The organism is Peribacillus sp. TH16 (assembly GCF_016651095.1).
GTDB classification, from domain to species: domain Bacteria; phylum Bacillota; class Bacilli; order Bacillales; family DSM-1321; genus Peribacillus; species Peribacillus butanolivorans.
Genome location: NZ_JAEKEM010000002.1, coordinates 1,038,089 through 1,095,759 on the forward strand (window position 1 = coordinate 1,038,089; position 57,671 = coordinate 1,095,759).

Genomic DNA, 57,671 nt, shown 5'->3' on the forward strand with positions numbered 1-57,671 from the left:
GGTTTTTGACACTATATTAAATCATGACAAATTTAAGAAAAACTTATTACTATACTTTTCAGGTAACACATTATACCACAATATTTGGATATGAAAAATAAATCTTCTTTTATTTCCGTCCGATTATTTCCACTTCGGTTTCCAATTCAATTTCAAACTTGTCATACACAGTGTCCTTCACGTGCTGTATCAATGCTTGAACATCTGCTGCACTTCCATTTCCTGTGTTAACGATAAAGTTCCCATGCATAGGGGAAATCTGTGCTCCACCAATGGAGTGTCCCTTTAGGCCAGCATTCTCCACTAATTTCCCTGCATGATGTGGCAGCGGATTTCTAAATATGCTCCCGGCACATGGTAGATTATACGGCTGGGTATCCTTACGATAGTTTTTGTTATTCTGCATTCTTTCTACTATTTCAGTTTTATTTCCCTCAGTTAATTGAAAAATGGCTTCAAGTACGATTCCTGGTTTTTTCTTTTGAAGTATTGAAGTTCGATAAGAAAACTCCATTTCCTCCTTAGAAAGCCAGGCCAACGTTCCATCTTCAAACAGAACATGCGCCTCCTTTAGAATTTCACTCATATCGGAACCGTGTGCACCAGCGTTCATATAGACCGCTCCACCAATTGAGCCAGGAATTCCACTGGCAAATTCCAGACCTGCATATCCTTTTTTGCTAATTTGTACAGACAAGCTAACAAGAGACACACCAGCCCCTGCTTTAATCTCCGGGCCATTTATCTCAAGATGGTCAAGTCCTTTGCCCAATTTCAGCACTACACCTTCAATTCCGCCATCGCTGACTAAGAGGTTCGAGCCCCTACCAATCGCTCTCCAAGGTGTGGCATGTTCCTTGATGACCTGCATCGTTTTTTCTATATTTTCAATGGATGATGGCACGATGAATAAATCAGCCGGTCCCCCAATTTTCATAGTTGTATGATTCGCAAGTGGTTCCTGTTCAAGAACTTTGCCGATTTGCAGTTCTGTTAATTGTTTTATCATTTTATTCATGATAAACCTCCTTGTTGTTCCAAAAATTCCAAATTATAATTTTCATATCCTCACCCTACGAGGTCTCTTATTATACAAAAATAATAACACCTTTTATTTAAAAGCAGAAATATGAGCAGAAGTAAGCGCCAATGCGGCCTAACCCTCTTATACTATAGTCTAAACAAAGCCGTATTGCCAATATTTATTATAGAATCCCTAACATTCATACATGGTAATTTTTATGTAGCATTTCAGATATTTCTAAATTGCATCAATGTACCCGCTACTATCTTCCCCACAACGGTTTTCAGCTAAAGAATAAAAAAGGAAGCCTACTGTTTGAACAGGGCTTCCTTTTGATATAACACATGTTTTATTATGGTTAGAACCTTGAATAGCGGCTAATATTCAGTAGTACACCGATGGCCATCAGCATGAGCGTTAGGGATGAACCCCCATAACTTAAAAGCGGCAAGGTAATTCCAGTAACAGGCATCAAACCAGTGACAACACCTATATTGATCATCACTTGAATGGCGACCATCGCAATGATCCCCACCGCTACAAGGCTCCCATACAAATCTGGTGCACCAAGAGCGATTCGAATGCCCCGCCAGAGCATAAGCGAAAATAACAAGATAATCATCGAGCCTCCGATGAAGCCAAGTTCCTCAGAAAGTATTGCGAAAATAAAATCGGTCTGTGGTTCTGGTAAATAGAAAAACTTCTGCCGGCTTTGGCCCAAACCGAGACCAAACAATCCCCCGGGTCCGATTGCATAAAACGATTGAATCATTTGAAAGCCGCTCCCCAAAGGGTCTTCCCATGGATCCAGAAACGAAGTGATCCTTTTTATCCGGTACGGAGCCGACAAAATCAGACCAACAAAACCTAGTACCCCGATTAACCCTAAGCCAACAAAATGGCTGATTTTTGCTCCTGAAATAAAAATCATCACGATACATGTTCCAACCATGACCGTTCCCGTCCCAAGATCGGGCTGTAACATAATTAGTCCAAATGCTAAAAATACAAGGCCCAAAGATGGGAGCATCCCTTTTTTAAAGGAGGTGATCAACTTTTGCCGTTCAGATAAAAACTTAGCTAAAAAAGCAATCATCGCTAGCTTCATGAACTCTGATGGTTGAACCGAAAAGGCCCCTACACCAATCCAGCTCCTAGAACCATTTCTCGCCATTCCGATACCAGGAACCAGGACAGCCAGTAGCATAATGAAACAAATGATGATTAGGATTTTGGCCCAAGTTCGCCACGTCCAGTAATCCACATTCATGATGAAAAACATTGCTATAACCCCAACACAGGCAAACAGCAGCTGTCTTTTTGCAAAATAAAAGGAATCATCAAATTTATAAGTCGCCCAAATGGCACTCGCGCTGTAAACCATGATTAAACCTACGGTCAAGAGACTTAAGGTGACGATAATGAGAATGAGATCAGGATTGGATTTTTTTAATGGCACGGACATCCACCTCTAGGAAGTTTTTCGAGCCTGTACGAATATAAAACATGTATGCTGATTGCTTGTCAGCACTTTAGTCAAAAAAAAGCGATAACGGCTCATTATCGCTTTTTTCCAAGATGTCAACGTAGAAGCAGGTTCACTTCCTTCTGCGAAAGCTCTTATTTCAGTTTATGCACGGCCTCCATAAACATGTCTCCTCTTTGCTCAAAAGTTTTATATTGATCCCAGCTTGCACAAGCCGGGGAGAGGAGAATACAGTCGCCTTCATTTGATAAATCAAAAGCAGCCGGTACGGCCTTTTCTACATTATCGACACGTTTTATATTCGTTATTCCTATTTCTTTGGCTATCCGTTCAATTTTTTCTGCCGTTTCACCAAACGTAATCACGGCTTTGACATTTTTCATAGCAGGTTTTAACTCGTCAAATTCATTTCCACGATCCAACCCGCCTGCCAATAAGATTACAGGTTCTGTAAATGATGTTAGAGCTTTGGAGGCAGCAAGAATGTTTGTGGCTTTCGAATCATTATAAAATTTACGATTTTCAACCGTCGCCACAAACTGCAGACGATGCTCTACACCATAAAACGTTTTTAATACTTTTTGAATAGCTTCGTTAGCAACACCCTTAAGTTTGGCCGCTGAAATTGCCGCGAGCACATTTTCCAAATTGTGTTTTCCAGGAAGGGCGATATCTGAAACATCAATCACTTTTTCCCCTCGGAAAAAGACAGCAAAATCTTCGACATATGCTCCATTCTCATGTTTTACTTCAGTTGAAAATGGTACAAGCTCGGCCTTGGACTTATTTGCCATAGCCAAAACAGCATCTTGATCTGCATTAAAGATCATGAAATCTGAAGCTATTTGATTTTTCGTAATCGCAGCCTTTGCTTCAGCATATTCCTGCTTGGAGCTATGATAATCCAGATGCGCATCATATAAATTCGTCAAGATTGAGATTTCAGGACGGAATTCCTCAATCCCCATCAGCTGGAAAGATGATAATTCAATGACAATCGCGTCATCAGATTTTGCTTTCTCAGCAACACCAGAGGCAACCGTCCCAATATTCCCAGCAATAAGTGGTGATTTTTCACCGGTCTTCAACATTTCAAAAATCAACGTTGTCGTTGTCGTTTTCCCATTTGTACCCGTGATGCCTATGAAAGGAGCCTCACTGATCTGATAGGCAAGTTCAACTTCCGTGATAACCGGAATCCCTTTTTCCAAAGCACCTTTAACAAGTGGATTTCGATAGGGAATTCCTGGATTTTTTACAATCAGTTCAAATCCTTCATCAAGCAGTTCTATCGGATGGCTACCGCAAATGACTTTGATTCCCTGTTCAAGAAGCCCCTGCGCCTCCGGATTTTCTGATAATGGCTTCATGTCATTAACCGTCACGAAAGCACCTAATTTATGTAGAAGCGAAGCTGCCATCACTCCGCTTTTCGCCAATCCTAATACCAATACTTTTTTCTCTGAATACTTTACAGTCTCTTTCAATTATATCCACACCTCTAAATAGATTCCAAGTACCGCACACAGTAGCCCTACTGTCCAGAAAGTCACGACGACGCGCCATTCCGACCAGCCAGAAAGCTCATAATGATGGTGAAGCGGACTCATTTTAAAAATACGCTTTCCAGTGGTTTTAAACGATCCTACTTGTAAAATGACCGATAGCGTTTCAATGACGAAGACGCCACCGATGATTACCAGCAGTATTTCAAGTTTAGTTAACAGGGCAATGGTAGCAATCGCTCCCCCAAGAGCTAAGGACCCTGTATCCCCCATAAATACCTTTGCAGGATGTGCATTGAAGACAAGGAAACCTAAAACAGCACCGACAACTGCTACAGAAAATATAGCAACATCATATTGTGACTGACTCCAAGCTAGTACTGCAAAAGCACCAAAAGCAATAGCAGACGTACCTGAGACAAGTCCATCAAGCCCATCCGTCAAATTGACGGCATTAGAAAAACCGACTAGCCAGAAAATCACGATAAAGAGATAAAACCAGCCAAAATCAATCGCAAAATCAGTACCAGGAATCGTCAATTCCGGATTAAAACGGTCTGTCTGCTTAAAGACGAAGTAAAAAATGACTGATATCACGATTTGGCCCAATAGTTTTTGCTTCGAAGTCAAGCCTAGATTCCGCTTCATGACCACTTTAATAAAATCGTCCAAGAAACCTAATAAACCAAATCCTAAAGTAACGAATAATAATAAATACGTTTCGGTAGATGGTACCGAAAATTTAAAAGTCATTATTAATGTAGCGATGGTCACCGATAATAATATAACCAGTCCGCCCATGGTAGGTGTTCCTGTTTTCTTTTGATGCGATTGTGGGCCTTCTTCCCGAATACTTTGCCCGAATTTCAATCTTCTTAAAAACGGGATAAAAATCGGCGATAGAAGAACGGTTACTAAAAACGCCACCAAAATTGTATAAAAAATTACTTGTTCCAACATTCCTTACTCCCTCATTCCTAACACAATTCAAATATAAATTCTACTTGTTGTCGTTTCATGTTTGTCCGGTGGGTCAAATATCTATGATTCAGACTGAACCCAACCTTCTTTGAATCGCTTTTTCTGCTTCTTCACGGTCATCAAAGTGAAGTACTTCGTCACCGACTTGTTGATACGTTTCATGTCCTTTTCCCGCTATTAAGATAACGTCGCCTGTTTTGGCTTTGGAAACAGCATAATCGATTGCCTGTCTGCGATCTTCGATAACCGTATATTCTTTACCAGCTACACCAGCTTCCATATCCCTCAGGATTTGGGCGGCATTTTCACTACGGGGATTATCTGAAGTGAATATAGGGTCAGACGCCAATCTGTAAGCTATTTCAGCCATGATTGGACGCTTTGTTTTATCACGATCTCCACCGCAGCCCACTATTACAAAAATTTTCTTTTCAGCAAATTCCCCGACTGTCTTTAAAACATTTTCTAAACTGTCCGGAGTATGAGCATAGTCAACAATGACCGGGAAATCCTGATTCGCCGAAATAAGCTCAAAACGGCCGGCAACACCTTCTATTTCCTCAATAGATTTTATGGTCTCATCCAAATCGTTCCCGGCGCATAGAGCAGCAGAAATGGCTGCCAGAACATTATAGACGCTGAATTTACCAATTAGCTGCAGCTGAACTTCACGCTCTTCTTTACCTGCAGTCAAGGTGAATGCTGTGCCTTTTGCATCAATCTTTATATCCTTGGCATTAATATCAGCTTCTTTGTCAATTCCATATGTAACAACTGTAGCAGCGGTCACCTTGATGAAATCATCTGTTGCAGCATCATCAGCATTAAGCACAGCATATTTGGGACGATTTTCTATGTAGGCATTGCCAAGCTGGGAGAAAAATAATGATTTTGCCTGCCTATATCTGTCCATGGTTTTATGGAAATCCAAATGATCCTGCGTTAAATTTGTAAAAACGGCAATATCATAATCACATCCGTGGACACGCCCAAGCTCAAGCGCATGTGAAGAAACTTCCATGATAGCCGTTGAGACATCTGCTTCGGTCATTTCATGAAAAGCTTTCTGTAACGTAACACTATCTGGCGTCGTATTCTTAGTTTCATACACCTTGTCAGCAACTTTCGTATACATGGTGCCAATCAATCCTGTTTTTTCCTTTTGATCCTCGAAAATCTTTTCAAGTAAATGACTGGTCGTCGTTTTGCCGTTCGTACCTGTAATTCCAATCAAGCGCAACTTTTGGGTCGGATGGCCGAAAAATGCATCTGCAAGGACTGCCATGGCTCTGCTTGAATCACGGACTACAATTACTGGAACATTCAAGTCAAGCGGCCGTTCGGCGATCACTGCCGAAGCTCCATGTTCGACAGCTGATTGGGCAAAATCATGACCATCGACTGTATAACCTTTTATACAAACAAATAAACTTCCGTCTTTGACTTTACGGTTATCATTTTCAATGGAGGTGATCTCAGGATTTTCTCCTTCATACTTAAATAAGGAGTGTAAATAAGATAGTAATTTGTGAAGCTTCATTTTTCCATCCCTCTCAACTTAATTTGAGGATTCATTATATGTGATTAACTTTGGCTTGTCGAGAAACCAATTTTTATTATACGGGGTTTACACGACTCCGTAAACAAAGCGGCTGATGATTCTTCAGCCGCCTTAACTAATCATATATTATTTTATACTTATTCTGTATTTTCGCCAAGATAAATTCTTATTGTAGAGCCTTCTTTTACTTTAACCCCTGCATCCGGAGCTTGATTTATGACTTTATCCCCATTACCGGCTATATCAAGTTTAAGATCAATGAGCTGGGTTTGCAGCTCTTTCCTGCTCATACCTACAACATTTGGTACCTCGATCATAACAGGATCCGTCCAGAGCGTTTCTTTTTCAATCTGGTTTTTCCTTGGCTTTACACCCATGGCTCTTAATGAATCTTCCATGATATTTCCGACGATTGGTGCGGCAACAACGCCACCGAATTGAACCGTTCCTTTAGGATTATCAACCGCTATATAGACGACGATTTGCGGATCATCCGCCGGAGCGACACCAATAAATGAGAGTATAAAATTATTTTCTAAATATCGGCCATTTTCCGCTTTTTGGGCAGTACCCGTTTTCCCACCGACCCGATACGACTCCACGAATGCTCCTTTACCGCTTCCTTTTGCAACAACGGATTCAAGTGCTTCACGGACTTTCTTGGAAGTTTCTTCTGAAATCACCCTTTTTTTCGCCTGGGGGGTCTTTCTCATTAGTACATCGCCATTTTTTGGATCAACCAGTTCCTTTGCAATGTAAGGTGTATATAATGTTCCTCCATTAACTGCTGCCGAAACCGCTGTGACCTGCTGAATAGGTGTTACAGCAACACCTTGTCCAAACGCAGTTGTTGCCTGCTCAACTGGGCCTACCCGATCCATATTAAACATGATTCCTTTTCCTTCTCCTGTTAAATCAATTCCAGTTTTTTGTCCAAAACCGAAATCATTAATATATTTAAACAGCTTATCTTTACCAAGACGGTTACCAAGCTCTACAAAACCAGGGTTACATGAGTTCTCAACAACTTCTAGAAAAGTTTGGTCTCCATGTCCTCCCCTTTTCCAACAATGCAACGTGGACCCTGAGACTTCCACATGCCCGGAATCGTAAAAGTGTTCATTTTGTAAGTCGACCTTCCCTTCCTCAAGCGCTGCAGCAAGGGTGATGATCTTAAAAGTCGAACCCGGTTCATAAATACTCCAAACTGGTAAATTGCGATTATACACTTCAGAGGGTACATTTTGAAAATTAGCTGGGTCAAAAGTCGGCCTGCTCGACATCGCCAATATTTCCCCGGTATTAGGATCCATCGCAATGGCAATAAGACCATCAGGATTATAAGTCGCCTCTGCATTATCGAGCTCCCGTTCGACTATTGTCTGAATTCTGCTATCAATCGTCAGTTTCAAGTTATCTCCATCAACAGGCGGCTTATAGTCATCTGCCATATTCTCAAGCCTTTTCCCTTTGGCATCTGAATAAAATTTCACAAATCCTTTTTCCCCACTTAGCTCCTTATCATAGGATAATTCAATTCCCATCAATCCCTGGTTATCCGAACCCGTAAAGCCAAGCACATGCGAGAGGTATTCCCCAAATGGGTAATGACGCTTTGAATCTTCGGCGATATACACGCCTTTTATCCCTAATGCTTTAATTTCTTTCGCCTTTTCATGAGATATCTTTCTACCTTCCGGAATTCTGACACTCATCGCCTGTTTCGTTAACCATTGATAAGCTTTTTCCTTCGTCATATCTAATATTGAAGCCAGCTGTTCCGCCGTCTCACCTGGGTTCTCAATCTGTCTCGGGATGACATATACTGTTGGTGCTGATATATTCGTTGCCAGTTCGACACCATTCCGATCTAAAATCTCACCACGTTTGGCCTCGAAAGGAATATTCCTGCTCCAGGAATCCTTAGCCAAACCGGTCAACTTGTCCCCAAGATAAAATTGAACAATCCCTAAGCGGATATCAATGATAAAAAACACAATGAGACCTACTGCCAATGCGATTGCCAGCCTTTTTCGGACCGTAACATTTGAAACACGCAAAAACAGGCACCTCCATTTCATACATGCTTCAATATATATGCTTGTCTACTCAATGCTAGACTAAGAAAACAATCAAAAAAATAAAGAGGGTGATCTATTTGGATCACCCTCTTTTTTTTAATATCTATATTTTTAATCAGACCCTTTATTCTCATTACTTGATAAATTATCGGCAGCGCCTTCGGGTTGGGACAATTCAACATTGAAAGAGTCCCCTTCCTTAACCTTTTTACCTACCTTGATATTCTGTTTACTCACATAACCTGTTCCTGAAGTTTGGAGATCCAGCTTCGCAACCTTAGCTAATTTCATTACATCACGTAAGGACCATCCTTTCATATCAGGAACTTTCATATCACCTTCTGTTCGAAGGATTATTTTTTCACCCTGTAAGAGGGTGCTCCCTGCTTTAGGTGATTGATCGAGAACTTTCCGACCGCTTCCGATCGTACTAACTTCATATCCTAACTGTTCCAGCTCCTTAACAGAAGAACTCTCAGATTGATTAGTATAGTCTTCAATTTTATTGGCTGTTTGTTTTTTCACATCAGAAGGCTTTATATTTAAATATTGCAGGCTATTTTGCATGACAGGATTAAATATCTCAGACAATGGATCCGCTCCTACATAAGTGGCACCTAAGTTTGGCTTTTTGACCGCCACATAGATGACCAGTTGTGGGTCATCTTTTGGAGCCATACCTAAAAAGGAGAATACATAGTTATTCTTCCCTTCTAAATATCGGCCTGTTGGACCGGCAATCTGAGCTGTACCTGTTTTCCCTGCTACTTCGTATCCTTCAATTGCATATTTTTTCCCTGTTCCTTTTTTCGCAGAGATTACCGTTTCCAAATAGTCACGTACTTGTTTAGCAGTCTCTGCTGAAATCGGTTCACCTGATACTTTTGGTTTTGTCGTTTTCAATACTTTTCCGGTATCCTGATCGGAAATACTTTTAATCACATACGGTTGCATCATTTTTCCATCATTGGCAATTGCCGAGGCTGCTTGGATCTGTTGAATAGGTGTAACGGTTGAGCCTTGCCCAAAAGATGTTGTAACCTTTTCAAGCTTATACTTATATTGAATTTTACCAGTTATCTCATTCGGCAGATCAATCCCCGTCTTATTATCGAAACCAAACTTCGTCAAATATTCTCGGAAGGTATCTGCACCGATTTTATCCATTGCCAATGTCGCAAAAGCGACATTGGAAGAACGTTGTACACCTTCAAGAAAGGTCATACTTTTTCCTCTTTCGATTCCGCTGTGATCACCGATGGAGCCCGCTCCCGTCTTGTAAGTGCCGGCAGTAAAACTTTCATTGGGATTAAAGACCCCTTCTTCCACAGCAGCTGCAAGGGTGAACGTTTTCATGGTTGAGCCTGGTTCGAATGATTCTTCGATAGCAAGGTTACGCCACGTATCCGTAAGCCCCTCTTTCGTTGTCGGATGGAAGGTAGGTCTTTGCCCCATCGCTACAATTTCCCCCGTTTTGGGATTGGATACAATCGCTATGATTTGCTCGGGATCATACTTTTCTTGCACTTTACTCAACGAATCTTCCAAGAAAGTTTGTATTTTCTTGTCGATGGTCAGCATTACATCATTACCATTATCCGGAGCTACCACCTTTTCCTTCGTATCCGGTAAAAGAATTCCCCATTTGTCACTGTCATATGTCAGTTTTCCATCCGTTTCCTGCAATTCTTTATTGAGGTACTTTTCTATTCCGAACTTACCAGCCATTTCTCCGGTTTTCTCATCTTTTTCTACATAGCCAATTAGATGCGAAGCGAAGATTCCATTCGGATAAAAGCGTTTATTCGTTCTTCCAAATGTAATTCCCGGCAGTTCCAATTTTTCTATTTTCTGTTTGACAACCTGAGTCAAATCCTTGCCGGCCTTCCCAAACTCCACCTGGTATGCCCCTTTTTTCGTAAGGCGCTCATAGATGTCCTGCTCATCCATATCTATATATTTAGCAAGTTTAGCAGCCGTCATTTCTGGGTCTTTGACATGTTCAGTTTCCTTTTCACTAAGTACAGCCCTTAAAATATAGGAAGAAGTATCCTCGGCAATGACTTCACCCTTTGTATCGAGGATACTTCCCCTTTTAGCTTCTATGACCTGTTCTCTTTCATATTTCTTGTCGATTTTCGAAGCTAATACCTCACCACCGGCTGTGCCTGTCACCTGAATATACAAAAAGCGGCAGATTAATACAAAAAAGAGCAGGCCGAATAAGAAGAATAATCCGGCTGCTCCATGCTTCATATTTTTTTGTTTCTGCATTATCACTGCACACCCTTCACATTATTCTTATTTAACTTGAACCCTAGCTCTTCAGCTTTTTTCCAAATTCTTTCGTATGTACTGAGTTCATCAACCTGCACTTTCAAATCTTCGTTCACTTTACTCTGTTTATCAATTGATACTTCGACTTGCTGGATCTCTTTATTCGTTTCATAAATGGCCGCTTGGTTAGAAACTATTTTCACTCCCAAAAAGGTAACCATAATAGCAAGGGCACATAGTAAGATTACTTCACCAATGGATATCTTCGCTTTACGGATGACCACTGTTTGATGTGTCTGTTGTTGCTGTTGGTCTTCATATTGCTGTTCTTGTATTTTTTTGGCTATGGAACTCATTCATGCTCCCCCTTACTGATTTTTCTATATTTATTGTTTCTCGGCAATTCTTAACTTAGCTGAACGGGAACGATTATTCCCTTCCAATTCTTCTTCTGAAGGTAAGATTGGTTTTCTCGTGATTAATTTCATAGGCGGTTTAAATTCATCAGGAATAACTGGAAGTCCATGCGGAAGGTCAGGCAAGGCACTGGCTTTTTTAAATACTGTTTTACAAATTCTATCTTCTAGTGAATGGAATGTAATGACAGATATTCTTCCTTCTATATCCAATAGGGAAATAGCTTGCTCTAAAGAATCTTCAAAGACACCAAGTTCATCATTTACAGCAATTCGTATTGCTTGAAATACTCGTTTCGCGGGGTGTCCGCCTTTTCTTCTTGCCGGTGCAGGAATTCCATCTTTAATTAGCTCTACAAGCTCAAACGTTGTTTCAATCGGTTTTATTTCACGAGCTGCTTCAATTTTCCTGGCAATTTGCTTAGAAAATTTTTCTTCTCCATATTGAAAGAAGATTCTCATCAATTCATGGAATGACCAAGTATTCACAACATCATATGCAGAAATAGCAGCACTCTGATCCATCCTCATATCCAGTGGCGCATCATGGTTATAACTGAATCCTCGCTCTGGTGTATCCAACTGTGGAGATGACACACCTAAATCATAAAGAATCCCATCCACTTTCTCGATTCCCCGGGCATTCAACTCTTCTTTTAAGTATTTAAAATTATTAGGAACGAGTACAATACGGTCTCCATAGCTTTCTAATTTAGCCTTGGCATTCTGAATCGCCGTCTCATCCTGATCAAAAGCATAAAGTCTGCCCTTGTCAGATAGCTGTGAGAGCAAGTATTGACTGTGACCTGCCCCTCCTAAAGTACAATCTACATAAATTCCATCAGGTTTGATGTTTAATCCATCAACCGTCTCTTTTAATAACACTGTTGTATGTTGAAACATGCTAGACATCCTTCCAATCGGTTATTGAGTAACTCTATTTCTGAGGGCAGCCTTAAATATCAAAGCCAATCATATTTTCTGCTATCTCAGCGAAAGAATCCTCTGAAGCTGAAAAATAGTTTTCCCAAAGGGATTTGCTCCAAATCTCAATACGATTGGTAACACCAAGAATTACACATTCTTTTTCCAATTGGCCATATGAAGTAAGCGGCGTGGGAATATTTATTCGCCCTTGTTTATCTATTTCGCATTCTGTTGCTGCCGAAAAGAAAAAACGGGTAAAGGCTCGGGCATCTTTTTTAGTTAAAGGCAGGGCTTTCAGCTTCTCTTCAAGCAGCTTCCACTCTTCCATAGGGTAACCAAATAAACATTGATCAAGTCCACGGGTCAGTACAAATTGTTCCCCAAGGTTGTCCCTGAATTTAACTGGGACAATCAGACGACCTTTTATATCGATGTTATGATGGTACTCTCCCATGAACATACCCACAACCCCCACATTCTAATCTCAATGTACCACATTCCCCCACCTTTCTCCACTTGTTTTTACTTTCTCCTTATAAGTAAAAATTCCCTTCTTTTCTACTTAAGTTTATTTAGCCAATTTATTTAAAGACAACACCATTTCACTCGAATTAACGCACACTAAGACACAGTCACACTAATACTGTCGAAGGCTTACATGCAAATGGCCACCAACAAAAAAAAGACAGGCTGGCCGCCTGTCTTTCTGCTGATTTTTATACTCCCATTCTTCCTAAAGGTAGGTGAGTCTCTTTATTCAAAATCATTAGCCCACCACTCTCATCCAATCAGGTGAGTTTTTCTACAAAAAAATCAATTTGTGCTGGTTATTAAACTGATAATCCAGTTTCATAATTTCCCGAACAAAATCTGGTCCATATTGATTCAAGTAATAAAAAACATTCCAGATCCTCTCCTGTGGTGATTCCAGAGGATACAGCGAATTTGCTATCCGTTCAAACTTTTTCAATACAACCGAGTGGCGTTCCTTAGTACGGTCACCAATTTTCCCATACATGAAATCCAATTGCTTTTGGATGAATTCGATATTTTTATTCAACATCGGCTCAAGACCTCTATCTAACGAAACAGCGTGCACTGATAGCTTTTCATGATTATCTTCAAGTTGCGATTTCAACTGCCCGAATAATTGATCAATCGTCTCATCCTTCACAGTATCAAGGTAACATCGAACAGCATTCGTGGTTCCTTCAGTCAACACGGTCTCCAACTCGAGTTCTGTTTCCTCAAGATCAGTTTGAACGCCACGCTCTACAAGCGTGATGTTTAACCTCGGAACGATTGGCGGCATCTTCATTGAAAACAACTCAAATGCCTGTTTCAATTCTGCCCAATAAGCAATTTCCCCCGGTCCAGAAATAAAGGCTAATACCGGGAAAAGCATTTCCTGCATAAGCGGACGAGTAATGACATTATTGCTTAGTTGTTCTGGATGACCTTTGGCTATTTGCAAGAGTTCCTGCTCAGAAAATGAAACCTCTCCGTTCTTCCCGCTGAACATACCATCTACCCGTTCGAGTAAACATCGATCTTTTTTATCTGTATCATAATAAAATAAATTAGCTGCCTGTTTATCCATTTCTATCATTTTTGCATAGCCTTGAGCATGCATATATGATTGTTGCTCCACGACAACTTCTGCAATCCGTTCACTTTTTTTAATCATCGATTCAAAGAAGCCTGTTTCTATTTCCCTTAGTTTCGGATCACCAGCATCGACAAGTAAAAGGCCATATTCATGGAACCATTCGTGAATCAGACGGGCAAAAAAGTCGACGAATGTGTTCGATTGCTCGATTGTTTCTTTAATATCAATAAGAAGTTTATTCGTAAAGGCTGTTTCTCCGTAAGTTTCAATGATTTCTTCGAACCACTTCTCTGCCTTTTCCGTATCAAGCTCCATATCCGAAACCATTGTTTTATATGGCTGATATGAAGGGTATGTCTTTTTATTAGGTTTACTGTTTTTCATCACATAAACATGATTGACTTCAGCTAAATCATGATCTTCACCAGCTATCCAAAAAACAGGAATTACAGACTTCCCTAGTTCTTTTTCTTGTTCTTCAGCAAGCTTAATGATTGATATCACTTTATGAATCGTATAAAGTGGACCTGACAATAAACCAGCCTGCTGCCCGCCAATCACGACCACTGAATCGTTACTGCGCAACCTTTCAATATTTCCATTAACAGCATCACTGCTTGGAAAACGAGACATGTATTGTTGTATGTAATCTGATAACTCCCCTCGTAAAAACGAACGGTTCATCAATTCAAGGTATCTATTACGATATATGTCCGGATTGGACAGGTCATAGTGAAAATACTCCTCAGTTTCAAGACGGTTTTGTAAATAGTCCGATGCAAATCGATTTAAAGATGGTAACGCGAGATCTTTCATCTCCATTTCTGTTCTCCCTTTCTCTGCAACTACAATTCTTTTTAGAGTATAACATTCTGTTTTAAGAAAACAAAAGAAGTTGCCCAGCAGCAGAAAATTGATGTTATGTTCTATGTTATGTAGTCAATATCTTCGTAATACTTGTAATCAAACCAATGGAAAATAATAGTAGGTAAGCGCAGAAAAAGAAAGCAAAATTCACTCTCCAAAAACCTTTTAAAACCTTATGAAAAATGATTTCTTCTTTCACCTTATAATGGACAAGAACAACAACAAATGCGTTGACAATCATGATCAGCATGATCACCCAAAGAATATGTATATCCCAAATTGTAATAATTAAATAATGGACTGATAAAACGAAAAGCAATGTACTCATATCCATCGCAAATTGAACGGATCGTCTATGGTTTCCAGTGAATTGTTTAGCACCGATAAAAAATAGAATATACCCTATAAAGGGCAAGGTAATAAAAATCGCAGCAAGACTTGATACAAAGTTCGGCACACCCTCATCCCCCCTGAAACTCTTTTCCTTTAACCATCTTATATAGAGAAGCCGTTACGCAATCACTTTTCTCTTTCCTCTTTGCCTCCGAGAGGATATAACCCAAAATAGCATCGATTTCCGTTTTCCTGCCATTTTCTATGTCTTTAAGCATGGAAGATCGGTTTTCTGCTGTTGCAAAGCATACGGATCTTACATGTTCAAATGACCCCATCTTATTTGGCAATTCTAAAATAGCAGAAATTTCCTCGAAAAGAGCCTGAAACAGCTGATAATAAAAGGGATTACTGATTAATTTTCCATTTTCCACAGATAGTATCGCTGTTAATGGATTAATAACTGCATTAACGATCAGCTTATCTATCAGCATAGAGTGATAGTTCTCACTCTTAGAAAAAGGAAAACGATTGATTTTTTCATCTAATAACGACAGCTGATCAAGACTTCCTTTGAAGGATGCCACCCGCGTGATACCGAGTCCCGTATGCTCCACAGTATTCTGGTCATGTTTCAGTGCCCCATGCTCCACTACCCCAACATAGATGACTGGTGATTGTAGCTGTTTCAAATAAGATATATGTCCATAGCCATTCTGCAAGAATAGCAATGGAACTTGTATTCGTTCAATAACGGGTAAGATTTGCGAAAGGTGATATTGCTTAACAGTTATTATGATAAGATCTTCACTCGATGTACCTTCTTCCATAGCCTTCGAAACTATCCCTGTCAGCAACCGGCTTTCCCCATTCTCAATAAGACACAGACCATCACGATTTATAATGGATGCTTGTTCCATTGTACGAGTATAAAGAGTAACACTATGATTCCCACTCAAACGAGATGCGAACAACAAACCGATTGCCCCGCCCCCTATGATTCCAATTCTCATAATAACCTTCCTTACTTTTTGATATATATTTACTATTTTAACACATTTTCTTTTTTAACCTCATGCGGCGATTCCTCCCCTCGATCGAAGAAACCCCTGCATCGCTATCCCCATGCTCTTTTCCGCTCGCTATAAAAATAAGGGGAGGCGAATTATAAATACGACAGCCTAAGTTTTATTTCCTTCTTTATGAGATAAATTAATGGTATATTAGATATAAAAGCCGAGCCATTTTTTTGACTTTATAGGAACAAAAGATACCTCCAATCTTAAGCCGACGAGAAATCGAAGGAAAAAGGGCGGGGGATACTCGGCTGTAAGCATTTAGTCAGCAAGGATGAATCGATTGATGCCACACTAGATTTATGCCTTAAGCTGGAATTCCACATGATAACTTAGCATTGAGGTACTTTCAAAGGTATTGTTGGAAGAGGTTTATCAGAATTAAGGGGGAGCTTTTTTATGGAATACAAGGTGGAGAGATTACTTGTAAATTTTAAAACGCTTGAGGAATTCAAAAAATTCAAAGAATACGGGATACAGGAACTGTCAATGCTCGATGATTTAGAAGGTAACATCATTGAAAATGACAGCCAATCACCTTTTTACGGTATCTTTTATGGTGACAAACTTGTAGCAAGGATGAGTCTGTACAAAAAAAGTGCTAATTTTGACCAGTATTTTGATAATACAAGAGACTTCCTCGTTCTTTGGAAACTTGAAGTCTTGCCTAACTATCAGAAAAAAGGTTATGGAAGAGCTTTAGTTGAATTCGCTAAAAGTCTGAACATGCCAATCAAAACGAACCCAAGAGTTCATTCACAAGACTTTTGGAAAAAAATGGATTTCTCTGCTGTTTCCTATGATATGGACCGGGACCTTGGAGAAAACCCGCTAATTTGGAGCCCATTTGTCAAACAAGAAGAGAACATTAACATAGATACACAAGAATAAGCTGATAAAAAAAGCGGGCGGATATTTCCACCCGCTTTTTTTATTTATTAACCCTTTCCAAATTTCCGTTTTTATCCATTTGGAAACTAACTTTCGGATTCGCCTTTTCGTCTTCTAGCACACTGAGCTTTCTAGCCCGCTCCATAATTTGCATTAAGGCACGATAATCTTCCTCTACCACTTTCAAGTTTTCTTTCAGCAGTCTATTTTCATCCTGCAAACGATCATTTTCCTGTTCAAGTAAAAGTGAGTGCTCAGAAATTCGTTCTTTTTCCTTACTATCAAGTTGGATTAATTCATCCATTTTCGTTAAATATAATATAACTTCCTGAAGGGTAATAGATTCATTTTCCCTTTCCTCGTTTGTCTTTTGTTCAATAGTCTTGAATTCTGCTACTACAGTTTCCATTTCAAATTCGGTTTCCTTTACAGCCTGTTCTTTCCTTTGCTTTTTGGCCAGCTCAATTCCTGATTTATATTGCTTTCTTACAAAAGAATTCCAACGAAATCCACAAGCGGCTGATGTTCTCGATACCTGCTTCCCTACTTCTTCAAATGCCCTTAACTGTGTACTGCCTTCTCGAATATGCCTTAATACCACTTCAACCAGCAACAAATCCTCATCCTGTGTCCATGCATCTTGTCTCGTAAGTGACATCTCTCTACCTCCCAGCAAGTTTTACTTCATAATATGCACATGCTAGGAAAGATAGAAGAAATATAGAGGGTGTAACATTTATTTTTTCTTGTTTAAAAATCGATCGACTGCAGCATGATGTGCATCAGTCGCCCATAGTTTAGCACATTCACGAATTTCCGCTTCCATTCTTCCTTTAATCCCGCTATCCTTCCATTTCTTGACCAATAATTTTTTATAAGCCATCAGTACTCCTGTCTCATGACGAAGTAAATCTTCTACAAATTCTTCCCATCCATTCGTATCTTCTTCGATTATCTTATCTACGAAACCAAATTCCCTGGCTTCTTCAGCTTTATGTATTTTTGCATCCAACAATAGTTTCAGCGCTTTTTGCTCTGGTATTTTCTCAAGTAAAAGCGAAGCACCGCCCCATCCTGTCGTAATCCCAAGTGTCCCCTGTACAAAACCAAGTTTCACTCCACTTTTTGCCAATCTAAAATCACAAGCAGTCGCTATTTCACACCCGCCACCGACAGCACTCCCATTAAGAAGTGCTAGTGTAGGTTTTGGAAAAACCGCTAGTGTATAAAGAATCTTACCCATTTTTGATAACATGGTAAAGGCCTCTTCCTCTGTGTAGAGGTCATGAAACTCGCTTAAATCCCCACCTGAACAGAATGCCTGAGAGCCTGCCCCTGTCAGGACCAGCATCTTTACTTCGTCGTCGCTTGCCGCTTTTGACAAAACCGCCTCAAGTTCGTCCATTAATTGATAATTCACAGCATTCCTTTTTTCCGGTCTATTAAATAAAATCTTCATGTAACCGCGTACATCCTTTTCAACAATTAGCACCTTATTCATGTAAACACCTTCTCCAATAAATTGTCTGTCAAGCTGCGAAAAATTCTAAATATTCTGCCAAAAATCTTGGTAAAAAAAGCACAGAGAAATATCTCTGTGCTTTGATTAGCGTGTTGCATCAAGAAAGCAAAGCTTTCAAGTAGGTCAAGAAATTATTTTGCGACAACTTCTTTTCCTTTGTATGTTCCACATTCTTTACAAACGTGATGTGAAAGAGTCATTCCACCACAGCTTGGGCATTCTACCATACCAGGTACTTGAAGCTTGAAGTGTGTACGACGTTTTCTTTTTACAGTTTTCGACGTTCTTCTAAAAGGTACAGCCATTATTCCCACCTCCTTAAAAAATATAAAAAAGCTGGAAAAATCGAATTAACGATTTTTCGTTCCAATCAAGATTCTTTATTGTTGTCAAAAAAGTCGGCAAGCTTTGCAAATCTCGGATCAACCTTATGTTTACTTTCTTCTTCAGAAATAACAGCCCAGTCTTTCCCAGATTGAGGAGCAGCTTCGTTCGAATCGACATCCTCACAAAAAACCTGCATCGGAATTTCTAGCAATAAATTTTCTTTAATTACCGGTATAAGGTCTACAACATCGCCTTCCACAACAGTGACATCATCTCCGTAGAAATCAGTGTCTTCTGCCTTTAAAAGAAAGGTTTCCTTTGTATCAATATCAATCGGATATTTCACGTCTACCAGTGTACGGGAGCATGGTAATGTTAATTCACCTGAAAGATGCAAGTGAAAAGTAATCTCGGTCGAGTTGATATCAGCTCTTCCTGCTACTCTAATCGGAGAAACATCGCGAATTTGCGGGTCTCTTTCCTTAATGTCTAAGACATCCACTAGTTCATCAAACCGTAAATCTTTGTCCCGAATTTTTTGAAGTTGACTAATCGTCCATTTCAAATGAAATCACCTCAAGGCAACAAAAATAATTATAGCTTTCAATTATAAGTTTGTCAATATTTTTTCTTTACACTATAATGTAGTCATCCTAACTGATTATCCAAGTTTATGATTCATTTTAAACAAAAAATCACGAAGAATCATTATAGTAATTTTACTTGAAATACTATTTTAGCACTAAGTTGAAAAAATACAAAGTTTTTCTCTGAGGTGAAGGAATGAAAGCTTGCGGTTTAGTAGTCGAATATAACCCTTTTCATAATGGACATGTTTTACATGCTAGAGAAAGTAGAGAAAATACAGGGGCAGATGTCGTGGTAGCGGTTATGAGCGGACCATTCTTACAGCGCGGTGAACCTGCTATTGTCAGTAAATGGGCAAGGGCAGAAATGGCTTTACGCGGCGGCATTGACCTTGTCATCGAGCTTCCCTATGCCTTTGCAACCCAGAAGGCGGAGATCTTTGCAAAAGGCTCGATTTCTCTTTTGGAATACCTTGGCTGCGACTCTTTTTGCTTTGGAAGCGAGGATGGCCGAATTGAACCATTCATAACGGCACATAAAATTCTTTCTGACAATTCTGTAGCATTCGATGCAGCCATTAAATCGGCCATGGATGCCGGTAACAGCTATCCGACAAGTGCCTCCCTGGCTTTTCAATCAATAATCCAAAATGATGATGTTCTGGATTTGACGAAGCCTAATAATATTCTTGGTAAAGAATATGTTAGTGTTGCCCTAAAAAACGGTTTTTCAATTCAACCCTATACGATTCAACGGGTTGCGGCCGGATACCATGAAACACAGTTATCTTCCGAGTCGATAGCAAGTGCAACAGGAATCCGGAAAGCCATCATGGAACAAAAACAGGAATTGGATCCTGTTGCTGGCTATATTCCACAATCAACAAGAATCGGCCTTGAGCATTATTTATCGACCTACCGTACCTTACATGACTGGGAAATGTATTGGCCTATGTTGAAATACCGGATTCTATCCTCTTCACTCATGGAGTTGGCAGAAATTTACGAAATCGAGGAAGGCATTGAGCACCGATTTAAGGAAATGGCAAAACAAGCTACAACCTTTTCAGACTTCATGGCCGCAATGAAGACAAAGCGCTATACCTGGACACGACTCCAGCGGATGTGCGTCCATATTTTCACACATACCTTAAAGGGAAAAATGATACACAATGATCTACCTTCTTATATCAGACTCCTTGGCATGAATGCCCGGGGGCAGGAGTACCTTCGCACCGTCAAGAAAGGCTTGCCGGTTCCGCTCATCTCTAAACTATCAGCATATCAAAAGCATGGCATTGAAACGGACTTACGGGCGGCACAGGTATATGCATTGGGCTTACCTGACCCATATCAAGCTTCCTTAATGAAACGAGAATACGAATCACCAATTATTATCAAATAAAGAAAATACAGGTTGACCCAGGCCGCCAAGTCCCACCAGTTTATTTCGCAGTGAAATTCAGCAGTGTTTTTGACATCGAAATTTAACAAAAAAAAGCGCAAACAGATGAACTGCTTGCGCTTTTTTTATTCTTCTTTTTCCTTTAATTTCGTTAGATAATCTAACGCATCTTCAAAATTGTCAACCGGGACAATTTTCATTTTTGTTTCAATGTCCTTTGCTACAACCAATGCGTCTTCATAATTCGAACCAGCTGCTCCATTTTCATTTGGCGCAAAGAAAATTTCCGCTCCGGACTTATCGGCAGCGACAATTTTCTGCTGAATCCCTCCTATTGGGCCAACTGTTCCATCATCTGACATCGTTCCTGTCCCCGCAATATCGTAGCCTTTTGTGAGATCTCCCTCTGTTAATTGATTATAAATTTCCAAAGAAAACATCAATCCAGCTGAAGGACCACCTATTTGTTCAGAATCTATGGCGATGGCAGGTTTCGTTATGACCCTTCGATTATCATCGAGAGAAATGCCTATCCCAACCCTACTTGGATCATCTTTAAAAGACTGCAACGAGAGATGAGCTGTTTTCTCTGTCTCTTCCCTCTTATACACTAATTCAACTTCGTCTCCAGCCTTTTTCCCATTAATGTAATCCATGAATTCCTCTGCGGACTTAAATTTCACATTATCCACCTGAATGATTTGGTCGCCCGCCTTCAGTTCTTTAGCAGCTGGCATTCCTTTTAGCACGTCCAAAACATATACACCTAAGTATTCGTAATCCACTTCTTTCCCTGCTTTTTCATAAGCTATTTGGATTGCATTATTTTTAGAACCGTCCATCAAATGCAACTGCCTAATATTATATTCTTCATCGGTTTCATCCTCGCTACGAATCGATGTCTCCGGATAAATTTCCTGATAATCACTCCACTTTGCCAGCATATAGGAATAAATATTAGCCTTGCCCATCCTTACCGTGGTCAGCATAAAGCTACCTTCCGCTTCATCACCACCGGAAACCTCAATAATTGGCTCTAATTCTTTAGCCATTCCTGGTTTTGACACATAATAAGGTAGGGAATAAAGAGCAGATGCTATCAGTAGTATAGCGGCCACCAGGAAAGTGCGTACATACATTTTACGGCTCATCTTCAAATGACTCCTTCCAAGTAACAATGCTTTGCTTAATTTGATCGATCTTTCCTCTTGCAGCTTCTTCTCCAATACTAATTATCTCCTGTATGTTTGTAAATGATTTCGAGCTGTATTTCTCAACCCTAGGACGGATCATGACGTCTGAGGCAAATTCCCTGCTTTTAACCAATTCCATTTGAAGGATATCGAGGCTTTGCATGATAACATCATAGATAGAGTTTATCTCCATATCTTGTTTAACATGAGCGACATCTACTCCTATTATGATATCCGCTCCCATATCCTTCACTACAGAAACAGGAACCCTGTCAACAACGCCTCCATCGACAAGGAGTCTATTTCCGATTTTTTCCGGAATGAAGATACCAGGAATTGAGATGCTTGCTCTGACAGCAGGGGCAATAGGACCTTCCTGAAAAATGACTTTTTCCCCAGTTTTTATATCCGTAGCAACCACTGCTACAGGAATATCAAGTTCTTCAAATTTCTTTCCATATGTAAATACTCTAATTAAATCTTTTGTCCGTTTACCTGAAATGAAACCCATTTTAGGTATCGTAAAGTCTAAATAATATTTTCGTTTAAAAGCCCTCGACAGCTTATAGAGCCTCTCAATATCTGAACCTGCGCCATAAAAGGCAGCAACCATCGCCCCCATGCTGCTTCCAGCAATCATATCTATCGGAATGCCTTCTTGCTTCAACACCTTTATCACGCCAATATGGGCAAAGCCTCTTGCTCCTCCAGACCCAAGTGCAAGCCCAATCTTTGGTTTTGACAAAGAAATCCCCCCTCTCTGTAAGAAGTTCAAAATATTGAAATAACACTCATACAAAGTTATGGTCTTAAACAGATTTATAGAAGCATATTGTTTATATTGACAGTGAAACAAGCATGGTAGCACGAACAAAGACTCCCAATGTAATGAAATTGAAATATTACAGCCATTTCTAGTACCTAGTATCTTCATTTTATCATGTTTTTACAATCGATAACCCCTACTGTGCATTACTTTTAGAGAAAAGGAAGTTCGTATTTTATATAGACGAAACGAACTGCCCTTATTTAGTATCCCTTCAAGAGGAGGCTGAACTTTGCTTAAATCAAAATCTAAAACAGTATTATTAGCTCTCACCGTCACGATAATGACAATTGGCTTAATCATTTTCCCCCAGGAATCTTTTGAAGCTTCCAAAGGTGGGCTGAATATGTGGTGGAAAATTGTTTTTCCTTCTCTCCTACCCTTCTTAATTTTCTCAGAGTTATTAATCAGTTTTGGTGTTGTCAGATTCATTGGAGTCATACTCGAGCCGTTCATGCGCCCTTTATTTCGAGTACCCGGAGTGGGCGGTTTTGTCTGGGCGATGGGACTTGCCTCTGGGTTTCCAGCCGGAGCCAAATTCACCGTAAGGCTTCGTCAAGAGAAACAGGTGACCCGCATTGAGGCTGAAAGACTTGTTTGCTTTACTAATTCATCAAATCCATTATTCCTGTTTGTTGCCGTTGCTGTAGGGTTCTTCCATAATCCTCAATTAGGTATCATCCTTGCACTCTCCCACTACCTAGGAAATTTTTGTGTAGGAATTTTAATGCGCTTTTACCGTTGGAAAGAGGAAAAGTCCCAGTCAAAAGGAATCACCAAACTACCTTCCATTAGACAAGCCTTTAGCCAGATGCATCGAACCCGGCTAAAAGAAAAGAGACCATTTGGAAGTTTGCTTGGAGATGCTGTTCTATCCTCCATCCAAACTCTTCTAATGATTGGTGGATTCATCATTCTTTTTTCGGTAGTCAATAAACTTTTATTTCATATGAATATTACCGGACTGCTAGCCTCGTGGGTCGGAGGAATATTACATATTATGAATTTCCCTGATTCTTTAAGCCTCCCGTTCATTTCAGGGTTGTTTGAAATGACTCTTGGCTCAAAATTAACCAGCTCAGTCGAAAATGCGAGCCTCCTTCAGCAGACTGTAATGACAAGTTTCATCCTAGCTTTCAATGGATTCAGCATTCAAGCGCAAGTAGCCAGTATTATAGCCGCAACAGACATTCGGTTCATGCCATTTTTTCTAGCTAGAATAGCACATGGTTTTCTTGCATCCTTTTTCACTGTATTGCTTTGGGGGCCATTCTATAAAGGCAATAATTACAGCGGCAACCCATTCAATGCCTTCCCAGTCAGCGGATCGACAGGTGAACATGCAAGCTCTCTTTATCAGAATATGCTTGATTTTGGCCCGTTGTTAACCCTCGCTTTTTTAACCCTTTACATCATGATATTCGCCAAACGACTATTCAAAGGACTTTCTTAAATAGAAAAAAGAGCATTGCCTAGGTCGGCAATGCTCTTTTTTCTATTCTTTTTGTTGCTCATACTTCTTAGTCAAGGCTTTTTGGACGACAGGAGGCACTAGTTCAGAAATATCACCGCCATATTTCGCAACCTCTTTCACGATACTTGAGCTCAAGAAAGAATATTGATTTTTTGTCATGATAAAGAACGATTCTATGTTATTGTTCAGGAAACGGTTCATTGAAGTTCCCTGCATTTCATATTCAAAGTCAGAAGTCGCCCGTAATCCTCGGATAATCGCATTCGCGGAAACGCTTTCAGCATAGTCGACCGTCAGTCCCTGATAGAAATCCACCTTAACATTTGGCATATGAGCCGTTGCTTCTGTAATTAACTCCAGCCTTTCTTCTACCGTAAACAATGAATTTTTTGCTGAATTGTTCACAATGACCACATATACCTCATCAAATACATTCGCTCCCCTCTGAATGATATCAAGATGACCAAATGTGATTGGATCAAAACTTCCCGGACAAATCGCTATTTTTGACATTCATAGTTCCCCCTGTTCGTTTACGTTCCCCCAATGATAAATCGTAACAGCAATGACACCATAAACTTCTTTTCGCTTAACAGTAAAGTCACCAACTTGCTCAGGCAATGTAACATCATGGCCATGCTCACAAACAATATACCCCGTATTGCTTAGCAATCGGTTTTTATGTATTTCTTCAAGTAAATCCACAAGCTTTTGTTTCTTATAAGGTGGATCAAGAAAGATTAATTGAAAGGTTATTTCCCTTTTCACCAAAGCTTTCAATGCACGTTCTGAATCATTTTTGTAAACCTCTGCACGTTCTGAAAACTTACATATCTCCAAATTTGCCTTAACCGTTTGATTTGCTTTAAAGTCTCGGTCTACAAATATGGCTTTATCCATTCCCCTGCTTAATGCTTCAATTCCTAGTCCACCGCTACCAGCAAACAAGTCAAGTACGAGCCCACCTTCGAAATAAGGACCAATCATATTAAAAATGGATTCTTTAACTTTATCCGTAGTCGGCCGGGTTCCTGTTCCCGGTACAGCCTTTAGTGGTCTTCCTTTACAAATTCCAGAAACGACCCTCATCATTCTCACCACATTTTATGACAAATTTCTGTTACTTTCCTATCCTAACATATTAGAAAAATCTAGCCAATAATAAAAGCCAACCTTCTTCCTAAGACAAACATCAAATTATATTTTCCTACACCCAATTACAACACCTATTCTTCATCCATTCTTTTTATAAATCTCTTACATTTTGAATATTTAAGTTGTATTTGGCAATAATGTGAATAACAACATTCCTTATTAGGTGTTGTTGCCAACCGCGGAGAAGGCTTACGTTTCCCCATAAGTTCTTCCTCCGGTTTCTCCTCTCCCTTTGCCTTCTAGTCCTAAGTTAGACATAGAAGGACCCTGCAGATTTTTGCAGGGCTTTTTTTTTGATAAACCTCCATTACTCGTTGGGCTTTGTCATGATTAGACAATGAAATTGTCCTTCTCTTTTAAAGGAGATAATGATAAAGTAATGAATAATAAGTTAGTTAGGAGAGGTTTAATTGATTCAACGTTTTATTGAACTTGGACAAGGTTATTCTGATATATATGAGCTGCTTGAAGTAGGACGCAATCAAAAGCATCGTGTTGCAAGGCTTTTAGCTCTACACACTACGATAAATGATAAAAAGGTAACTTCATTAGTTGTTGTCATGCAACCTACAGATCCAGGGAAATTCCAGCCGCTTTATATTTGCCGTGAAGGAATTCCGAACCCTCATGTTACCGTAAACAAACGCTATGAGCTTTTTGAGAAATTAGCAGAGGAACTAGATAAATCCATTATTGAAATCGATGTAAAATCTTCAGTCCTCTTTGCAGAAATCGAGTTATACTATCAGCATTTGATTGGTATATTACGAATGAATAGATATCTACCTCCATTAGGTTGAAGAAAAATAGATGTCCTGAATTAAAAAAGCTGACTCCGCATGAGTCAGCTTTTTTTAAATTCCCATCTTATAATCATATTCTTTCGCTTTATCTGGTTTGGAGTTTTCAAATTCCACTTTCAAAAAAGGCTTATAAGATAGGTCAACTTTTTTTACAAACGAATAATTATTCAGCTTTTCTACCAGTGGTTCGACTTCATCCATGTTTGTATAAAGGACTACATATTTCAATTTTTTTGAAACATAATGGATATTCCCGAATTTCCTAAGCATTTTGGCTTGTTTTAATGTATGTAAATAGACGATAATTCCTTGTCTCGCTCCAAGCATATCAATAACTCCCTTTTATAAAGGTTTTAACTAAGTTTAGCATAGCAGAATCTGTACTTTCAACCAAGAAAAAAAGATTATAAACTAAATTCTCTTACTATTATGAATATAAATAATAAGAAAGGAGCCTAAAAAGAGATGGATTTAGACCAAATCTGGAATCAATTTATCGGACATCTAGTAGATAATGAAGAGATAAGCCAAGCCTCGCTAAAGAAAATTACGGGCATTCCATTTATATATATTCATTATTCTCAGAAGGATAAGGAAAACGAAAAAAATAATCTCTTTCTCTTAATAAAAAAAGCAGCAAGCCGTTCAATGAGAGGCAAGCAACTCCATTGCGAAACCATTTTCGTCCGGCAGGAAAACCAATTATTTGTATTCCGCCACCGTTTTTATGTACCACAACAAAAGATGTTTTGCTGTGGGAATCTCTGTCCGGACTGCATTCTATTTAGAAGTTAACACTGCAATAAAAAAAAGCCTGGAAGGACCAGGCTTTTTCCTATTAAGCAGAGCATCCACAACTTCCACCAGTACCGCAACTTCCGGTTGAGCACCCACCTGAAGATACAAAAAATGGATTTCCCGCAGGGGTTTTAACCTGCTCAGAAACTGCCCGGCCAATTCGTCCGCTGATTTCGTCAAGAACGGATTGCAATTCCGTCTCTGCCCTCTTAAACTGGGCAACGGTAGAATGCATATCCATATCTCGTTTAGCTTCTCTAGTCTCTAAATTGATACGTTTGTAGTCCGGATGATATTTACCGAACCTTTGAACATCTTCAAACAGATCCTTTAAAGAAGTAAACTTTGAAATCTTCTGCTGTGCCTCTTTGTCGCTCTGTAATTTATATAAACTAAGGAGATATTCTTCTCCTATTTCAGAATGAAGGATTATTTCAGCTAATCCGTCAGCCTGTTGTAAAATGTCGATAATTTCCATAGTAGCAAGCATAAACAAGCTCACCTCCACCATCATTTTAACATTTCTTACTATCAGATGCTAATGGTTTGATTAAATAGAGGAAGTGATATGTACCTCAAACTCTTTTTGTAATCCTGTTTTTTTACCTGAACCATTTAAAATCTCCAGCTTAATCTTATGCATGCCATTTGGAACATCCTTTAAGATAAAAGCCGCTGTCCGCATATCTTTTTTCTTTTGATTATCAATAGATACCGACACAGTTGCCAATTGTTTAGGATTTGTTTCAGAAAAACCATAATCCTTTAGGTAGCATTCAACATATACAGAGTTCCCTTTCACAAAAGTTTTCACCTGAAAGTTCTCATCCAAATTTTGGACGGTTGATACAGTGGTGGCAGCTTTTAAGTTAGAAACATTTTGTAGAGCTGCTCCTAAATTTTCAGGTTCCGGTATTTTCTTTCCACAACCTGTCGCTGCCATCAACACTGTTAGAACCATAATGAATCTTCTCATATCATCGTCCCCCTTTTGCCTTTATTGTTCGCCAAAAGGAGTAATTTACTCTTTTTTTCTTCATTCTCCTGGAGTATTCATCGCTTGAAACATATGAAGCATCATGGAAGCAACCTGAACGCTTTCTGAAAATTTAGAAACCCGATGTGGTATCGACTTCTCAAAATAGTATTTCGCTTCCGTTTCGAATACGTCCACTTCATGAGGATTCCGCATTAACCTTTTGTACCATGCAGGTTGAACCCTCAAGTAATTACGCATATCTTCATTTGTTTGAATGAATTCATATACATTCTGGCGCATGAAAAGCCCTCCCCTCTTCACTACTTAATCTTTGTTAAAAATGAATGGATTCGCTCTCTGCCCTTTGTCCTTCGGGGGCGGATTGGAATCACCACCTGATTTATTCCCTTGGAAAGCCGATAGCACTCCCTGTATTGCCCCAATTGCCTGATTGGCATTTGTAATATATTGTTGTATCTGACCCATATCCATATTTTTAACTGCACTCATTAACGAACCTATCAACTCCGTACTTTGATCTCCCTTTTCTACCGGCTGTGATTGAGGTTCAGACTTCACTATAGATTCATTCACACTGCCGTCAGCCTGCCAGCGTGAATGATCTTCTCCGAGTAAGTACCATTCTTCAAAAAGTTCCTGCCATGTTGCTTGCTTGTTTCTCACTTCATTTACTAAATAAGGATGCTCCTTGACAAACTCCCGAAATCCATCGACGGAGGGGCGCTTTTTTTTTGCCATTACTCTCACCTCACACTAAGACATCGCCTATGTTCACCATATGCTAAAATGAAATAAAAAGTGCATGGCATTTCTATTCCGAATTTAATTGCATTTCCTTATAGTATAATATTAGAAAATGAGGGGGTATTTTCATGATAGATTTCAGGGATTTAGTCGAAGACTTTCAAAAACTGGCAAAGTCAGCAGATGAAACAGAGTTAGCCGTTTTATCGGGAATAATCTCAGGAATACAAGTAAAAAGAGAACAAAAGAAGTATTCCTATATTTCAAGCCTATTGCAGTTAAATAAGGATGTAAGCCAACAGGATACCTCACTTACAATGACCATGCCTAACACACCACTTGTACATAATGAATTGAACATTACCCACGGCGGAATGATTGCTACCTTGATAGATTCGTGTATGGGAAACCTTGCCAACTCAACAGTTCCAGAAGGGTACGCGACAGTAACGACAGATATACAAGTTCGGTATGTAAAACCCGCTATTGGTGATCACTTAACATGTAAGTGTGAGTTAATACATAGAGGCAATAAAACGATTATCGTCGAAGGAAAGGTATACCGCGATGATGGCGAACTTTGCGCGGTATCGACAGGCAACTTTTTCATCTTGAAAATATAATAATTAGAAAATAAAAACGGATCCCATAAGGGATCCATTTTTATTTTCTTATGAAATTCTGTGTATAATACTTTTTATAAACCCCTACACCCAAACCTGTAAAGTCCTCATTCAGCATCGCATCCCGATGGCCCTTACTATTTAGCCAGCCTTCCATGACTGCCGCTGCATCCACATAATCTTTAGCAATATTTTCACCTGCTGCACTGTATTTAACGTGACCTGCGTTCAGACGCTTTTCCAAATCCCCTTTTGTTTCAGGGACCTTTGTCCCTTCAGGAGTATCCCTCATTTCACGGCTATGAAGGTAAGCAACTTCCGCTGCAGAATCATCCCATTCTAGAGGCTTCAAATCAAATCTGCTACGCATGATATTCGTAATATCGAATATTTGCTGTTCGTTGCCTTCCTCCACCTTTTCCCAGTCTTTCTCAGAAAGATCCTCCACCTTCACAAGCTTACCATGGTAGGTCAACTCATAAGGCTGTTGTTTTAAAAGGGTAGAATCATTCAAAAACCGAACACTTGAAACCGTTCCTGAGAATTTATCTAAATACAACTGTACATGAATATCCCCAAGTTCAATCAAAGGCCTCATGTTCATATCTTCCTCCGACAATTCAAAACGATAGGAACTATCCCCAACCTCAATATCAACAGTTGGTTCTACATACAAACTAGAATAGATGGCATCAATGGATTGTCCGATTTTAAATGGCGCAACATTAACCTTATCACCTATACCATATGCAGAAACCACTTTTTCATTTTCAATGGCTAATTGAAAATAATTACTATAGTCTTTTTTATAAACCCACCAATCATAGCCATAAGCGGACATATCAATTCGATCAGGTTCTCCGAATTCTTTTTCTATCTCTTTCGCATTTTTCCCAATTGTAACTGCCAAACCTTCTGTAGCTTCAGTCACCTCTTTTTCAGAAGAAGTACTTTTCTCATTTATATGTTCATTAGGGTTAACACCTTTGTTACCATCAATTAGGGGATTACCTTCATCTTCACCGCCGATATTAAGATAAATACCGATTACAAAAAAATAATAATTAATACCGTTACCTTACCTAACCCGCGCAGAGGAACACTCCCTCTCTCTATCTAATTTATGTATACAATGCTCACATCTTTCTTTCCTGATTATATCATTGTTCAATCATAATTTTCTAATTTACAATGGAATGCCACTCCATTTAATTTATTTTTAAAAAGTGTAACTTTTGTGAATGATGAAAATACCATGTTTGAGTTCATTGCAACTTCCACCATTTCGTACTATTATAAAATATAGGATAAAATGGTATATTATAAACATACTGGAGAATTATTTAAATATTTTATGTACATAACATTTTCCTGGTATGTCATTTTAATTCTCAAATGTAAACATAGGAGGTACTACTCGTGAAATTTGAAAGCTTTGGAATCGAGAACATCACAGCCGACTTAAACCGACTAGATGACCTAATGCCGCAATATGGTTTAATACGTGCAGAACAATGGGATTACGAAAGAGTTAGTTTCGATCGTAAATTTGAAATAAAAGAAGGCACGTTCTATCTGCGAATACTTGGCTTTGCTACAGAAGGCGATGTAGGCGCTCACAGAGCCGTCATCAAACTAATGGTTCCTCTATTAGGAAAACACTATTATCCACACGGCGTTGAATACGGCGAAGGAGAGGACTTCCCTGCTTCATTAGTGAAGCAAAGTGAAAAAATCCTTGCTCAGATCAAAGAAGAACTCACACAATTTAATGGCCTGTAAAAGCCTTTAGCAAAAAATACAGTAAAAAAAGAGGGTGTCTATAGATGCTCTCTCTTTTTTTAATACCTATAACAAAAGCCTGATGCTTTTTTGCACCAGGCTTTTTCTTTGTTTTAAAACCCTAGAATTGCCTTTATTAAAGATGTTGTTTCTCCACCGTGATAAATGACATAAAGCAGAATATAAACGGCTACTCCAGTGATTCCAGTGAAGAACCAAATAATACTTGTCGTAGGCCCAATTTTTTTATGGATGGCAAAATTGCCTTTAAACCCAGTGGTAAGCATAATAATTCCAAGAACAGCTCCTGTCGTAGCAAGCGTTATGTGGAAAATCAAAAAAATCGTATAGTAAATTTTAATGTCATCAGGTCCACCAAATGACGTACTGCCAATAAAGACTGTTCGTGAAAGGTAGATAGTGAAAAAGATTACCGCAAAAACTGCAGCTACCATCATTGTCTTCTTATGGGTCTCGATTTTGCGCTGTTTAATTTGATACCAGCCTATTGCAACAGTGATGGCACTTAATACAATGAAAGCTGTACTTATCGTTGGAAGGATTGGTAAAGACATAAGAATTGTAGTCCTCTCTATATTTATTAATCAACTACCATTTTATAAGAGGTAATCATAAAATACAATAAAATCAAGGATTTTTAACAGAATGCTCACTTTTATAGAAAAGCTAAGACTAATCACTAGCTTTTACGATTTATAAAAAAGGTGGCCTCTTATCCCTATTAAAGTCTTCGTTAGGCAGCACCGTAATGGCGATGACATCATAAAAAACTTGTCCGTTACTAGACAAGTCCTTTATGATACGACTATTCTACAGTCTGAAATTCTGAAGGAATCGGATCAATCCCATTTTGCTCTCCATTTTCCTTCTTGAACCATGCAAAGAAAATGACTCCTAAAACATATCCTAAAACGATTTCTTGAATAACCTTCATAAGTACCCCGCCAAGCTGCTGGTCTTCAAGTAACGGCAGCCCATTAAACATTTCTGGACCACTGAGTGATAAATTGGACAATGCTGAAGCAGGCACGCAAAGCTCCATCGCACTGGCCCATGATTCCGCATTCGTAAACGTATCATACATCGGATAATTAGCAAAAATGATTAATGCACAAGCTGGTGTCATTAAAATACCACTGCCAAAAATATAAGCTACTTTTTTAACACCTGATAGACTTTCTTGTTCTGGAAGTTGATTAACAAGAGGAAACCACATCAGAACTGCAGTTGTAAATAAGATCGCCGTGTAGCCAGCATGAAACCATATCCCCGTTTTAATAAAGTCAAAAACTAACGGGATATGGTACAAAGAGAAAAGGACATTAAATAGTAAAAGAGCCACGAGGGGTTTCGTGAAATACTGAAATAACGGTTTCACTCCCCTTGAACCTATGAAAGATCTCCAGAACCAGTCTGGTATCGCAATGATAAATAATGGCGGAATCACCAAGTAAAGCAGAGCCATTTGAAACATATGGGCACTGAACATGATATGACTCAATAAATCCAGCGGGGAACCCTTTACCATATAAAGAAGGAACATTGCTATTAAGAAATAAGTTACCTGCTTTACGGAAAGCGATGAACTACCCGGAAACTTCCCTCTGTATTTTGTCGCCAACCAAAAATATCCAACCGTTATAAGTACGAGGGCGGCAAAATAGTATGGACTCCACAAAGCACGAAAGCCGAAAATATCAATAGACAAAAAATCACCTCGTCATAAACTTTTTCTTACTTTCATTATACCTAAAATAAAAATTAGTAACAAATATAGATAAAGTTGGATTATTTTCCTAACAAATGAATGAGACATAAGAAAACCGGCTATTAATCAATAGCCGATTTTCTTTATGGTTTATAACCAAACAATCGTTGTGAAAACAAGGACAGTTATTAAGCCGACTGCAAGGCCAGAGAATAAAAACAATGCAATAGTACCATGCCCTTTGTGCTTCATATGCATAAAATAATACAATTGGAAAACCACTTGTACGGCTGCCAGTAGCAAAATGACTGGTTTAATGAACCAATGTGAAAATCCTTCAATTCCAACTGCAGCAAAAGCAATTAATGTAAAGAAAATCATAAGTGTAAATGATATCACTTGATGTTTCATCTCTTCAGCATTTTTCTTACGGCGATATTTTAAATCGACATTCGGGTTCGCTGAATTTGATTGTTCATTCGCCATCAGTTATCCCACCATTCCCATTAAGTATACGACTGTAAAGATAAACACCCAGACTACGTCAATGAAATGCCAATATAGACTCGCAACATAAAATTTAGGCGCATTATATAAATTCAAGCCCCTTCTTGCATTACGAACCATCAGCGAAATAATCCACATCAAACCGAAAGCAACGTGTCCTCCGTGAAAGCCGACTAACGTATAGAAAGCGGAGCCGAACGCACTACTCGTAAAAGTATGATGATATTCATGAACATAGTGATTAAATTCATAAATCTCAAGACCTAGGAAAGCAAAACCAAGTGCAACCGTAATCACAAGCCAAGCCTGCATTTGTTTAAAGTGATTATTTTTCATATGATACATTGCATACACACTAGTTAATGAACTAGTCAATAACAGCATAGTCGCAACAAAAGTAAGTGGTAATTCGAATAAATCTTTTGCTAGGGCTGCATCACCATTTGGAACTTTATCCTTTAAAGCAAGGTAAGTTGCAAATAGTGAGGCGAATAATACCGTCTCTCCACCAAGAAACAACCAGAATCCCAAATACTTATTTTTACCTTCTAAAGTCGCTTTCTCGGGAGAAGCAGGCCAAGTAGCATCCGTGAATCTTTCATCTGCTTGCATTATGCCTTACCTCCCTTATCTTTATCGTCCATAAGGTCTTCTTTATGAATATGGTATCCATGATCGTCTTTAACGGAACGGATTAACATTGAACCAAATGTAATCAAAAGTCCAACAATGATTATAGGTAGGGTCCATGTCTTATCATCCATATTATATAAAGCACCGAATGCGGCTACAAATAAACCGAAAGCAATCGTTAGAGGAAGAATAGATGAATTTGGCATATGGATATCCCCAAGTGGTTCTGCAGGAGTCATTTCCGTTTTTCCTTCCATTTTTTCAACCCAGTAAGGATCTAAACCACGCACAAGCGGAAGTTGTTTGAAGTTATAAAATGGCGGTGGTGATGGAATAGCCCATTCAAGCGTACGACCATCTCCCCATGGATCATTGCCTACTTTTTCATTTTTCACAGATGTAATGATTATATTGATGACCATTACCAAGACACCAAATGCCATTAAGAAGGCTCCAACGGTACTAATCATATTACCTGTATTGAGACCTTGATTGTCCAAGAATGTAAATACGCGACGAGGCATCCCCATTAGCCCTAAGAAATGTTGAATAAAGAATGTTAGATGGAAACCAATTAAGAACGTCCAAAATGTGATCTGCCCCAATTTTTCATTTAACATAGTTCCAAACATCTTCGGCCAATAGAAATTGATTCCAGCCAATAAACCTAATACAACTCCACCGACAATTACATAGTGGAAATGTGCAACAACGAAATAACTATCATGGTATTGATAATCAGCAGGTGCGGATGCGAGCATGATACCTGTTACGCCACCCATTGTAAATGTAGGAATAAAGGCAACTGCATAAAGCATTGGAACCGTGAACTTGACGCTTCCTCCCCACATCGTAAAAATCCAGTTGAATATCTTAATACCTGTTGGTACAGCGATAGCCATGGTAGCCACCGCAAAGATTGCATTTGCGATAGGACCTAAACCAGTGGTAAACATATGATGGGCCCAAACCATGAAACCTAAGAAACCGATTAAAACGGTTGCAAATACCATCGATGAATAACCAAATAATCTTTTTCTAGAGAATGTCGCAAAAATTTCAGAAAAAATACCAAACGCCGGAAGAATCAGAATATATACTTCTGGGTGACCGAATATCCAGAATAAATGCTCCCAAATAATCGTATTACCTCCAGCTGCTACATCAAAGAAATTTGAGCCAAACATCCGATCAAACATCATTAACACTAATCCTACAGTAAGTGGAGGAAAAGCAAATAATATTAATGCAGAAACAACAAACGTTGACCATGTAAACAGCGGCATACGCATGTAGGTCATACCTGGCGTACGCATATTTATAATGGTTACAAGGAAGTTGATCCCTGCAATTAATGTTCCCAGTCCGGATATCTGTAATCCTAGGACGTAAAAATCAATACCATGGCCTTCAGAGTGCAGAGAAAGTGATGCATACGATGTCCAGCCTGCATCAGGTGCTCCTCCTAGAAACCATGAAAGATTTAAGAATATACCTCCAAAGAAAAATAACCAAAAACCTAATGAGTTTAAAAATGGGAACGCAACATCACGAGCCCCTATTTGTAATGGCACAACTGCATTCATTACAGCGAATACTAATGGCATGGCTGCCAGGAATATCATCGTCGTGCCGTGCATGGTCAAAATTTCATTATAAAATCCGGCACTTACAAAGTCATTATTTGGGATTGCAAGCTGGATACGAATAAACATCGCTTCCAAACCGCCGATCACAAAGAACAATCCGCCAGAAATAAGATATAAGATGGCGATTTTCTTATGGTCTACCGTTGTCAGATAATCCCAAATCGTAGCGCCAAATCCTTTTTTATTAGCGTACGTACTCACGATTTAACCTCCTTAATCAATGTTCTATTTTCCTTCCACCTTCAGCTGTAAAAGATAAGCTGCTAGTGCATTAATTTGTGAATCTGAAAGTTCACCGTAAGTACCGGTCATCGTGTTACCCGGTTTATACTTCTCAGGATCCTTGATCCAATTTTTCACATTTTGTTCAGTATGATCCAAAACTCCAGCTACTTTCTCACGTTCACCAAATGTAGCCAGATTCGGAGCTTGACGGGCAGCCTCAGGTCTACTGTCATTAGGCGTAACCGCATGACAACCGATACAGCTTTGGTTAAAGACGTCTTCACCCTGTTTTGCTAAATCACCAGTAACAGTGGGTTCTTTTGCAGACTTCATATCCTTAGTCCATGCTTCAAAGTCGGATTTAGATTTTGTTACCACCTTAAAATCCATCAAAGCATGGGAAGGTCCGCAAAGCTCAGCACATTTCCCGTAAAATAAATTGTTCGAATCTTCTGCCTTTTTACTATCGAATTCTAAGAAAAACTGATTAACTCCATCTGTATTTGTATCCATCTTTCCTCCGGCAGCCGGTACCCAGAATGAATGCTTAACATCTGAAGCAGTTAAATTGAAATACACTTTTTGGTCAGTTGGTACGACCAAATCCTGACTTGTAACAACACCAAGGTCTGGATATTCAAACTCCCACCAATAAAGGTTCGCCCTAACATTTACTACAAGTGCGTCCTTCGTCTTTCCATCCTTATCTTTCTTATCCATTGCTTTTGTGTCAGCTAAGTCAAAAGTTGTGACGACAGTTGGAACAGCCAGAACAATTAAAAGAAGGATAGGAATAACAGTCCAGATAATTTCAAGTTTATGACTTCCTTCAATTTGTTTCGGTATTGTTTCGTCGCCTTCCTTTCGGCGGAAGCGCAGTAACACTACAACGAACAAAATAACCACAACAATAATAACCAGTACCATGATTAACGTACTCAATATCAGTAAATCATACTGAGATTGCGCAACATTGCCAGCTGGCTTCAGCGCGGATAGGAATGGTTCGCCGCAGCCCGAAAGGACAAGTCCTACAATACCCAGCAAAGCAATTAGGCGCCATTTGTGCAGCCTTTTTTTCATAGCTTCAGAAACCCCTCTTTCGTCAAAATTTTCTCACAAAAATAAAAATGGGCGCAATTGCGAATATTCTCTCTATGTCAATTTCTAAAAAAAGAAAGAATCCCTAATCTAAGGAATTATTAAAATGGCTCATGTAACCGCTCTTATGAAGTACTCTCTTGATGCGTTCTCAGTTTATATGTATGGTTGGCGGTTAGTGGACAATTATTGATAAGTAAGCTGCAGCCTGTCAAAGAACAGGCTGCAATATACATTATTTAACTAATACTAAATGAGTGTGACAATAACCATCGCTACAAATAAAATGGTCATATAGTTTAAAGAATATACAAACATGGATGTTGCCCATTTAACATCATCTTTCTTTCTATACCCTTTTATTCCCAAAATAAGCCAACCTGTGCTCAATAGAGCAGCCAGAACAACTAACGGAGTACCTAAAGGTGTTAAAAAGAAAGGAATAAACATTAATACAATAATCCATAACATAATCGATCTTTTTGCGGCCTTGAACCCTTTTACAACTGGAAGCATTGGCACTCCTGCTGCACGGTATTCTTCGACACGTCTCATTGCAAGCGCATAAAAATGAGGAGGCTGCCACAAAAACATAATAGCGAACAAAACCCACGCCATAGTATCAAGACCAGGATCAACGGCAGCCCAGCCAATAAGTGGAGGAACGGCACCGGAAATGCTGCCTATAATTGTATTTGAGACAAATCTCCGCTTAAAAACCATAGTATATAAGACAACATAGGCAAATACGCCAAATGCACCGATTATGGCAGTTGTCATATTAGTCAAAGCGAGTAAAATTAGTCCAGCAGCAATCAAGCCAAAGCTTAACACCAATACCTTTGAAGGCTGTACTTTTCCAGTTACTGTTGGCCGATTTTTCGTTCTTTCCATTAAATGATCGATATCACGATCATAGTAATTATTAAAACTGCAAGATCCAGCCATAATGAGCGCCGAGCCTGCAAGCGTATAAAACACTACATCAAGATTACTTAAAAAGCTAAGCCCTGAAAAATGAAGGGCTAACCATACTCCGGTAAAAGCTGTAATTATATTTGAATTGACAATCCCCACTTTAATAAGTGAGAGAAAATCCTTCCAAACTGTTGTTTCCGGTATATCCGATTGAAGGGCGGCTTTACTGTCCTTCATGACAGCTTCTGACATACCCCTTGTTTCTGACATTTGTTTTCCTCCTTTAAATCATTCACCAAAGACGCAAATGTAAAAAAAGTTACTTACGATATTATAGAACATTATTTCATACTTTTCGATATTTGTAACCAAAGAAGCGTAAACAAAAAGTAAACTATTTACCAATGACCGTTGTCAATGGAATCCTTCTAGAGCTTTTATTCTTTATATCATGCTTAATAACAGTAAAATTTAGTAAAATCATTTCTTCAATATATTAAAACACATTTTTGGAAGCTTTTGTGAAATTTTTTTGGATAATTTTTGACCAATTTGTGTCGCATGAATTTTACTGTGTTTGCTGGTGTTTCATGTCCTTTATTAATAACATATATAGTCAGTTATTATCATCATCCCCTAGGCTATATCTCTATTTTGCTCCTACTTAAAGATTTACACTCCCTTTATTTCTATCAAAGTCTCTTGTAACTTTCAACTATTTCAGGCGTTTTATTTAATAGGTATAATATTAACTGAACTTGTAAAATCATTCTATTTTGTGTAATATCAAGAAAGTTCGACAAATATTTATGCAATATCTTATGCTATTATTTAAGTATGAAATTTATGGAACTAACTAATTTGGCTCCAGAGAAAAAGGTGGGACTTCTAGTGAAATCGTCTCTTAAATGGTTTGCTGTTTTAACTACGATTGTAATGCTTTTCATCTTACTTGGTGGAGCTTTAGTCACTAAGACGGATTCCGGCATGGGATGTGGCAGGTCCTGGCCATTATGTAATGGTCAATTGATCCCTGACAAAATTACGCTTGAATTAGTTATTGAGTTTTCCCATCGACTTGTTTCAGGTGCTGGAGGATTCATGGTTTTAGTTTTATCTTATATGTCTTGGAGAAAAATAGGGCATATTCGTGAAGCACGCTTTTTATCTGTTATTTCTTTTAGTTTTCTAGTTCTTCAGGGGCTTATTGGAGCAGCAGCGGTTCTTTGGTCACAATCTGATTTCGTTCTGGCTCTCCATTTTGGTATATCACTAATCTCCTTTGCTTCTGTCTTTTTATTAACACTTTTGATTTTTGAAGTAGACAAGAAGTTCGAAGCTGAAAAACTTATAGTTGATAAGCGGATGAGATTTCATATTATTGGCATACTAATTTTCACCCTAATAGTCGTATATACGGGTGCACTTGTGAGACATACAGAATCTAGTTTAATCTGTAAGGATTGGCCTTTATGTGTAAATGACAGCCTTGCACTCCCTTCCAACCTATATGAATGGGTTCAGATGGGTCACAGAGCCATTGCTGGGGCATTATTCATTTGGGTATCTTACGTGGCATTTATTACACATAAATATTACAAACATCAAAAAGTAATATATGGCGGTTGGATTGCTGCATTCATTCTCGTTTTTTTACAAGTTACCGCTGGAGCCTTTATTATTTTTTCACGACAGAATTTATATATTGCATTGGCACATGCCTTATTCATAGCTTGCTTTTTTGGCGTAATGAGCTATTTAATGCTGCTGACTTCTAGAAGCAAAAAAAATGCATTAGCCGTTAAAAAAGGGAGTGCAACACATACCGTTAACGGACAGGATGAACAAGAAATAACACCAACCATACCCGCTCGTTAATGTCTGATTGTTCAATTAATAGATTCAAAAAAAGCCATCATTCCTCAGAATGATGGCTTTTTTGTATAAGAAAGACAAATTCGATGTAACCAACTTAACCCAAAGGAGGGCATACAGCAGCTTGAAATCTCAAGGGTACTAATATGCCCAACTTCGATAACAATGTCCTTAGTCAGTGGTATTACTTAGTTATTTCAATCAATAAATCACCAGTACTAATCGCTTCACCATCTTTAACATAAATGTCTTTAATAGTCCCAGAGAATGGCGCCTGCACGGTTGTTTCCATTTTCATGGCTTCCGTAATTATTAGGTGATCACCCTGCTTAACTTGATCCCCTTTTTCGACGACAACACGAATTACCGTACCAGGCATTGTTGCACCGATTTGCTCTTTATTTTTTGAGTCTGCTTTCACTTTGGATTGAACAGAAGATTTAATGTTTTCATCCTTAATGATTACTTCACGAGATTGACCATTCAATTCAAAATACACAACACGAGTTCCATCAGCCAATGGTTGACCGATTGATACTAATTTAACGATAAGCGTTTTACCCTTTTCAATTTCAACTTCGATTTCTTCCCCTAATCTCATGCCATATAAGAAAGTGGCCGTATCAAGGTTTGAAACATCGCCGAACAATTCAATAGTTTTATTGTAATCTAAGAATACTTTTGGATATAGGGCATATGCAAGTACATCGAAATCTGTGACAGCACGTCCCAATTCCTTGAACAATTCTTCTTTTAAAGCGCCAAAATCTACGTCTTCCAACAATTCACCCGGTCTTACAGTAATAGGTTTTTTTCCTTTTAAGATAACTTCCTGAAGCTCTTTTGGGAATCCCCCAACCGGTTGACCCAAATAGCCTTCGAATAACTCTATTACGGAATCAGGGAAATCAATGGTTTGGCCTTTTGTAAGGACATCTTCTTCAGATAGGTTATTTTGCACCATAAATAAGGCCATGTCTCCTACAACTTTAGAAGAAGGCGTTACTTTAACGATATCTCCGAACATTGCATTAACGCGCTGATACATTTCTTTAACTTCATGCCAGCGTTCTCCTAGCCCTACCGCTTTAGCCTGCTGCTGCAGATTACTGTATTGACCACCAGGCATTTCATGTTTGTATACTTCAGTATGAGGTGCGTTCATTCCACTTTCGAAGTCATGATAAAATTTCCTGACTTCTCCCCAGTATTCGCCTAACCGCTCTAGTGAATCAACTTCCAATTTAGGCTGTCTGCTTGAGCCTTCTAATGCATATTGAAGCGTTTGTACACTTGGTTGTGAAGTCAATCCTGCTAGAGATCCAATCGCCGTATCAACAATATCCACGCCAGCTTCAATCGCTTTTGAATACATGTAAATTCCATTTCCGCTCGTATCATGAGAATGCAGATGGATTGGAAGGGAAGTTGTTTCTTTCAATTCTGATACCAGACGGTAAGCAGCATCCGGTTTCAGAAGTCCAGCCATATCCTTAATAGCTAAAATATGAGCACCGGCATGTTCTAACTCCAACGCCATATTTTTATAGTACTCGATATTATATTTGCTACGTGACGGATCATTTAAATCCCCAGTATAACAAATGGCCGCTTCAGCAATTTTACCCGATTGACGGACTGCATCTATCGCCACTTCCATACCTTTTACCCAGTTTAAACTGTCGAAGATCCGGAAAACATCAATTCCTGCATCCGCTGATTTCTCAACGAATTCGCGAATGACATTGTCAGGGTAATTTTTATAACCCACTGCATTTGAAGCCCTTAATAGCATTTGTAAAAGCACATTCGGTGCTTTTTTTCTAAAGCTTAATAGACGGTCCCATGGATCTTCTTTCAAGAACCGATAAGCTACATCGAAAGTTGCCCCGCCCCACATTTCCATAGAAAACAAATTAGGAAGAAGTTTCGCCGTAGGCTCAGCGATATCAAGAATATCTTTCGACCTAATTCTGGTTGCCAATAAAGATTGATGTGCATCACGGAAAGTCGTATCAGTAATCAATACCTCTTTCTGATCTTTAATCCAATTAACAAGCCCCTCTGCACCTTGTTGTTCCAGAATATTCTTCGTACCCGAGATAAGCGGCAGTCCGGCAACATTTGGAATTGGCGCTAAATCGAAAACAGGTTTTTTCTTTTTTTCCACTCCTGGGAATCCATTTACCGTAACATTACCGATATATGAAAGCATTTTTGTTCCACGGTCTTTTCTGACTGGGAAGGTAAATAGTTCCGGTGTTGAATCAATAAAGGAAGTATCGTATTCACCACTAATGAAATTCTCATGTTTTACAACATTTTCAAGGAATGGAATATTCGTTTTAATTCCACGAATCCTGAATTCCTTAAGGTTACGAACCATTTTTGATGCAGCCTGTTCAAATGAAAGCGCATGTGTCGAAAGTTTAACGAGAAGTGAATCATAATATGGTGTGATAACAGCCCCTTGGAACCCATTACCAGCGTCCAAACGAACACCAAAACCTCCACCAGAACGATACACCATCATTTTTCCAGTATCCGGCATAAAATTATTCAATGGATCCTCAGTTGTTACCCGTGACTGTATTGCAAAACCATGCGTTTTAATACCAGCTTGTTCAGGAATCCCAATCTTTTTGCCATGAAGTTCATGTCCTTCAGCAATCATGATTTGTGATTGAACAATATCGATACCTGTAATCATTTCAGTAATGGTATGCTCAACCTGTACCCTTGGATTGACTTCAATAAAGTAAAATTCACCATTTGCTACAAGGAATTCGACAGTACCCGCGTTGACATAGTCAATATTTTTTGACAATTTGACTGCTGCCTCACAAATTCTTTCACGTAAGTCCTCAGAAAGCGAAACAGAAGGTGCCACTTCTACAACTTTTTGATGACGTCTCTGAACAGAACAGTCACGTTCGTATAAATGCACGATATTCCCGTGAGTATCAGCCAAAATTTGAACTTCAATATGTTTTGGATTTTGAATAAATCTCTCTACATAGACTTCATCATTACCAAAGGCTGCTTTGGCTTCAGATTTTGCGCGATCATAAGCCTCTTCAACATCTTCAACTTTCTCAACGATTCGCATTCCGCGCCCGCCGCCGCCTAGAGACGCTTTTATAATAATTGGAAAACCGTATTGTTCACCAAATTCTTTCACTTCTACCACACTTGTTACAGGACCTTCGCTACCCGGGATGACCGGAATATCAGCTAGTTCTGCTTGTGTTCTTGCTTTTACTTTGTCTCCAAACATATCTAGGTGCCTTGATTCTGGTCCAATGAAGATAATGCCTTCTTCTTCACAACGTTTAGCAAAATCAATGTTTTCTGAAAGGAAACCATAACCAGGATGAATCGCATCGACTCCGCTCATCTTAGCAATTGCAATAATACCTTCAATATCCAGGTATGCATCAATCGGCTTTTTGCCTTCCCCAACTAGGTATGCTTCATCCGCCTTATATCGATGGTAAGATCCATAATCTTCTTTTGAATAGATTGCAACTGTACTAATATCTAATTCCGTACACGCCCGAAAAATCCGAATCGCTATTTCTCCACGATTTGCCGCAAGTACTTTTTCTATACGTTTCACCATTGCTACCACCCTAATCAATATGTATTTTTATTGAATATATAGAAAAAAGCGTGATAAACTTCACAACTTTTTATTCACACGTTTATTTCTCCAACAATGGAGACAGTCCTATTAAAATCGTCGTTCCTCAACATAATTATATTTCGATATATTTTTCAGTTATGCATTTATACGTTTCTGAAAAATAAATACACAAAAATAGAAACTTTGCCAATTAGTTAAAATACATTGAAATTATTATAATATACTATCAATATGTTAACTTTGTATTTTTTCAACAATTAATATAACCATAATACTAAAATAAACTGAATACAATAAAAAAATAAAAAATTATGTATATTCGTATAAAAGCACAGGGATTTTCCGTCTTTTGACCCCTCAATATCTATAGTTCTAGAACTAAAGATTCAATACTGATTGAAGATCATCTTACAATCTGCACAAGTTTACTCCATTTTTCTATTTATGAAAAAAGAGTTCATCAACTAAAATGCTAATTCGAATATGTGGTGATAGATTTTCCCGAAAATATTTCTATTAACATTCCATACCCAATAAAAAAAGCTCATTTTGAGCTTCAATCGCACTAATTAGTATAACACTATTGAATTATAGTATAACACTATTACCTAGTATTGTATATAAATAAAAAACTCAAACAATCATCGAGATTTGTTTGAGTTAGTATGTTTTGTATATTATTTTTTTAATGATGCTTCATGCAAAACTGACAATTGCTTTTCAAGAGTTTCCAAAAGGGACTTGCCCTCTTTATCCTCTACTAAGCCTAAACGTACGGCGAAATCAATTTCTCGTGATAGACCGAACATTTGTGTATCAAGTACCTCTTCGTATAAAGGACATTGAGGCATAGTGAGATTCTCCATTTGAACTTTTATCAGTTTTAGAATCTTGTCAGCATCTGCTTTTAATAAAGCATAAGCTTTTTCTCGATGATTGACAAGCATATCAGATGCCATGTTAAATCCCCCCGCTCAGAGCGATTATATCTTAACTTATCTTATCATTAAATTCTACCTTTTGTTGTATGAAAAAGCAAGGACATTGACAAACAAATTGAATAATCCAAACACTAAAATAACACAATCAGCCTCTATACTCATAAACCCGGCAGTAGATATAATCACTATCCTAGATAATGTGACATTTCTTATATAATTGATTATACTTATATAAGAATGTTAGCAACAGAAAGGAATGAGATATTTGGAACCCATCGTGTTTATTAATGGAAAAGTGAAATATCCAATTACTCTAGATCCTGGAGTGTGGATTTTTGATGACCGTAAAATTGAAATCGATACATACTTCAATGCTGAGAGAGTTCAAGTCAATGAATTAGAAGAGTATACAATTGCAGCGTCCAAACATTGGCAAAAGGAAATTCAAGAGGGCGCTACCATGCCTCCTACATTAAAAACGGAACGAAAGTTTGAGAAGCAAAGATTGATGGAGGGGACTTTTGGCATTCCTTTTGAACCTTTTTTGAAAAACGCCGAACCTGAAACCGGTGTAACAGAAGTTATTGTTACAACTGATGAAAAAGAGCTTACATTTCCATTCGAAGTAGCGCTTGAATTTTTCCTTGGCTTTTCCAAGGATGGAAAGCCAATTAAAGTAACCGAGGGCGGACCTATGGAAATTTATTTTGGAGATGCCTCTAATATCAATAACCCAATTAAGAATGTACGATCTTTCACTGTTAAATAAAAGTACATGTACCATAGTTATAGAAGCCTGAATGCATTATTTAAAACGACAAGGGAAATTTCCCTTGTCGTTTTTTTATAAAAGTGTAGCAGCAAGCTGAGCTAAACCGGATCTTTCTCCTTTTATCAGTTTAACATGGCCAGCAATACGCTCGGTCTTGAATTTTTCTACAACGTAGGTCAAACCATTATTATATTCATCTAAATAAGGATGATCGATTTGCTCCGGATCCCCCATCAAAACAATTTTACTCCGCTCCCCTACTCTTGTTAATATGGTCTTCACTTCATGTTTCGTTAGATTCTGCGCTTCATCTATGATGATGAACTGATCCGGAATACTCCTACCCCTGATATAGGTTAAAGCTTCTACTTCAATCGAACTCATGCCAGCTAGAATTGCGTCCAATTCCCCTGGTTTTTTCGTATTGAACAAATATTGCAGATTATCAAAAATAGGTTGCATCCAAGGTCTAAGCTTCTCTTCTTTTTCCCCAGGTAAATAACCAATATCTTTACCGACCGGAACAATAGGCCTAGCTACTAGAAGCTTCTTATATTGAGATAAATCTTCTGTTTGCATCAATCCTGTTGCCAATGCCAATAGCGTTTTTCCTGTCCCAGCCTTACCAATAAGCGTCACAAGCTGAATGTCAGAACGAAGTAACAAATCAAGGGCCATCGTCTGTTGAACGTTTCTCGGCTTAATTCCCCAAATATGTTCTCCTTCATACATTAGTTTCTTAACATATCTGCAGTTCTCATCTACAATCCCAATCGCTGAGGCTGAACTTCCCAATGTATCCTTCATCAGCAAGAATTGATTAGGGTAGTATAAATCTTTTGTCAGTTCTTCAAGCTTAAGATGACTTTTTTCATAAAACTTATTCAGATTGTCAATCGACACAAAAACTTCTTTATGCCCTCCATAAATATGGTCCATTTCAACAACACGATCATTTAAAAAATCCTCCGCCTCAAGCCCAATCGCATCAGCTTTTACACGCACTAGAGTATCTTTACTGACAAGAATGACCGTCTTCCCATCTTCCTTTGTTTCTTCCTCTAAAGATAAATTTTTTGCAACTGCTAATATTCGATTATCATTTGTTTTCTCCACGAAAATTTCCTGAAGTTTATGAAATGAACGATGATTAAGTTCAATTCTTAAGCTACCTCCATTATGAAGCTGAATGCTTTGATGAAGCTTTCCTTTTTCACGAAAGCTATCGATCAATTTTGATACCTGCCTGGCATTTCTTCCGATTTCATCCATATACCTTTTTTTCGAATCCAATTCTTCTAAAACAACTGCTGGAATGACTACTTCATTATCTTCGAATGAGTAAATCGCATACGGATCCTGCAACAGGACATTCGTATCTAAAACATAGATTTTTTTCCCCAATATGACGCCTCCTGCCTGCTCTTTATCGGATATGTCTTACCATTGACTGCACTCAGCAGTTATGTAGCGGACGAGACTGTTGATAAAATATATGTTCCTTTGCATAAAGATAGAAGAACATTTACAGACTATAAAGAAAACTTCCTGCAAAGTGAGCTTTGATCATATGGAACACAGCAGGTTTACTGCAATTTATGCATCAGACTTAGTTGGAGTGGACAGGCTGTAATTAACGGAAAGGTAATTTCCTAAAAGGAGGATGGACATTTGCGGAAACTTATTTTATCTCTTGCTACTGTTCTGTTAATGACAGGCTGCTCGATGAATAATAATAATGAACAGTCACAAGATAACACAAAAAGTAATCTAACTAAAGTTAATAATTCGTCTGTTCAGGAAACGGATAGAAAAACTGGTCGGCAAACAGCAAAAAGACTCACTGGTCTGGCTAAATCCATTCCCGAGGTGAATGATGCCACTGCAGTCGTACTTGGCAAATATGCCATAGTCGGAATTGATATTGACCAAGACATTGAACGTTCACAGGTAGGAACGATTAAATACTCGGTTGGTGAAAGCTTCAAAAAAGATCCAAACGGAGCAAATGCTATCATCGTCGCTGATCCTGATATAAATGAACGAATTAGGGAGGTGGCTAAGGATATTAATAATGGCAAACCTGTAAGAGGAATACTAAATGAACTGGCTGACATCACCAGTCGAGTCATTCCTGAGGTTCCAGGTGATATTTTAACCCCAACGCCCACAAAAGTCATTGAAAACGAAAAGGCTAAACTTAATGATAAAAAGGAAAGAAAACAGCTTGATGAGGAGCAAAATGATCAAGCTAATCACTATAAAGAGTAAATAACCCCAACCCGAAGAGACCTTCGGGTTTTTGTCTTTTATACAGTCATAACCTTAATAATGATTAGTCACTCACATGTAAGTTTCACTTTATCCTCGTTTTACCATAAAAATATTGGTATACTTAAAAGCATATTGAAATTGAAGTGAGGTTCAAATAATATGAAGGTTAAATGTGTAATATGTGATCAAATTGAATCTATACCAGATGATAGTCCAGAAGCAAAGAAACTTCGTAACCGTCCTATACATACCTATATGTGCAATACATGCAATCAACGCATAGAAGAGCGTACAAACGAACGGATTGCCACCGGGAATTTCCGTCTTTACCGCACTATCAAAAATGAAGATGAATGGTAAAACATTAAAAAAGGTCTGTTTGATTGGCCTGATTAATGGGATCATGCTCGGCTTCTTAATGAAGTGGATGGAAATGTATTCAGGAAAACAAGTGTATCAGCTTTTATTAAATGTAGATTTCCTTCCAGTAATCGGGGCAATCCCCTGGAGTGAGGCAACGTTGTTCCTTTTCCATCTCCTTGTCTCACTTACAATTACTTTTAGTTATGTATATATCCTTCATACTTGGAGCATATTTCGCAAATGGAAAACATACACACTTGCTATTTGCATCATCACTCCTGCGATTCTGCTTTATTTTCCATTATCCTTGCTTTCACAAACGGAAGTTGCCCATCCATTCGATCTGGCTGCTTTCTTTTTGTGGTCTCTCTTACATCTTATTTACGCGATATTTCTTCCAAAAGCAATATAAAAAGAACCGTGCGAAATTCGCACGGTTCTTTTTATCATCACTCGATATTTTTATACTTATCTGGTTCTAGTTGTATTTGATCCAACATAATATCAATCAATTCAATAGGAAAACGTTGCTTTTTCATTTCGTCTCCTATTAGAAATTCAACGAAATAAAAAGGTTCTATTTTTGAAACGGAATCAATGATTACTTGATGATCATTTTTCAGCATCTGCATGAAAAACATTTCTGTTTCGCGCGCAGCTGAATCATCAGGTCTTGCAACACAGACAACTCTAATCGTCAACCAATTGTATAAAGCATCTTGTAATGATTTCATCATCTTATGCCTGTTCTTCTTTTCTCGAATTATGAAGACGAATTCTATAAATCCCTAGAACAAGCGATGCGATGACTAATGCTTCCCCCATTGGCAGAAACACTGCAAAGAAAGAAAGAAGGGTACACCCAAGTGCCATTACCGCGTAAATAATCACATTTTTTAGCAAAGGTAACTTTTTGGCAAAACCTAGCTGATAGACAAGGATGCATAATCCAAAAATCGTTAAATATAAATACCACATTCCTGCTTCAGGATTTTCATCCACTCTGTACAAAGCTGCAAAAAATGATAATCGCTCTTGGATATCCAATCTTTTCTCCTCCTCTTGCTATTTATTTTTCTTCAACAGCAACTTTTTTTCTTTTAGCTGCTCTTTCACGTTCGTTTTTATCAAGAATCTTTTTACGAAGACGGATTGATTCCGGAGTTACTTCACAGTACTCATCGTCGTTCAAATACTCTAGAGCTTCTTCAAGAGACATAATTCTTGGTTTTTTCATTGAAGAAGTTTGGTCTTTATTAGCTGAACGCATATTTGTCATTTGTTTCGCTTTTACGATATTAACAGTCAAATCGCTATCACGGTTATGTTCTCCGACAATCATACCTTCATAAATATCCGTACCTGGCTCAACGAAAATGACACCGCGGTCTTCTACTTGCATCGTACCATATTGTGTAGTTTTTCCAGATTCCATTGATACAAGTACACCTTGACGTCTTCCACCGACTTGACCTTGGGCCATTGGTTGGTAGCTGTCAAATGAGTGGTTCATGATACCATAACCACGTGTAATTGTTAAGAACTCAGTAGAATAACCAATAAGTCCACGAGCTGGGATCGTGAATAGTAAACGAACTTGACCACTTCCGCTATTAATCATATCTAACAATTCGCCTTTACGAGCTCCCATGGATTCCATGATAGAACCAGTGTGCTCTTCAGGTACATCGATTTGAACACGTTCAACTGGCTCACAACGCACTCCATCAATCAAACGAACGATAACTTCAGGTTTAGAAACTTGCAGTTCATAACCTTCACGTCTCATGTTTTCAATTAAGATAGAAAGGTGAAGCTCTCCACGACCTGAAACAACCCAGACATCTGGAGAATCTGTATTTTCAACTCTTAAGCTAACATCAGTTTGCAATTGGCTTTTCAAACGCTCTTCAATTTTACGAGCTGTTACGAATTTACCTTCACGGCCTGCGAATGGGCTGTTGTTTACAAGGAAAGTCATTTGTAATGTTGGCTCATCGATACGTAGAATTGGAAGGGCATCAGGATGTTCAATAGGACAAACTGTTTCCCCAACGTTAATATCTTCCATACCAGAAACAGCAATTAAATCACCGGCAACAGCTTCTTGGATTTCAACTTTTTTCAGGCCAATATAACCAAAGATTTTCGTTACACGGAATTGCTTAACTGATCCATCAAGTTTCATTAATGAAACTTGTTGACCTACATGCATTTTCCCACGGAATACACGGCCAACACCAATACGTCCTACATAATCATTGTAATCAAGTAAAGCCACTTGGAATTGAAGTGGTTCATCAGTGTTATCAATTGGTGCAGGGATCGTTTCGACGATTGTTTCGAATAATGGGGTCATGTCTTTTTCTTGTTTGGTAGGATCTGAATCCAAGCTTGCTGTACCAGCAATACCTGAAGTAAAGACAACAGGGAATTCTAATTGTTCTTCTTCAGCTCCAAGTTCGATGAATAAGTCAATTACTTCGTCCACAACTTCGTTTGGACGGGCAGAGTCTTTATCAATTTTATTCACGACAACGATTGGCGTTATTTTTTGTTCCAATGCTTTTTTCAACACGAAACGAGTTTGCGGCATACATCCTTCATATGCATCAACAACAAGTAAAACACCATCAACCATTTTCATGATCCGCTCTACTTCACCACCAAAGTCGGCATGACCAGGTGTATCCAAAATATTGATTCTTGTATCTTGGTATTGAACTGCTGTATTTTTCGCAAGAATCGTAATTCCGCGTTCTTTTTCAATAGCATTAGAATCCATCGCACGTTCTTCCACATGTTCATTTTCACGAAATGTACCAGATTGCTTAAGCAACTGATCCACTAAAGTTGTTTTACCATGGTCAACGTGGGCAATGATGGCTATATTACGAATATTTTCTCTTAATTTCAAAAAATTCACTCCTAAAAAAGTTTGTGTATAACGTATCACTAGTATTAACTTACATATTATATCACAAACATAGTAGAAACAAATACAGAAATTATGTACAATAGATATATTAGGGGTGATATTAATGAATATTAAATGGAATTTCTTAATATTAGCGATACTAGCAGCATCAAGTATTGGCTCTATAGGCATCTTTATTGCTGAAAAAAGCTTACTTGGAATCTTAGCTGCAATCGTTGTACTTTGCGGGATTATGGGGTTTGGTTTCACTCAAAAGAAAAAATTACGCGAAGCAGGAAAGTTATAATATAAAAAACTCGCTGTAAACAGCGAGTTTTTTTTTGCTAATTTTTTCAAGTGAAATATATTCTCCACTCCCCTAAGTCTTTAGTCTTACTTTGTCCATTTTAATATCCTTTTTGAACATTACCAATGACTTAGGTCAGGGGTATTAAAGGCTAGTATTACCTGTTAAATATTTCTCAAAAACCTCTTTGTGCAGTCCAGGCTTAGAGACAAATAATGAATCTCCCTCTAAAAAATCCAATTTTTCATCAGTTATATTGCTTACTTCTCCGCCCACTTCCTCAACCAGTAAAACTCCACCGGCAAAGTCCCAAGGCATAAGCCGCATAGTTATATAAGCATCTAGCCTGCCTGCAGCCACGTATGCTAACTCCAATGCTGCTGAGCCATATGAACGGGTCCCGCGCGCATCCCGCACAAGCGGGGCTAGAAGACTCGGATCAATCCGGCGATTTTCCGTTACCCAGCTTGCATTCATGGAAAGGATGGCTTTGCTAACCGATACCTCTTTCAGCGGAGAGAGTCTTTGATCGTTCATAAATGCCCCCTCCCCTTTAATTACATGGTACAGTTCATCATTTACGACATCATAAACCATACCAATTTTCCCGATACCATCCTCATAAATCCCAAGAGAAATCGCAAAATTCCGCTGTTGATGAATAAAGTTCAATGTTCCATCAATTGGATCAAGAATCCACACCGTTCCTTTTAAATCTTTTATCTCATTACCCATTCCCTCTTCCCCAAATATACGATGCTCGGGAAAAGTTTCGGTAATTTTATCGCAAAAAAACGTTTCTATTGCCTTATCCATATTGGTAACCAAATCATTAGGATTCGTTTTAATTTCAATATTCAGCTTGGTTTCAAAGGACGCTCTCAGCTTCGACCCTGCTTCTTTCATCCATAATTTCGCATATGTATCCATTTCCTTAACCGATGCCATTATTATATCCCCGTCCTTTGTAATCAGAAACTACACTAACATGCTCTACTAAAGATTAAAGCAAATATATCAAGTCTTCAAGTTTTTAACATCATAAATTTACCAATTTTTATAATACCTTTGAATAATAAGGGTTATTTAATTCACGATTCATCACTCCATTTAAGCTTATAAGCTAATTATCCTCATGCATAAAATTTTTTTTGTATACTTTTGATAATTTTTTTCCTAATTAACAGGAAAGTAGTCCATTTTAAAAATCAAAGACCAGCTTTTACTACTATTTTGTTCATTTAACGAAAAACGGACACATTATTTTTTATAAAATAAGTGTCCGTTCATCATCTATAATAGAATTTCTTGTATTGAATTTGATTCATTTCGTTCATTAATTCTCCTTCACGATCTCTGCAGCTTTATCATTTTACAAGGCTTTAAGTTTTAGCAATTCTAACCGGATACGCTCAAGCCTTTGCTTGCATTGTGACCTCTTTTGATCATTCTCTTCACTAATTGCTTCAAAAAGGGTTGCTAATTCATAGTCCATTTCCATTCTTAACACTGCAGCTCTATGTCTTTCAACTTCTTTAGCTTTTAATGCTTGGTTCATGACTTGTTTCATAATTAACATTCTCCCTTCGTTAATTAACTTAATTTTCTGAATTTATTTTTATTTTATCATATGTCTTCCTACCACAAATAGCAACTAATTTGTTCTTTTAACTTAAAGGAATTTTTCGATAATGAACTAAATCGTTATTTTTTAATTATTACTTTTACTTATGCTACAATATGTGCAGATATTACGGTAGGAGAGATGATAATGAATATAGCAAGTTTTTCAGCTGATGATTTTAATGTTTTTAAAATTGATGGATTGGAACCGCGAATGGATGCCTTAAAAGAGCAGATCCAACCCAAGCTACAAGCACTTGGTGAGCACTTTTCACAACAATTATCTGTGATGACCGGCGAAGAGATGTTCCCTCATGTTGCTAAGCATGCTAGAAGGAAAGTAAACCCTCCTAACGACACTTGGGTTGCCTTTGCTGCCAACAGCCGAGGTTATAAAATGATGCCACATTTCCAAATTGGTTTGTGGGAAACACATATGTTCATTTGGTTCGCAGTCATTTATGAAGCTCCTAATAAAGTTGAAATCGGGAGGCATCTAGAGCAAAATGCGAAGCAATTCATAAAAAATATTCCCTCACATTATGTTTGGTCGATGGATCATACGAAACCTGAAGTAATCCCTCATGATGGCCTTTCGGCTGATGATTTGAATTCAATGTTTAATCGTTTGCAGACAGTAAAGAAAGCTGAAATTCTTTGCGGGATAAGAATTTCTCGCGAAGAAGCCATTCAATTAAATGATGATGATTTCATTAAAACCATTAATGATGCTTTTGAGCATCTTTTACCCTTATATAAATTAAAATAAACACATATTCCACGTATTGCATTGGAATTAATAGATGAATAGAGCATTCATACTTTAATATAAATAAAGAAAAGGGAGAGCCATTAAAGGCTCTCCTTTTCTTATTTTTGCACCAATTCTTTACTTGCTTGTATCAATTCACTTATTTGATTTTCTTTACCCGCTTCAAAGCATTCGATTATCTTGCTTCCGACGATGACACCATCGCAGGATTGCACCGTATTGCGGACATGATCTGGAGTAGAGATGCCAAATCCGGCAAGAACAGGAACAGGGCTTAGGTCTTTTACCTGTTTTAAATAGCCTCCGAGTTCTCCTCCAAAGGCATCACGGGTCCCCGTAATGCCCTTTACAGTCACAGCATAGATAAAACCCTCTGCCCCTGCCGTAATCTGAGTAATCCGTTCTCTAGAAGACGTGAGCGTCACGAGACGGATCAGTACAATCCCTGCAGTTTTTATAGTTGAAAAGACAGCTTCTTCTTCAATTGGCAAATCAGGGATGATACATCCGGCGATTCCTGCCTGAAGACAATCTTCTGTGAATTCTTTAAGGCCATATGCCATAATAGAATTTGCATACCCCATTAAAATGATTGGAATGTTTACATCGCCTTTGATTTCAGTCACTTTTTTTAGGATATCTTTTAAAGTTGTACCATTCTCCAAAGAACGGATTCCCGCCTGTTGGATAACCGGTCCATCAGCAACAGGGTCAGAGAATGGGATACCTAATTCGACAGCTGTTGCCCCGCTTTTTTCAAGGAATATAAGTTGGCTCTTTAGCCGTTCAAGACCGCCATCTCCTGCCATAATGTAAGGAATAAATGCTTTTTCTCCCCTAGATTCACATTCCTGCAGCGCTTTTGTTAATTTATTCATGTTCGCTACCCCCTAATATAGATTGGACCGTTTCAACATCCTTATCGCCACGGCCAGATAAGCAAATCACCAAGCCTGTCCCTTTCTCCATTTCTTTGGCAAGTTTTAAACCGTAGGAGATGGCATGTGAACTTTCCAATGCAGGTATGATCCCTTCTTCCTTTGAAAGCAAAACGAGAGCTTCTAGGGCTTCTTGATCGGTAACTGAAGTATATGTCACACGATTTGTATCTTTTAGAAAACTGTGTTCCGGTCCAACCCCCGGATAATCTAACCCTGCTGAAATCGAATGTGCCTCCTGAATCTGGCCATCTTCGTTCTGCAATACATACATGAATGCCCCATGAAGCACCCCTGGCTTTCCTTTTGTTAAGCTTGAAGCATGTAACGGTGTATCAAGACCATGACCTGCTGCTTCTACTCCATATAATTTAACCGTTTCATCCTCAATGAATGGATAAAACATACCCATTGCATTGCTGCCACCGCCTATGCAAGCGACTATGGCATCAGGAAGGGCATGTACCACTTCGGAATACTGACGCTTCGTTTCCTTGCCAATCACGCTTTGAAAATCGCGTACAATAACAGGGAATGGATGCGGCCCAAGGACTGACCCCATAATATAATGAGTGTCTTCCACATTAGCTACCCAGTACCGTAACGCCTCATTGACTGCATCCTTTAGTGTCCCGCTTCCTTGTGATACAGATATAACCTTGGCACCCAGAAGTTCCATCCGGAAAACATTTAATTTCTGTCTCCTGATATCTTCCTCTCCCATAAAAATGATGCACTCTAACTTCAGCAAAGCACAAACTGTCGCCGTTGCCACTCCATGCTGTCCTGCACCTGTTTCGGCAATGACTTTTTTCTTGCCCATTTTCTGTGTTAACAAAGCCTGACCAATCGTATTATTGATTTTATGGGCACCCGTATGATTTAGGTCCTCACGCTTCAGATAAATATCGGCACCACCAGCAAGTTTCGTTAAATTTTCTGAAAAATAAAGGGGCGTTTCACGACCAATATATTGAGTAAGGTAGTAATTCAGTTGCTTTTGGAATTCTGGATCTTTTTTTGATTGTTCATATACTTCTTCAAGCTCTGTTATTGCCGCCATTAAGGTTTCCGGAACGAAACGGCCACCATATGCTCCAAAATGACCAGTTTGGTCGGGCTGTGTATAAGTACTCATCTATTTATTCCTCTTTTCCGGCTGTATTTTTCGCCTTAGTAATAAAAGCTTTTATTTTTGCAGCATCCTTTAATCCATTTGTTTCGACACCACTCGCTACGTCAACTGCGAATGGTGATACGGCAGTAATCGCTTTTCCGACATTTTCTGAAGTCAATCCTCCAGCTAGAAAAATTTTCTCCTTTGGTAAGCCCGCTTTACGAAGCATATCCCAATCCAAAGTCATTCCCTTACCAGAATTTCCTTTAGGAAGATCTACTAGTAGAAAATCAGCCGGATAATCGTGAAGGCTTTCAAGATCTTTCTCTGACTGGATGGCAAAGGCCTTAATAACCGGGAGAGTCATTCTCTCAGCAAAACTGGCAGACTCGTTACCATGTAGCTGAATATAATCCAATCCGGCAATTTCAGCAATTCGTATCACTTCTTGTTCGGTTTGATTAGCAAACACTCCGACTTTTTTTACGTGTGCAGGGAGATTCCCTGCTATTTCACATACTATTTCGGGATGAACTTTCCGGCTACTTTCTGCAAAAATGAACCCAATAAAGTCTGCACCGAATGTTACAGCTGTCTGAGCCGCTGCTAATGTCTTTATCCCACAAATTTTTACAAACATATTAATCTCCTTATAAACTCATTTGCAGTTCTGCCATCGTATTTGGAAGGTTAGGTGATATCATTAATGTTTCTCCAACTAAAATGCCCCTCGCCCCTGCTTCCCTCACACGCTGTACGTCTTCTTTTGTCTTGATTCCACTTTCGCTGATAATGATGTGACGTTTTGGATCAAGTAGCTTCGCAAGTCGTTCCGTAACCGCCAAATCCACTTCGAATGTTTTTAAATTTCGATTGTTAATCCCTATCAGCTCTGCATTAAGCTCAAGTGCTTGCTTTAACTCGGCTTCATCATGGACTTCTGTTAATACATCAAGCCCTTTATGTTTTGCATATTGATATAAATCATGAAGGCGTTCTTTTGAAAGAGCTGCCACAATTAATAGAATGATAGTCGCACCAGCTTGATAGGCACGGTCGATTTGAATTTCATCAATGATGAAATCTTTACATAACCTTGGAATTTGTATAGCCTGGCTCACGTTTTTTAAATCGGCAATTGACCCTTTAAAGAAGACCTCATCCGTCAATATCGATATGGCTGCGGCTCCACCTTTTTCGTAAGAAAGAGCCTGCTCGATTGGATCGACATTCATTTTAATGTCTCCTTTTGATGGGGATGCTCGTTTAATTTCCGCGATAACCGCGATTGATTTCGCCGTTTTCAATTTTTCTACAAGAGAAGGTCTGACTGTATTGATCATTTCCCCATCATCTAAACCCATTTCTTTTAACTGTGCTACTTCTACTTTTTTCTGTTCAATAATTTTCGTTAAAATATTATCCATTTACATTACCACCTTATTTCTGTTGCCATAGGCAATTAGATTTTCTAATTTTTTCAGAGCCGATCCGCTGTCCAGACTTTCTTCCGCCAAGGTAATTCCTTTTTTGATCGTCGCTGCCGTTCCATGGGCGTATAAACCCAAACCTGCATTCAATAAAACGGTGTCACGATATGCACCTTTTTCTCCTTTTAAGAGACGGAGCATAATATCAGCATTTTCTTTTGCATCACCGCCGCGGATTGCGTCATTTCCGTAAATCGGCAAATCCACTTCCTCAGGATGGAGTGTAAAAGGGATAATATCCCCTTGCTCCAGAAGCACGAGTGAATTTTCTCCCTGTAGGCTGGCTTCATCCATAAAACCTGCACCATTGATGACAACCGCACGTGTTCTGCCTAATTTATGAAGTACTTCTGCAAATAGCTCGAGCATATCACGGCGGTTAATACCTAATAATTGTGTATCGAGCTGAACGGGATTCGTTAATGGTCCTATCAGATTAAATATTGTCGGGATTTTCAATTCTTTTCTCACTTTCATGATTCGGGCAATATTAGGGTGTACAGAAGGGGCAAATAAGAAAGTGATTCCATTTTCCTCTAACAGTTCTTTCATCATTTCTGGTTCTAAGAACAAATTAACACCGAGCTCTTCCAAAACATCT

The 57,671-nt window shown here is 38.7% G+C and carries 61 protein-coding genes (1 of these 61 cut by a window edge); 14 read left to right on the top strand and 47 right to left on the bottom strand.

Going from position 1 to position 57,671, the window contains the following annotated elements:
- Positions 1–109: 109 nt before the first annotated feature.
- From murB to JFV29_RS05015, 13 genes are all read right to left on the bottom strand, one after another.
- Positions 110–1,018 (bottom strand): UDP-N-acetylmuramate dehydrogenase, encoded by a 909-nt coding sequence (gene murB, locus JFV29_RS04955; RefSeq protein ID WP_116821762.1) that lies wholly within the window; start codon positions 1,016–1,018, stop codon positions 110–112.
- A gap of 364 nt (positions 1,019–1,382) precedes the next feature.
- Positions 1,383–2,483, bottom strand: a complete 1,101-nt coding sequence (spoVE, locus tag JFV29_RS04960; RefSeq protein WP_053345238.1) for a stage V sporulation protein E — start codon at positions 2,481–2,483, stop codon at positions 1,383–1,385.
- Between the two features lie 161 nt (positions 2,484–2,644).
- Positions 2,645–3,997 carry a UDP-N-acetylmuramoyl-L-alanine--D-glutamate ligase gene (gene murD / locus JFV29_RS04965; RefSeq protein WP_201181531.1) on the bottom strand — a complete coding sequence of 451 codons (1,353 nt, stop codon included), beginning with the start codon at positions 3,995–3,997 and terminating at the stop codon, positions 2,645–2,647.
- The gene (gene mraY, locus JFV29_RS04970; RefSeq protein WP_053345236.1) at positions 3,998–4,975 is read right to left on the bottom strand and encodes a phospho-N-acetylmuramoyl-pentapeptide-transferase; all 978 of its coding nucleotides are present in this window, start codon (positions 4,973–4,975) and stop codon (positions 3,998–4,000) included.
- Between the two features lie 88 nt (positions 4,976–5,063).
- Positions 5,064–6,536 carry a UDP-N-acetylmuramoyl-L-alanyl-D-glutamate--2,6-diaminopimelate ligase gene (locus tag JFV29_RS04975; protein WP_201181532.1) on the bottom strand — a complete coding sequence of 491 codons (1,473 nt, stop codon included), beginning with the start codon at positions 6,534–6,536 and terminating at the stop codon, positions 5,064–5,066.
- Between the two features lie 158 nt (positions 6,537–6,694).
- Entirely contained in the window at positions 6,695–8,617 is a 1,923-nt protein-coding gene (locus tag JFV29_RS04980) for a stage V sporulation protein D (RefSeq protein ID WP_201181533.1), read from the bottom strand.
- A 132-nt stretch (positions 8,618–8,749) separates the two neighbouring features.
- On the bottom strand, positions 8,750–10,912 hold the full coding sequence (locus JFV29_RS04985; RefSeq protein WP_201181535.1) for a penicillin-binding protein: 2,163 nt from the start codon (positions 10,910–10,912) through the stop codon (positions 8,750–8,752).
- Between the two features lie 2 nt (positions 10,913–10,914).
- The gene (ftsL, locus tag JFV29_RS04990; protein WP_201181540.1) at positions 10,915–11,271 is read right to left on the bottom strand and encodes a cell division protein FtsL; all 357 of its coding nucleotides are present in this window, start codon (positions 11,269–11,271) and stop codon (positions 10,915–10,917) included.
- 30 nt (positions 11,272–11,301) lie between these two features.
- Positions 11,302–12,234 (bottom strand): 16S rRNA (cytosine(1402)-N(4))-methyltransferase RsmH, encoded by a 933-nt coding sequence (rsmH, locus tag JFV29_RS04995; protein WP_201181542.1) that lies wholly within the window; start codon positions 12,232–12,234, stop codon positions 11,302–11,304.
- Positions 12,235–12,286: 52 nt separating this feature from the next.
- Positions 12,287–12,718 carry a division/cell wall cluster transcriptional repressor MraZ gene (gene mraZ / locus JFV29_RS05000; RefSeq protein WP_053345229.1) on the bottom strand — a complete coding sequence of 144 codons (432 nt, stop codon included), beginning with the start codon at positions 12,716–12,718 and terminating at the stop codon, positions 12,287–12,289.
- Between the two features lie 342 nt (positions 12,719–13,060).
- On the bottom strand, positions 13,061–14,689 hold the full coding sequence (gene bshC / locus JFV29_RS05005) for a bacillithiol biosynthesis cysteine-adding enzyme BshC (protein ID WP_201181550.1): 1,629 nt from the start codon (positions 14,687–14,689) through the stop codon (positions 13,061–13,063).
- Positions 14,690–14,798: 109 nt separating this feature from the next.
- A complete protein-coding gene (locus tag JFV29_RS05010; RefSeq protein WP_053345227.1) occupies positions 14,799–15,191 on the bottom strand; it encodes a DUF3397 domain-containing protein in 393 nt (130 codons plus the stop codon).
- 4 nt (positions 15,192–15,195) lie between these two features.
- The gene (locus tag JFV29_RS05015; RefSeq protein ID WP_201181552.1) at positions 15,196–16,080 is read right to left on the bottom strand and encodes a 2-dehydropantoate 2-reductase; all 885 of its coding nucleotides are present in this window, start codon (positions 16,078–16,080) and stop codon (positions 15,196–15,198) included.
- A 462-nt stretch (positions 16,081–16,542) separates the two neighbouring features.
- Between JFV29_RS05015 and JFV29_RS05020 the strand changes: the two genes are divergently transcribed.
- Positions 16,543–17,034, top strand: a complete 492-nt coding sequence (locus JFV29_RS05020; protein ID WP_053345225.1) for an N-acetyltransferase — start codon at positions 16,543–16,545, stop codon at positions 17,032–17,034.
- Positions 17,035–17,074: 40 nt separating this feature from the next.
- Here JFV29_RS05020 and JFV29_RS05025 read toward each other — a convergent pair whose 3' ends face one another.
- From JFV29_RS05025 to JFV29_RS05040, 4 genes are all read right to left on the bottom strand, one after another.
- Positions 17,075–17,692, bottom strand: a complete 618-nt coding sequence (locus tag JFV29_RS05025; protein ID WP_201181553.1) for an RsfA family transcriptional regulator — start codon at positions 17,690–17,692, stop codon at positions 17,075–17,077.
- 78 nt (positions 17,693–17,770) lie between these two features.
- Positions 17,771–18,535 carry an enoyl-CoA hydratase/isomerase family protein gene (locus JFV29_RS05030; RefSeq protein ID WP_201181554.1) on the bottom strand — a complete coding sequence of 255 codons (765 nt, stop codon included), beginning with the start codon at positions 18,533–18,535 and terminating at the stop codon, positions 17,771–17,773.
- 152 nt (positions 18,536–18,687) lie between these two features.
- Positions 18,688–18,861 (bottom strand): 50S ribosomal protein L32, encoded by a 174-nt coding sequence (gene rpmF / locus JFV29_RS05035; protein ID WP_034313929.1) that lies wholly within the window; start codon positions 18,859–18,861, stop codon positions 18,688–18,690.
- Between the two features lie 65 nt (positions 18,862–18,926).
- Positions 18,927–19,448: a YceD family protein gene (locus JFV29_RS05040; protein WP_201181555.1), complete on the bottom strand. Its 522-nt coding sequence runs from the start codon at positions 19,446–19,448 to the stop codon at positions 18,927–18,929.
- A 218-nt stretch (positions 19,449–19,666) separates the two neighbouring features.
- Here JFV29_RS05040 and JFV29_RS05045 point away from each other — a divergent pair, with 218 nt between their 5' ends.
- Positions 19,667–20,875, top strand: coding sequence for a nucleotidyltransferase (locus JFV29_RS05045; RefSeq protein WP_201181556.1), 1,209 nt, complete (start codon positions 19,667–19,669; stop codon positions 20,873–20,875).
- Positions 20,876–21,000: 125 nt separating this feature from the next.
- Here JFV29_RS05045 and JFV29_RS05050 read toward each other — a convergent pair whose 3' ends face one another.
- Both JFV29_RS05050 and JFV29_RS05055 read right to left on the bottom strand, forming a co-directional pair.
- Entirely contained in the window at positions 21,001–22,026 is a 1,026-nt protein-coding gene (locus JFV29_RS05050) for a SepM family pheromone-processing serine protease (protein ID WP_056526530.1), read from the bottom strand.
- Positions 22,016–22,813, bottom strand: a complete 798-nt coding sequence (locus JFV29_RS05055) for a patatin-like phospholipase family protein (RefSeq protein WP_053345219.1) — start codon at positions 22,811–22,813, stop codon at positions 22,016–22,018. Before JFV29_RS05055 ends, JFV29_RS05050 begins: the two co-directional genes overlap by 11 nt.
- A 313-nt stretch (positions 22,814–23,126) precedes the next feature.
- On the opposite strand from JFV29_RS05055, the gene ylbJ reads away from it, so the two are divergent.
- Positions 23,127–24,347 (top strand): sporulation integral membrane protein YlbJ, encoded by a 1,221-nt coding sequence (gene ylbJ, locus JFV29_RS05060; protein ID WP_201181557.1) that lies wholly within the window; start codon positions 23,127–23,129, stop codon positions 24,345–24,347.
- A 42-nt stretch (positions 24,348–24,389) separates the two neighbouring features.
- On the opposite strand, the gene coaD is transcribed toward ylbJ, so the two are convergent.
- Together coaD and rsmD are read right to left on the bottom strand one after the other, a co-directional pair.
- A complete protein-coding gene (coaD, locus tag JFV29_RS05065; protein WP_053345217.1) occupies positions 24,390–24,881 on the bottom strand; it encodes a pantetheine-phosphate adenylyltransferase in 492 nt (163 codons plus the stop codon).
- Positions 24,882–25,457 (bottom strand): 16S rRNA (guanine(966)-N(2))-methyltransferase RsmD, encoded by a 576-nt coding sequence (rsmD, locus tag JFV29_RS05070; protein ID WP_201181559.1) that lies wholly within the window; start codon positions 25,455–25,457, stop codon positions 24,882–24,884.
- 476 nt (positions 25,458–25,933) lie between these two features.
- Between rsmD and JFV29_RS05075 the strand changes: the two genes are divergently transcribed.
- Complete coding sequence (locus JFV29_RS05075; RefSeq protein ID WP_201181561.1) at positions 25,934–26,323, top strand: DUF7147 family protein; 390 nt, start codon at positions 25,934–25,936, stop codon at positions 26,321–26,323.
- 54 nt (positions 26,324–26,377) lie between these two features.
- On the opposite strand, the gene JFV29_RS05080 is transcribed toward JFV29_RS05075, so the two are convergent.
- Positions 26,378–26,653, bottom strand: a complete 276-nt coding sequence (locus JFV29_RS05080; protein ID WP_048684554.1) for a YlbG family protein — start codon at positions 26,651–26,653, stop codon at positions 26,378–26,380.
- 138 nt (positions 26,654–26,791) lie between these two features.
- Between JFV29_RS05080 and JFV29_RS05085 the strand changes: the two genes are divergently transcribed.
- Entirely contained in the window at positions 26,792–27,121 is a 330-nt protein-coding gene (locus tag JFV29_RS05085) for a hypothetical protein (protein WP_201181564.1), read from the top strand.
- A 43-nt stretch (positions 27,122–27,164) separates the two neighbouring features.
- On the opposite strand, the gene JFV29_RS05090 is transcribed toward JFV29_RS05085, so the two are convergent.
- Genes JFV29_RS05090 through JFV29_RS05105 form a run of 4 tightly spaced genes read right to left on the bottom strand, consistent with a single transcriptional unit; the run spans position 27,165 to position 28,862 of the window.
- On the bottom strand, positions 27,165–27,614 hold the full coding sequence (locus tag JFV29_RS05090) for a YlbF family regulator (RefSeq protein WP_201181569.1): 450 nt from the start codon (positions 27,612–27,614) through the stop codon (positions 27,165–27,167).
- Positions 27,615–27,674: 60 nt separating this feature from the next.
- Complete coding sequence (locus tag JFV29_RS05095; protein WP_201181571.1) at positions 27,675–28,100, bottom strand: hypothetical protein; 426 nt, start codon at positions 28,098–28,100, stop codon at positions 27,675–27,677.
- A 60-nt stretch (positions 28,101–28,160) separates the two neighbouring features.
- The gene (locus JFV29_RS05100; protein WP_053345212.1) at positions 28,161–28,403 is read right to left on the bottom strand and encodes a YlbE-like family protein; all 243 of its coding nucleotides are present in this window, start codon (positions 28,401–28,403) and stop codon (positions 28,161–28,163) included.
- 24 nt (positions 28,404–28,427) lie between these two features.
- On the bottom strand, positions 28,428–28,862 hold the full coding sequence (locus JFV29_RS05105) for a YlbD family protein (RefSeq protein ID WP_201181573.1): 435 nt from the start codon (positions 28,860–28,862) through the stop codon (positions 28,428–28,430).
- Positions 28,863–28,996: 134 nt separating this feature from the next.
- On the opposite strand from JFV29_RS05105, the gene JFV29_RS05110 reads away from it, so the two are divergent.
- Positions 28,997–29,491: a PaaI family thioesterase gene (locus tag JFV29_RS05110; protein WP_201181575.1), complete on the top strand. Its 495-nt coding sequence runs from the start codon at positions 28,997–28,999 to the stop codon at positions 29,489–29,491.
- A gap of 40 nt (positions 29,492–29,531) precedes the next feature.
- On the opposite strand, the gene JFV29_RS05115 is transcribed toward JFV29_RS05110, so the two are convergent.
- Positions 29,532–30,422, bottom strand: coding sequence for a CAP domain-containing protein (locus JFV29_RS05115; protein WP_342366264.1), 891 nt, complete (start codon positions 30,420–30,422; stop codon positions 29,532–29,534).
- A 488-nt stretch (positions 30,423–30,910) separates the two neighbouring features.
- Between JFV29_RS05115 and JFV29_RS05120 the strand changes: the two genes are divergently transcribed.
- Positions 30,911–31,273, top strand: coding sequence for a YugN family protein (locus tag JFV29_RS05120; protein ID WP_201181576.1), 363 nt, complete (start codon positions 30,911–30,913; stop codon positions 31,271–31,273).
- A 113-nt stretch (positions 31,274–31,386) separates the two neighbouring features.
- Here the strand turns inward: JFV29_RS05120 and JFV29_RS05125 are convergent, their stop codons facing one another.
- The 7 genes from JFV29_RS05125 to cyoE all read right to left on the bottom strand — a co-directional run bounded on the left by JFV29_RS05125 (position 31,387) and on the right by cyoE (position 38,305).
- Positions 31,387–31,848, bottom strand: coding sequence for a DUF420 domain-containing protein (locus JFV29_RS05125; RefSeq protein ID WP_053345207.1), 462 nt, complete (start codon positions 31,846–31,848; stop codon positions 31,387–31,389).
- A 251-nt stretch (positions 31,849–32,099) separates the two neighbouring features.
- Complete coding sequence (ctaG, locus tag JFV29_RS05130) at positions 32,100–33,002, bottom strand: cytochrome c oxidase assembly factor CtaG (RefSeq protein ID WP_201181577.1); 903 nt, start codon at positions 33,000–33,002, stop codon at positions 32,100–32,102.
- A gap of 150 nt (positions 33,003–33,152) precedes the next feature.
- Positions 33,153–33,488 (bottom strand): cytochrome c oxidase subunit IVB, encoded by a 336-nt coding sequence (ctaF, locus tag JFV29_RS05135; protein ID WP_053345205.1) that lies wholly within the window; start codon positions 33,486–33,488, stop codon positions 33,153–33,155.
- 3 nt (positions 33,489–33,491) lie between these two features.
- Positions 33,492–34,121: a cytochrome (ubi)quinol oxidase subunit III gene (locus tag JFV29_RS05140; RefSeq protein WP_098175429.1), complete on the bottom strand. Its 630-nt coding sequence runs from the start codon at positions 34,119–34,121 to the stop codon at positions 33,492–33,494.
- Positions 34,121–35,992: a cytochrome c oxidase subunit I gene (gene ctaD / locus JFV29_RS05145; protein ID WP_053345203.1), complete on the bottom strand. Its 1,872-nt coding sequence runs from the start codon at positions 35,990–35,992 to the stop codon at positions 34,121–34,123. Before ctaD ends, JFV29_RS05140 begins: the two co-directional genes overlap by 1 nt.
- 24 nt (positions 35,993–36,016) lie before the next feature.
- On the bottom strand, positions 36,017–37,099 hold the full coding sequence (gene coxB / locus JFV29_RS05150) for a cytochrome c oxidase subunit II (RefSeq protein WP_053345202.1): 1,083 nt from the start codon (positions 37,097–37,099) through the stop codon (positions 36,017–36,019).
- 267 nt (positions 37,100–37,366) lie between these two features.
- Positions 37,367–38,305, bottom strand: coding sequence for a heme o synthase (cyoE, locus tag JFV29_RS05155; protein WP_057213479.1), 939 nt, complete (start codon positions 38,303–38,305; stop codon positions 37,367–37,369).
- A gap of 621 nt (positions 38,306–38,926) precedes the next feature.
- Between cyoE and JFV29_RS05160 the strand changes: the two genes are divergently transcribed.
- Positions 38,927–39,913, top strand: coding sequence for a COX15/CtaA family protein (locus JFV29_RS05160; protein ID WP_201181578.1), 987 nt, complete (start codon positions 38,927–38,929; stop codon positions 39,911–39,913).
- A 181-nt stretch (positions 39,914–40,094) separates the two neighbouring features.
- Here JFV29_RS05160 and pyc read toward each other — a convergent pair whose 3' ends face one another.
- Both pyc and JFV29_RS05170 read right to left on the bottom strand, forming a co-directional pair.
- A complete protein-coding gene (gene pyc, locus JFV29_RS05165; protein ID WP_201181579.1) occupies positions 40,095–43,532 on the bottom strand; it encodes a pyruvate carboxylase in 3,438 nt (1,145 codons plus the stop codon).
- 701 nt (positions 43,533–44,233) lie between these two features.
- Positions 44,234–44,515 carry a YlaN family protein gene (locus tag JFV29_RS05170; protein ID WP_201181580.1) on the bottom strand — a complete coding sequence of 94 codons (282 nt, stop codon included), beginning with the start codon at positions 44,513–44,515 and terminating at the stop codon, positions 44,234–44,236.
- A 247-nt stretch (positions 44,516–44,762) separates the two neighbouring features.
- On the opposite strand from JFV29_RS05170, the gene JFV29_RS05175 reads away from it, so the two are divergent.
- On the top strand, positions 44,763–45,266 hold the full coding sequence (locus tag JFV29_RS05175) for a peptidyl-prolyl cis-trans isomerase (RefSeq protein ID WP_201181581.1): 504 nt from the start codon (positions 44,763–44,765) through the stop codon (positions 45,264–45,266).
- Between the two features lie 75 nt (positions 45,267–45,341).
- Here the strand turns inward: JFV29_RS05175 and JFV29_RS05180 are convergent, their stop codons facing one another.
- The gene (locus JFV29_RS05180) at positions 45,342–46,673 is read right to left on the bottom strand and encodes a PhoH family protein (protein ID WP_053345196.1); all 1,332 of its coding nucleotides are present in this window, start codon (positions 46,671–46,673) and stop codon (positions 45,342–45,344) included.
- A 267-nt stretch (positions 46,674–46,940) separates the two neighbouring features.
- Here JFV29_RS05180 and JFV29_RS05185 point away from each other — a divergent pair, with 267 nt between their 5' ends.
- The 3 genes from JFV29_RS05185 to JFV29_RS05195 all read left to right on the top strand — a co-directional run bounded on the left by JFV29_RS05185 (position 46,941) and on the right by JFV29_RS05195 (position 48,318).
- On the top strand, positions 46,941–47,540 hold the full coding sequence (locus JFV29_RS05185; RefSeq protein WP_201181583.1) for a YhcN/YlaJ family sporulation lipoprotein: 600 nt from the start codon (positions 46,941–46,943) through the stop codon (positions 47,538–47,540).
- A 162-nt stretch (positions 47,541–47,702) separates the two neighbouring features.
- Positions 47,703–47,903 carry a YlaI family protein gene (locus tag JFV29_RS05190; RefSeq protein ID WP_072272690.1) on the top strand — a complete coding sequence of 67 codons (201 nt, stop codon included), beginning with the start codon at positions 47,703–47,705 and terminating at the stop codon, positions 47,901–47,903.
- Positions 47,893–48,318 (top strand): hypothetical protein, encoded by a 426-nt coding sequence (locus tag JFV29_RS05195; RefSeq protein ID WP_201181585.1) that lies wholly within the window; start codon positions 47,893–47,895, stop codon positions 48,316–48,318. The genes JFV29_RS05190 and JFV29_RS05195 overlap by 11 nt, the downstream gene beginning before the upstream one ends.
- A gap of 37 nt (positions 48,319–48,355) precedes the next feature.
- On the opposite strand, the gene JFV29_RS05200 is transcribed toward JFV29_RS05195, so the two are convergent.
- Genes JFV29_RS05200 through typA form a run of 3 tightly spaced genes read right to left on the bottom strand, consistent with a single transcriptional unit; the run spans position 48,356 to position 50,823 of the window.
- On the bottom strand, positions 48,356–48,640 hold the full coding sequence (locus tag JFV29_RS05200) for a hypothetical protein (protein ID WP_201181587.1): 285 nt from the start codon (positions 48,638–48,640) through the stop codon (positions 48,356–48,358).
- A gap of 4 nt (positions 48,641–48,644) precedes the next feature.
- Positions 48,645–48,953: a YlaH-like family protein gene (locus JFV29_RS05205; protein ID WP_053345193.1), complete on the bottom strand. Its 309-nt coding sequence runs from the start codon at positions 48,951–48,953 to the stop codon at positions 48,645–48,647.
- 22 nt (positions 48,954–48,975) lie between these two features.
- Positions 48,976–50,823 carry a translational GTPase TypA gene (gene typA / locus JFV29_RS05210; RefSeq protein ID WP_098175435.1) on the bottom strand — a complete coding sequence of 616 codons (1,848 nt, stop codon included), beginning with the start codon at positions 50,821–50,823 and terminating at the stop codon, positions 48,976–48,978.
- A 124-nt stretch (positions 50,824–50,947) separates the two neighbouring features.
- Between typA and JFV29_RS05215 the strand changes: the two genes are divergently transcribed.
- Positions 50,948–51,130: a YlaF family protein gene (locus tag JFV29_RS05215; RefSeq protein WP_053345191.1), complete on the top strand. Its 183-nt coding sequence runs from the start codon at positions 50,948–50,950 to the stop codon at positions 51,128–51,130.
- A 144-nt stretch (positions 51,131–51,274) separates the two neighbouring features.
- On the opposite strand, the gene JFV29_RS05220 is transcribed toward JFV29_RS05215, so the two are convergent.
- Positions 51,275–52,078 (bottom strand): inositol monophosphatase family protein, encoded by an 804-nt coding sequence (locus JFV29_RS05220; protein ID WP_201181589.1) that lies wholly within the window; start codon positions 52,076–52,078, stop codon positions 51,275–51,277.
- 424 nt (positions 52,079–52,502) lie between these two features.
- Complete coding sequence (locus JFV29_RS05225; protein ID WP_053345189.1) at positions 52,503–52,700, bottom strand: hypothetical protein; 198 nt, start codon at positions 52,698–52,700, stop codon at positions 52,503–52,505.
- Positions 52,701–52,901: 201 nt separating this feature from the next.
- Here JFV29_RS05225 and JFV29_RS05230 point away from each other — a divergent pair, with 201 nt between their 5' ends.
- A complete protein-coding gene (locus JFV29_RS05230) occupies positions 52,902–53,522 on the top strand; it encodes a YktB family protein (RefSeq protein WP_201181591.1) in 621 nt (206 codons plus the stop codon).
- Between the two features lie 101 nt (positions 53,523–53,623).
- Here the strand turns inward: JFV29_RS05230 and trpA are convergent, their stop codons facing one another.
- The 5 genes in view from trpA to trpD are tightly spaced (at most 10 nt apart) and all read right to left on the bottom strand, a layout consistent with a single transcriptional unit that may run on beyond the window.
- A complete protein-coding gene (gene trpA / locus JFV29_RS05235) occupies positions 53,624–54,403 on the bottom strand; it encodes a tryptophan synthase subunit alpha (protein WP_053345187.1) in 780 nt (259 codons plus the stop codon).
- Positions 54,396–55,601, bottom strand: coding sequence for a tryptophan synthase subunit beta (gene trpB, locus JFV29_RS05240; protein WP_053345186.1), 1,206 nt, complete (start codon positions 55,599–55,601; stop codon positions 54,396–54,398). The genes trpA and trpB overlap by 8 nt, the downstream gene beginning before the upstream one ends.
- Before the next feature lie 4 nt (positions 55,602–55,605).
- The gene (locus JFV29_RS05245) at positions 55,606–56,220 is read right to left on the bottom strand and encodes a phosphoribosylanthranilate isomerase (protein WP_201181593.1); all 615 of its coding nucleotides are present in this window, start codon (positions 56,218–56,220) and stop codon (positions 55,606–55,608) included.
- A gap of 10 nt (positions 56,221–56,230) precedes the next feature.
- Positions 56,231–57,007: an indole-3-glycerol phosphate synthase TrpC gene (gene trpC / locus JFV29_RS05250; protein ID WP_201181595.1), complete on the bottom strand. Its 777-nt coding sequence runs from the start codon at positions 57,005–57,007 to the stop codon at positions 56,231–56,233.
- A protein-coding gene (gene trpD / locus JFV29_RS05255) for an anthranilate phosphoribosyltransferase (protein ID WP_201181597.1) crosses the window boundary here: on the bottom strand, positions 57,008–57,671 show its 3' portion. 359 nt of this gene lie beyond the right edge of the window; only the last 664 of its 1,023 coding nucleotides appear in the window; its start codon lies off the right edge, out of view; the stop codon is at positions 57,008–57,010. It lies immediately after the preceding gene.

Bases quoted from the DNA above. Each gene is read 5' to 3' on its own strand.
- JFV29_RS05030 (WP_201181554.1), bottom strand. From the start codon at position 18,535: ATGAATAAGGTGCTAATTGTTGAAAAGGATGTACGCGGTTACATGAAG.
- JFV29_RS05245 (WP_201181593.1), bottom strand. From the start codon at position 56,220: ATGTTTGTAAAAATTTGTGGGATAAAGACATTAGCAGCGGCTCAGACA.
- coxB (WP_053345202.1), bottom strand. From the start codon at position 37,099: ATGAAAAAAAGGCTGCACAAATGGCGCCTAATTGCTTTGCTGGGTATT.
- JFV29_RS05195 (WP_201181585.1), top strand. From the start codon at position 47,893: ATGAATGGTAAAACATTAAAAAAGGTCTGTTTGATTGGCCTGATTAAT.
- cyoE (WP_057213479.1), bottom strand. From the start codon at position 38,305: ATGTCAGAAACAAGGGGTATGTCAGAAGCTGTCATGAAGGACAGTAAA.
- ctaF (WP_053345205.1), bottom strand. From the start codon at position 33,488: ATGGCGAATGAACAATCAAATTCAGCGAACCCGAATGTCGATTTAAAA.
- JFV29_RS05170 (WP_201181580.1), bottom strand. From the start codon at position 44,515: ATGGCATCTGATATGCTTGTCAATCATCGAGAAAAAGCTTATGCTTTA.
- bshC (WP_201181550.1), bottom strand. From the start codon at position 14,689: ATGGAGATGAAAGATCTCGCGTTACCATCTTTAAATCGATTTGCATCG.
- JFV29_RS05020 (WP_053345225.1), top strand. From the start codon at position 16,543: ATGGAATACAAGGTGGAGAGATTACTTGTAAATTTTAAAACGCTTGAG.
- JFV29_RS05090 (WP_201181569.1), bottom strand. From the start codon at position 27,614: ATGCTTGCTACTATGGAAATTATCGACATTTTACAACAGGCTGACGGA.
- JFV29_RS05015 (WP_201181552.1), bottom strand. From the start codon at position 16,080: ATGAGAATTGGAATCATAGGGGGCGGGGCAATCGGTTTGTTGTTCGCA.
- JFV29_RS04985 (WP_201181535.1), bottom strand. From the start codon at position 10,912: ATGCAGAAACAAAAAAATATGAAGCATGGAGCAGCCGGATTATTCTTC.
- JFV29_RS05110 (WP_201181575.1), top strand. From the start codon at position 28,997: ATGATAGATTTCAGGGATTTAGTCGAAGACTTTCAAAAACTGGCAAAG.
- trpB (WP_053345186.1), bottom strand. From the start codon at position 55,601: ATGAGTACTTATACACAGCCCGACCAAACTGGTCATTTTGGAGCATAT.
- JFV29_RS05225 (WP_053345189.1), bottom strand. From the start codon at position 52,700: ATGAAACAAGTCATGAACCAAGCATTAAAAGCTAAAGAAGTTGAAAGA.
- trpC (WP_201181595.1), bottom strand. From the start codon at position 57,007: ATGGATAATATTTTAACGAAAATTATTGAACAGAAAAAAGTAGAAGTA.
- rsmH (WP_201181542.1), bottom strand. From the start codon at position 12,234: ATGTTTCAACATACAACAGTGTTATTAAAAGAGACGGTTGATGGATTA.
- JFV29_RS05230 (WP_201181591.1), top strand. From the start codon at position 52,902: ATGAATATAGCAAGTTTTTCAGCTGATGATTTTAATGTTTTTAAAATT.
- JFV29_RS05215 (WP_053345191.1), top strand. From the start codon at position 50,948: ATGAATATTAAATGGAATTTCTTAATATTAGCGATACTAGCAGCATCA.
- JFV29_RS05080 (WP_048684554.1), bottom strand. From the start codon at position 26,653: ATGCTTGGAGCGAGACAAGGAATTATCGTCTATTTACATACATTAAAA.
- rsmD (WP_201181559.1), bottom strand. From the start codon at position 25,457: ATGAGGGTCGTTTCTGGAATTTGTAAAGGAAGACCACTAAAGGCTGTA.
- mraZ (WP_053345229.1), bottom strand. From the start codon at position 12,718: ATGTTCATGGGAGAGTACCATCATAACATCGATATAAAAGGTCGTCTG.
- murB (WP_116821762.1), bottom strand. From the start codon at position 1,018: ATGAATAAAATGATAAAACAATTAACAGAACTGCAAATCGGCAAAGTT.
- mraY (WP_053345236.1), bottom strand. From the start codon at position 4,975: ATGTTGGAACAAGTAATTTTTTATACAATTTTGGTGGCGTTTTTAGTA.
- JFV29_RS05095 (WP_201181571.1), bottom strand. From the start codon at position 28,100: ATGAGAAGATTCATTATGGTTCTAACAGTGTTGATGGCAGCGACAGGT.
- JFV29_RS05100 (WP_053345212.1), bottom strand. From the start codon at position 28,403: ATGCGCCAGAATGTATATGAATTCATTCAAACAAATGAAGATATGCGT.
- ftsL (WP_201181540.1), bottom strand. From the start codon at position 11,271: ATGAGTTCCATAGCCAAAAAAATACAAGAACAGCAATATGAAGACCAA.
- JFV29_RS05200 (WP_201181587.1), bottom strand. From the start codon at position 48,640: ATGAAATCATTACAAGATGCTTTATACAATTGGTTGACGATTAGAGTT.
- coaD (WP_053345217.1), bottom strand. From the start codon at position 24,881: ATGTCAAAAATAGCGATTTGTCCGGGAAGTTTTGATCCAATCACATTT.
- JFV29_RS05085 (WP_201181564.1), top strand. From the start codon at position 26,792: ATGGATTTAGACCAAATCTGGAATCAATTTATCGGACATCTAGTAGAT.
- JFV29_RS05025 (WP_201181553.1), bottom strand. From the start codon at position 17,692: ATGTCACTTACGAGACAAGATGCATGGACACAGGATGAGGATTTGTTG.
- JFV29_RS05140 (WP_098175429.1), bottom strand. From the start codon at position 34,121: ATGCAAGCAGATGAAAGATTCACGGATGCTACTTGGCCTGCTTCTCCC.
- pyc (WP_201181579.1), bottom strand. From the start codon at position 43,532: ATGGTGAAACGTATAGAAAAAGTACTTGCGGCAAATCGTGGAGAAATA.
- JFV29_RS05045 (WP_201181556.1), top strand. From the start codon at position 19,667: ATGAAAGCTTGCGGTTTAGTAGTCGAATATAACCCTTTTCATAATGGA.
- JFV29_RS05105 (WP_201181573.1), bottom strand. From the start codon at position 28,862: ATGGCAAAAAAAAAGCGCCCCTCCGTCGATGGATTTCGGGAGTTTGTC.
- JFV29_RS05220 (WP_201181589.1), bottom strand. From the start codon at position 52,078: ATGGCATCGGTTAAGGAAATGGATACATATGCGAAATTATGGATGAAA.
- JFV29_RS05125 (WP_053345207.1), bottom strand. From the start codon at position 31,848: ATGTCTTTACCAATCCTTCCAACGATAAGTACAGCTTTCATTGTATTA.
- JFV29_RS05190 (WP_072272690.1), top strand. From the start codon at position 47,703: ATGAAGGTTAAATGTGTAATATGTGATCAAATTGAATCTATACCAGAT.
- JFV29_RS04975 (WP_201181532.1), bottom strand. From the start codon at position 6,536: ATGAAGCTTCACAAATTACTATCTTATTTACACTCCTTATTTAAGTAT.
- trpA (WP_053345187.1), bottom strand. From the start codon at position 54,403: ATGAATAAATTAACAAAAGCGCTGCAGGAATGTGAATCTAGGGGAGAA.
- JFV29_RS05050 (WP_056526530.1), bottom strand. From the start codon at position 22,026: ATGAGCCGTAAAATGTATGTACGCACTTTCCTGGTGGCCGCTATACTA.
- rpmF (WP_034313929.1), bottom strand. From the start codon at position 18,861: ATGGCTGTACCTTTTAGAAGAACGTCGAAAACTGTAAAAAGAAAACGT.